Below are 55,464 nucleotides of genomic sequence, written 5' to 3'. Positions count from 1 at the left end.
CCGGGCCTCCCCGGATTTCGAGCGGGCAGCCGGCCCTCCTCACCGTTGGCACGGACGCGGCACCGCTGCCCGAAACTTCCGCCACGCACACTGACGTGCAGCTTCCGCTGAAGAACGACGGCGGCCCCCAGCCTTCCAGCGCGCCTCCCGCCTTGGCCGATGGGGGCGTCGACAATGCCTGGAGCGAAGCAGAAACCGTCGCCGACTCTGAAGCCGGGGATAAAGCCGAAGGCGAGGCCGAGGCCGACCCGAGGACCGAACCAGAAGCCGAAGGCGAGGCCGAGACCGTCGCCGACCCAGGGGTTGAACCGGAAGCCGATCCTGAGACCGACGCCGCGGCCGAAACCGTGGCCGACGCCGACGATGGCGACGTGGCCCAACCGGGCAGCGACAGCCCCGCCGACACAGAGGGAACCGGCCGGGCCGAGGCGGAAATTGTGCCGGACGCCGCAGCACCCACTGTCACAGCGGCAAAAGGTCCACGTGACGACGCGGATGGCGATGCGGCGGCACCAAGTGTCAATGCAGAGCCGGACGCACCAAACGGGGATGCGGCTTCCGATTCCCAGAGTGCATCCGGAGGAGGCACCGCAGAATCTCCCACTGTTGGCGACGGGAGCGTCGATCCAGCACCCGAATCCACCCTCGCGGAAGGCACGGAACCCGACGCCGGCTCCGGACTGGACACCGGTTCCGCCACTGGCGCCGATTCCAGCACTGACACCAAATCCGAACTAGAAACCGGCTCCGAGCCCACCGAACCCGACGCCGGTGACCCAGTCGCGGCACCCCTTTCCCGGCGGGAGCGGCGGATTGCCGAACAGGGCCGGCCGGACGGCGTCGAGCCTCTGGCCGGAGAGCCCCAAGCGGACCAGCCTGCCTGGCCGGGCGCGGCTGCGGCCCCAGGGGTCGCCCCTGCTCTCCCTGCCGGCGCGGACACTTCGGGGCGGTCGTCCGGCCATCCTGGACGCAGGCACCGCAAACGCGGCTGGTCGCTGCTGCGCGGCGTGCTGCTGTTTCTGGTGATTGCTGCGGTTGTCGTGGCCATGGGAACGGTGGTCACAGGCAACGGGGCTGGTTCCGCCAAGGCCTCGGCCACCGAGTCGAACCGGTCCCAGGCCTGGGAGGCCACCGAATCCCTGCTGGCGCAGGCCACCGCCCTGGCGGGCCCGGCGTCCGGTGCATCCACCGCGACCCTGCCGGCTGGCGTGGTGTCTGCGCTGCAAATCCAGTCCGCAGCCCTCTCCGACGGCATTCCCACGGCCAGCGCGCAGCCCAAATCCACCGCCACAACCGGTCCGCGCCCCACGCTGGCAGATTTTAACCGCGCCCTCGCGGCAAGCGCCAACACGCTCCTGGAGCATGCGCTGACGGCCGAGGGGGCCATGGGCCGGGTCTTCGCGTCGGCGGGCACCGGCCAGCTGCTGCAGGCCAGGACCATCGCGCGGGAAAACGGCCTTCCCGTCCCGGACTCCCCGGCCCTGCCGGCAAACAGCCGCTTTGACGCCGCGACGGGGCCGGCCTGCCAGGCCACACTGACGCCGTCACCCGGGGCCAACGCAGACAACGCGCTGACCAGCGCCGCCCAAAGCGAGCAAAAGGCCGTCTACGCCTACCAAGTGGCCGGTTCCCGGCTCGTCGGGCAAGCACACACCCAGGCCCTTGCGATCCTCGCCGTCCACAGCCAGCGACTTGAGCTGCTCAACGCCCAGCTGGCGGTCAGTTGCCTGCCCATTGTTGCCGGCGCCCCCGGCTTTGTCCTCGACCCCCGTTTCACGGCCCAACCGGAGCAGGCCCTTGCGCAGCTGGAACAACAATTGGCTGCAGCCTACGGAGACCTGGCAGCCCTGAGCAGCCCAAGCACGACGCCGGCCGGCAGTTTCGCTTCCTCGCAGCCTTCCACGGGCGCTGCCCGGGCAACGGACGCCGCCACGGCTGCCGGATCAGCCTCCGGATCAGCCTCCGGATCAGCCTCCGGCCCCGATGGCGGCACGCCTGCATCGGCCAGGGCCATGGCGGTTTCCTGGCTGCTGGAGTCGTCCCTCACTGCGCAGGCATGGGGCGGCAATGCATCTCCGCTCCCCGGCATCGCCGTCACACCCACAGCCACCGCCACGGCGGCTCCGTCCAGTGGCGCTTCCGGCAGCGCCCCCGGCGGCGCTTCCAGCACCGCCTCCGATTCCGCAACTGCCTCGGCATTCCCCTCCGCCCCGGCGCGGCCCTAAGGGCAGGTGAGCCTTCCCTCAGCGAGGACATCCTCACCTTGCTGGCGGCCAAATCACGCGAGTGCTTTGCTATAAGCATGAAGCGAGCAGTTGATCTTCAAGCCCCCCGGGAGCCTGTGCACACCGGCGAGATTGCACAGCGTCTCAACTGGCTCCGGGCTGGTGTTTTGGGCGCCAATGACGGAATTGTCTCTGTTGCCGCCGTCGTGGTTGGGGTTGCCGGAGCCACCGGCAGCGCAGGCCCTATCCTGACGGCCGGCATGGCCGCGCTGGTGGGCGGTGCGATTTCCATGGCCCTGGGCGAATACGTCTCCGTCAGCAGTCAGAGCGACAGCCAAAAGCACATGATTGCCGAAAAGCGCCGCGACTTGGAACTGCGTCCCGAGGAGAACCGGGCAAACTTGGCCCGGCTGTATGAGGACAAGGGGCTCAGCCCCTCCACGGCGGCGCGGGTGGCGGATGAGCTCACGGATTTTGATGCTTTGGGCTCACACCTGGCGGCCGAGCTAAACCTGGACGAGGACGACGTCGTCAGCCCCTGGCACGCCGCCTTCGCTTCCGCCGTGGCCTTTACGCTGGGTGCCATCTTGCCCATGCTGGCCATCCTCCTCCCGCCGGATGCGGTCCGGGTGCCTGTCACCTTCGCCGTGGTCCTGGCAGCCCTGGGCATCACGGGCTGGATCGGTGCGACTATTGGTGGCGGATCGCGGCTGCGCGCCGCCTCCCGGGTGGTCCTGGGCGGGGCCCTGGCCCTGGCTGCCACGTTTGCCATTGGCCACCTGCTCGGCGCGAGCGGATTGGTCGGCTGACGATAGGCTGGGTGCCATGGCCGCCACCGTTGACATCCCCGACGCCCTGCAGGCGCGTTTCGGCCGGACGCCGGCTGGCCGTGAGTGGCTGGCCGCCCTCCCCACGCTGATGGAGGGCGCATTGGCGCGCTGGGGGCTTGCCGTTGACCTGCCCCGGGGGGTCCAGGCATGGCATGGCCACACAGCCATTGTCGTCCCTGTGCGCCTGCCGGACGGGGCAGCGGCGGCCCTGAAAATTGCGTTTCCGTATGACGAGTCGCGGCTCGAGGCTCCAGCCCTGCGCCTGTGGGACGGCCACGGCACCGTCAGGCTCCTGGCCGACGACGCCGGCAGCTGCTCCATGCTGATCGCCCGCCTCGATGCCGTGAAGTCCCTCATCGATGTCCCCATGGAAGAGGCCGTGGAGGTGTGGGGCGGGCTGGTCAGGCAACTTTCCATCGAGCCGGACAGCCGCCGGGAATGGGTTGACATTCCCCATGTCGCAGCCTTGGCTGAACGCTACTCGGACGAACTGCCGGAACGCTGGGAACACCTCAACCGGCCTTTCCCCCGCTGGCTGCTGGAGGCTGCACTGGAAGTGTGCCAGACCCGAGGGGCGGTTTCACGCCGCCGCGCCCATGACGTCCTGGTCCACACGGACCTGCATTACCTGAACATCCTGGCCACCGTGGACGGCTCCGGTTTCGTGGCCATTGACCCGCAGGCCCAGCTCGGCGACGCCGAATTCGCCGTGGCACCGTGCCTGTGGAACCGGCTCCGAGAGCTGCCTGTGCGGAACGCCGAAGCCGCGCTCCGGCGTCGAGCCTCCCAACTGGCTGCAGCGGCAGGACTCGACGCCGGGATTGCTGCCGAATGGGCCGTGGTCCGGGAGGTGGAAAACGCCCTGTGGTACCTGGAGGGCGCCGGGCACCAGGGTGACGCCCAGCGCTCCCTCTGGGTGGCCAGCACCATGGCAGGCAGGCCGATGCCAGGGCTCCCGGCAGCCCGCGACTTGAAGATGCTGGACTAGGCCTTGCGGGGCCGGGCCGAAAGCACTACCTGGCGATATTTGCCGCCCACCAGGCCCCCGCGCCGTTTTCATTCCAGACGTCAACGCCCAGCTTGACAATCAAGACCGTCACCACGGCAAGGAAGACGATCCGGATGAACTTGTTGCCCTGCTTCACCGCCGTGCGCGCCCCCAGATAGCCGCCCGCCATGTTGGCCGCCCCAAGGACCAGGCCCACGCCCCACAACAGTGAGCCGTGCGGCAGGAAGAACATGAGCGCGCCGGCGTTGGTGGCCAGGTTGACGATTTTCGCCTTGGCACTTGCCTCCAGGAAGGCGTAGCCCATGAGGCTGACCAGCGCGATCACCAGAAACGAACCCGTGCCAGGGCCGATCAGGCCGTCATAAAATCCGATCACGCCGCCAATGCAGGCAGCGACAACGTAATGGGTACGGCCGGAATGGCGCAGGGCGGTGGTTTCGCCGATGTTTGGCTTGAACGCCGTGAATGCCAGCACGGCGACCAGTGCGGCCACGATGATGGGCTTGAACACCGACCCTGGCAGGCTGGCCGCCACCACCGCCCCGCACACGCTGCCCACCAGTGCCACCGCGGCCATCGGCAGGGCCGTGCGCAGGTCCGGCTTCACGCGCCGATAATAGGTGATGGCACTGGTGGACGTGCCAAAGATGGACCCCATCTTGTTCGTTGCCAGTGCCTGCACCGGCGTAATCCCCGGAATCATCAACAGCACCGGCAGCTGCAGCAGCCCTCCCCCGCCCACGACGGCGTCAATCCAGCCGGCCGCGAACCCGGCAACAAGGATCAGCAGGATCGTGGCAGTGGTGATGTCCTCAAAACCGGAAATCATGTCTTCCCATTCGTCGTTGGCTGTCCCGCGCGTGGCCCCGAGCGTGGCCCCCGTCGGTCCCGCGCGTGGCCCCCGAGTGGTTGGGTCCGGCTTCGGCCCGGCGTTTTCCGCCCGGCTATTCCCCAAGCGCTCCCACTGCTCGCAAGCTCGCCGCGGGTCCCTCGCGCTCGTGGGCCCCGACGATCGGCCGCGGGCGGCCTCCGTCTCCTTTACGCCGGGCTACAAAAACGCCGGCTCCGCAGCCTAGTGCCACAGGTGCCGCCCCTTGCCGCGCGCAGCGCGCGGCAAGGGGCTGCGGTGACGTGCCCACCAGGCGCAGGAGCCGGTATTTTTTGTAGGCGACGTAAAGGAGACACCTAAGGCCGCCAGCGGCCGTGGTGTCGGATAGTCGCCGGAAAAATGCCGGGCCTGCGCCGAAGCCAGCCACGCCACGCACGGTCTCGACGCGCTCGCAGAGCTCGCTGCTCGACCACCGGGGCACGGGCTCGACCAGCGGGGCTGCGCGGGGGCTACTGCTTATCGAGGATGTACTTGACGGCGTCGGCCACTGGGACATTCTCGGCAACGCCGGTGGCGCGGTCCTTGATCTCAACCACGCCGTCCACGAGCCCGCGGCCAACGGCCAGGATGGTGGGGACGCCCAGGAGCTCGGCGTCGCCGAACTTGACGCCGGGGGAAACCTTGGGACGGTCGTCGTAGATGACTTCCAGTCCCGCGGCCTCCAGTTCGGCGGTGAGCTGCTCGGCGGCCTCGAAGATCTCGGTGCCGCGGCCGACGGCGACGACGTGGACGTTGGCGGGGGCCACGTTCGCCGGCCAGATGAGGCCCTTGTCGTCGTGGTTGGACTCGGCCAGGGCGGCGACGGCGCGGGTGACGCCAATGCCGTAGGAGCCCATGGTGACCACGGCCAGCTTCCCGTTTTGATCCAGCACCTTCAGGTCCAGGGCCTCGCTGTACTTGCGGCCCAGGGCAAAGATGTGGCCCATTTCGATGCCGCGGGCAGCTTCGAGGGGGCCGGAACCGTCAGGCGCGGGATCGCCCTCGCGCACTTCCACTGCCTCAATGGTGCCGTCCCAGCTGAAGTCGCGCCCGGCGACCAGGCCAAACACGTGCTTCCCGGCTTCATTGGCCCCCGTGATCCAGCTGGTGCCGGAGACAATGCGGGGATCCACAAGGTACGGCAGCTTGGTGGAGGATTCGCTGCCCAGCACCGGCGCGTCCAGGGAAAGGCCCGGGCCGATGTACCCCTTGACAAGGCCGGGGTGCTTTTTGAGGTCTTCCTCACCGGCAGCCTCGACGCCCACTTCGCCGCCCACGCCAAGGTGTGCGCCAATGTTTGCCTCGATGCGCTTGAGGTCCACCGCGCGGTCCCCGGGGACGCCGATGACCACTACCTGGCGGACGCCCGTGGGCAGGTCGATGGCCAGGACCACGTTCTTGAGGGTGTCTGCCGCCGTCCATTCGCCGCCGTCGCGCGGCACCATGGAATTGGCGGCGGCCACGAGCGTGTCGATGGTGGGGGTTTCGGGGGTGTCACGGACGTCGGCGGCGGGGGCGTTGCTGAAATCAATGTCGTCCGGCACTACCGTGGTGACGGCTTCGACGTTCGCTGCGTAGCCTCCTGCGGAGCGGACAAAGGTGTCCTCGCCGATCGCCACGGGGTGCAGGAACTCTTCGCTGCGGGAGCCGCCCATGGCCCCTGCCGTGGCCGCAACCGGGATGACCTCCAGCCCCAGGCGTGCAAAGATGCGCAGGTAGGCGCCGCGGTGGGCCATGTAGCTGGCGTCCAGGCCGGCGTCGTCAATGTCGAAGGAGTAGGAGTCCTTCATGATGAACTCGCGCCCGCGCAGCAGTCCGGCACGGGGGCGGGCCTCGTCGCGGTACTTGTTCTGGATCTGGTAGATGGACAGCGGCAGGTCCTTGTAGGACGAGTACAGGTCCTTGACCAGCAGCGTGAACATTTCCTCGTGCGTGGGGGCCAGCAGGTAGTCGGCGCCCTTGCGGTCCTGCAGGCGGAAGATGCCGTCGCCGTATTCCAGCCAGCGGTTGGTCACCTCGTAGGGCTCCTTGGGCAGCAGTGCCGGGAAGTGGACTTCCTGGGCGCCGATCCCATCCATCTCTTCGCGCACAATGGCCTCCACCTTGCGCAGCACGCGCAGGCCCAGCGGCAGCCACGTGTAGATGCCGGGCGCCGCACGGCGGATGTAGCCGGCGCGCAGCAGCAGCTTGTGGCTGTCGACCTCGGCGTCGACGGGGTCCTCACGGAGGGTGCGAAGGAAGAGGGTGGAAAGGCGAAGAGCCACGCGTATTTTCCGTTTCTTGAGCAGTTTGGCGCCCGCCGGCGATTGGCGGGCCAGTACTAATCTACCGGTTCACGCAAAAGAGCGGCACACCTGCCGCGGCGATGCGCCGCGGCAGGTGTGCCGCCCGTGGAATCGATGTGGCCTAGCCGGCCTTGCCTTCAAGGGCCACTAAGACGCCCGCAACGGCAAAATACTTGTTGCTGCCGAGCTCACGGATGGTCTTGATGCCCAGCTGCTCCTTCAATGCAGCAGCCTTGGCATCGGTGATGCCCGCCAGCGCGGCCGGCGAGGCATCGAGGATTTCCTTCAGTGACTTGTCCTCAAAATCCTTGTCAAGTGCCTTCGCCAAATCAACAGAAACAGCCATCGCATGTGTCCTTCCGTTATGTTTACGAGCTCCACCGGGTGGAAGCCGCGCCTTGGCGGCGCCGCTTATGCCAAACTATGCCACCCGTACTGGACAGTTCAATGGTCCTGGCTGGGAACTTGCCGTTAACTTCGTTCAGGCCATGCCCGGGCGGCGCCCGCACCCGCCCCAACCGGGGCACTGGACAAGCGCCCATCCGCCGTCTACTTTTAATTCATCACGTGATGAATTACGAAGGGCTGGAGGGCCAATGTCACACAGGGCAGAACTTCCAAACCCGGGCGCCGTGCTGCACGCGCCGGTTCCGGCGGCCGCGTCCGGCGGAACGCCGGGAACCGGTCCCGCCAGTGTCACGGTGGAAAACCTGACGGTGCACCGCGGCAGCACGGATGTCCTGGCGGACCTCAGCTTCGCCATCCCCGCCGGGCGCATCACCGGCCTGCTGGGCCCCTCCGGCAGCGGGAAGACCACGCTGATCAGGGCCCTGGTCGGCGTTCAGAAAATCACAGCCGGCCAGGTCAGCGTGCTGGGCCGGCCGGCCGGGGACGCACTCCTGAGGAACGACGTCGGCTACGTCACCCAGGCGGCCAGCGTCTACCGGGACCTCACCGTCCTGGACAACATCCGGTATTTCGGGGCGATGCACGGACGCAACCGGGCGGATGCGCTTGAGGCCGCGACCGCCGTCGGACTCGGGGACCTGCTCAAACGCAGGGCCGCGGATCTTTCGGGCGGGCAGTTCAGCCGCGTCTCGCTTGCATGCGCACTGGTGGCGAAGCCGCAGCTGCTCTTTCTGGATGAACCCACCGTAGGGCTTGACCCTGTGCTCCGGGCGGACTTGTGGTCACAGTTTGCGGACATGGCGAAGGCCGGGACAACGTTGGTGATCTCAAGCCACGTCATGGAGGAGGCTGGGCACTGCGACTCGCTGCTGCTGTTGCGCGAGGCGCGGCTGCTGGCACAGCTGACCCCGGCCGAATTGCGCCGGCGCGGAGGGACCGATGACCTGGAGCTGGCGTTCCTTCACCTGATCCAGGCGGATGAACTGGCCCAGGAACACACACCAGGGGCCATGCGGGCACAAGCCTTGGGAGGGGCACGATGAACTGGCGCATGATGTGGGCGACGAATGTGAGGGTGCTCCAGCAGCTCAGGGCCGATCCACGCAGCATTGCCTTGATCCTGGTGGTGCCCTCCGTGCTGCTGGCCGTGGTGTATTGGCTGTACCAAAATGAAAAGCTGCCGCCCGGGGTGCCGCGCACCTTTGACCGCGTTGGCCTGATGATGCTGGTCATCTTCCCGTTTGTGGTGATGTTCCTGGTCACTTCCATCACCATGCTCCGGGAGCGCACCTCCGGCACCCTGGAACGCTTGCTCACCACACCCATCCACAAGGGCGACCTCCTGTTTGGCTACGCCCTCGCGTTCTCCCTCATGGCTGCCCTGCAGTCCCTGGCCGCCACGGGCGTTGCGTACTGGGTGTTCGGCATGAACATCCAGGGCAACGCCGGCCTGGTGGTGCTGGTGGCAGTGGTCAATTCCGTGCTGGGTGTGGCGCTGGGCCTGCTGTGCTCAGCGTTTGCCACCACGGAGTTCCAGGCGGTGCAGTTCATGCCGGTGGTGGTGGTCCCGCAAATCCTGCTGTGCGGGCTGTTCGTGGCGCGGGACCAGATGAATTCGGTCCTGGAGGCCATCTCCAATGTGCTCCCGCTGACGTTTTCGGTGGACGCCCTCCAGCAGATTGCCCAGCACGCCGATGCCACCTCGGCCATGGTCACGGACCTGGTGGTGGTCGCCGCCATCGTGGTGGTGGTGCTGCTGCTGGCATCGCTGACCCTGCGGCGCCGGACCGCCTAGGGCCATGAACGGCCAGGGCGCGCACGGCCGGCCGGCGCGGGGCCGCCGGCAGGGGCGTTCCACGTCCCGCAGGCTCATCGTGGCCAGTGCCCGGAAGCTCTTCGCCGAACACGGTTACGCCGCCACGAGCCTGCGGGAAATCGCCAGGGACGCGGGCGTGGATGCGGCCATGGTGCACCACTGGTTTGCCAGCAAGGAAGAACTGTTCAACGCCTGCGTGGAGCTGCCCGCCGATCCGGCCCAGGTGCTGGGGGCCGTCAGCGAAACTCCGGCCGACATCCGTGGCGAGGCGCTGCTCCGCGCGCTGCTTGCCCTCTGGGACTCCGGCGCGCAGCCGGCCCTGCTTGCCCTCCTGCGCAACGTGGCAGGGTCGAAGGCCCAGGGTTCGCTGATTCGCCAGGTCCTGTTCAAGCGCATCCTCACGCGCGCCCTGGCCGGGCTTCCCGGCAGCCAGGAGGAGCTGGACCGTCGCGGGGCGCTGCTGGCCAGCCAGATGATCGGGCTGATGGTGGCCAGGTACCTGCTGCGGGTGGAGCCGCTCGCGTCCGCCGGGCACGACGAGCTGGTGGCGTTGGTGGCTCCCGTGCTGCAAAACTACCTGACAGGCCCGCTTGGCTTTCCGGCTGCCCCGGGTGGCGGAACCGAAGCTGCGGCCCATGCAGCCCCGGTGATGGGTAGCTCTGCCCATCGCCGCAGCCCGGCCCCGGCACCTAGTCTGGACTCTGACGATCAACTCCAATCGTGGGAGCGCGAATGACCACCGGCCTACAGGGCGCAGACCCCGAGGACATGCGACACTTTGCCCACGACTTGGACCAGGCCCACGACCGGCTGCTGGCCTTGCGGAGCGAGCTGGGCGCCCGGATCACCAACAATCTGCGCTGGGAAGGCCCCGACGCCTTCGTGTTCCGGCACGCCTGGCAGTCCTCCTACGCCCCTGTCATAGCCAAGGCAGCCGCCATGCTGGGAGAGACGGCACGGACCATCAAGGCGCAGGCCGCCGAACAGGAACAGGCCAGCCGCTGACCCACCCCCCAACTGTGAGTCAGATACGGCATTGGAAACCGTTTTCCGAGCGTCATTTTGTGCACTTAGTGACGCACAGTTGCGAGGGTTTCGGCGCACCAGGCAAGCCACGCCTCCTCAAACAGGATTCCCGCCCGCAGCACGGCATGCTGGAGCTCAAGCTGGCGGCCGGCCGGCACCCCATCTGCAGGAAAGTCCCGGGCTTCAATGTCCCGGTAGCGCTGTAGCGCGGTGGCGTGCAGGCGCTGCTGGCGCCGGATTTCCGCGGCCATGTCCACCGTGCCCAGGGCGGCGGCCGCCCGGACCCGGACCAGTAGCTCGTCCCGGATGGGACGGGGCGGGGCCTCCACGGCCGTCCAGCGTTCCAGCTCCGCGCGCCCGGCAGGCTGCACGTCATAATGCCGCTGGCTCCCCCGCGCCGTCGCCTGGTCCCGGGCGGCAATCAGCCCGCCGGCTTCCAGCGCCCCCAACGCCCGGTAAATCTGCTGGTGCGTGGCCTGCCAAAAGTGGCCGATCGACTTGTCAAAGCGCCGTGCCAGTTCAGCACCGGTGCAGGGCCTTTCCAGCAGGGACGTCAGGATGGCGTGCGGCAGCGACATTCCGGCCCCTAGATCCGCGCGGCCAGGCGCGTGCCCTGGTCGATGGCGCGCTTGGCATCCAGCTCGGCGGCAACGTCCGCCCCGCCGATGAGGTGCACCACGGCGCCGCCTGCTTCCAGCCCCGCCTGCAGCTCCCGCCGCGGCTCCTGGCCCGTGCACAGGATCACGGTGTCCACGGCCAGCACGGTGTCGGTGCCGTTGACGCTCAAGTGGAGTCCGGCGTCGTCAATCCGGCGGTACTCGACACCCGGGACCATTTGCACCCCCCTGGCCTTGAGCTCCGTGCGGTGGATCCAGCCGGTGGTCTTGCCCAGGCCGGCACCCACCTTGGTCTCCTTGCGTTGGAACAGGCCCACGCGGCGGTCCGGTTTCTCCCGCACGGCGTCCGCCAGCCCGCCTGCGCCGCTGTAGCCGGCATCGATGCCCCACTCCCGGTAAAACTTCTCCGGCACCAAGGCGGCACTTGTCCCCTGTGCGGTGATGTATTCGGCCACGTCAAAGCCGATCCCGCCCGCGCCCAGGATGGCCACGTTGGTGCCAACAGGCTGCTTGTCCCGCAGCACGTCAAGGTAGTTCAGGACGCTGTGATGCCCGACGCCGTCGATCTCGGGACTGCGCGGGCTGACGCCGGTGGCCAGCACCACCTCGTCAAAGCCGCCTGCAAGCAGGGAATCCGCGGTGGCAGCGGTGTTGAGGCGCAGTTCGATGCCGCGGAGCTGGAGCTGGCGGCCAAAGTAGCGGATGGTCTCGCTAAACTCCTCCTTGCCGGGGATCTGTTTGGCAATGTTGAATTGGCCGCCGATCTCCGCGGCGGCCTCAAACAGGGTCACCCGGTGCCCGCGCTCCGCGGCCGTGACGGCGAACGCCAGCCCGGCCGGCCCCGCACCAACCACGGCCAGCTTCTTGAGCTGCGTTGCCGGCTCAATGACAAGTTCCGTTTCATGGCAGGCACGCGGGTTGACCAGGCAGGAGGACGTCTTGCCGGCAAAGGTGTGGTCAAGGCAGGCCTGGTTGCACGCAATGCAGCTGTTGATTTCGTCGCTGCGTCCCTGGGCGGCCTTGCGGAGGAAGAAGGGGTCGGCCAGGAACGGGCGCGCCATGGAAACCATGTCCGCATTGCCCTCGGCCAGGACCTGCTCGGCAACCTCGGGGGTGTTGATGCGGTTGGTGGTGATCAGCGGGATGCCCACCTGCCCCATGACCCTTTTGGTGACCCAGGCGAAACCCGCACGGGGCACGGACGTGGCGATGGTGGGGATGCGGGCTTCATGCCAGCCGATGCCGGTGTTGATGAGCGTGGCCCCGGCCTTTTCAACGGCCTGCGCCAGCTCGATGACCTCCTCCACCGTGGAGCCGCCCTCCACCAGGTCCAGCATGGAGAGTCGGTAGATGATGATGAAGTCCTCCCCCACGCGTTCACGGATGCGCCGTACAATTTCGACGGGGAAGCGCATCCGGTTCAGGTACGGCCCGCCCCATTTGTCGGAGCGCCGGTTGGTGCGTTCGGCGATGAACTCGTTGATCAGGTAGCCCTCGGAACCCATAACTTCGACGCCGTCGTAGCCTGCCCCCTGCGCCAACCGGGCCGCCACCGCAAAGTCCTCAATGGTGGACTCCACCTCATCCTCGGTGAGCGGATGCGGGGTGAGGGGGCTGATGGGGGCCTGCACGCTGCTCGGGGCAACCAGGTCCTGATGTGAGGCGTAGCGGCCAAAGTGCAGCAGCTGCAGCGCAATCTTTGCACCCTCGGCGTGGACGGCTTCGGTGACCACCCGGTGCCGCTCGGCGTCCTCGGGTGTGCTGATTTTGGCCCCGCCCTTCATGGGCCGGCCGGCGTCGTTGGGTGAAATGCCGCCGGTGACCATGAGGCCCACGCCGCCGCGCGCCCGTTCCGCGTAGAAGGCAGCCATGCGGGCAAAGCCGCCCGGGAGCTCCTCGAGCCCCACGTGCATGGAGCCCATCACCACCCGGTTGGGGAGCATGGTGAAGCCCAGGTCCAGCGGCTCGAAAAGGTGGGGGTACCGTTCAGCAGACATTCATGCACTCCTTTGCGCAACAAGTTGCATAATCGTAGCGCACAAGCAGGGGAGCTCAGAACAGCACGGTGGCGAAAGTCCCCACTTGCTCAAATCCCACTTTGGCGTAGACGGCCCGGGCGCGGGCATTAAAGTCATTGACGTACAGGCTGGTCACGGGGGCGAGGACCTGGGCCAGGTTCACGGAGGCCGCCATGTAGCCGTTGCTCAGGCCGCGCCCCCTGAACCGGGGGTTCATCCACACTCCCTGGATCTGGGTGGCCCGGATGGTCACGGCGCCAAGGTCCGCCTTGAAGATGACCTCGCCGCCGGAGGTGCAGTGGCTGAAGGAGTGCCCGCGGTTGATGAGCCAGGCCACCCGCCGCCGGTAGTTTTCCTCGCCGCCCAGAAAGGGGGAATAGCCCACTTCCTCCTCGAACATGGCGGCGGCGGCGGCCAGCACCTCGGCGAACTGGCCGCTGCGGCTCACCGTCAGCGCCCGGTTCGCCGGAAACGGCGAGGTGCCCTCGATGGCCAGCAGCGGCTGGCTGGGGCGGACCTCGTGGGCGGTGATGCCTGCGGCGGAGAGCTCGGCCATCATGCCCAGCACCGCCCCGGCGGGGCCAAAGATCGAGGCATGGGGCCGCCAGTTGGCTGCAATCCACCGGCCAAAATACGCGCTCTGGGAAGCAGTCATCTCGATGGGGACCACATTGGAACCGACCCAGCAGGCGGCAGCCAGCTCGCCGCCGTCGTGCTCGAAATTGTCAAAGAAGCCCAGAATCACGGCCCCCGGCTGGCTGGGCACGGCGCTGCGGCCCTGGGTCAGCAGCGAATCGATAAAGACGTTCGCCACGGGGTCGCGCGCCACCAAGGCCCGGAGCGCGTCGGTGTCCTCATGGACCAGGGCGCGCACCGGACCGCTGGCGGCGGGCTTACGCGATGCTAACCACGGGGCCACCCGGGAGCGGATTGTCGGCATCGGACTCCATCTCTTCGGCGATTCTCATGGCTTCTTCGATCAGGGTTTCAACAATTTGGTCCTCGGGCACGGTCTTGATGACCTTGCCCTTGACGAAGATCTGGCCCTTGCCATTGCCGGAGGCAACGCCCAAATCTGCCTCACGGGCTTCGCCGGGGCCGTTCACAACGCAGCCCATGACGGCCACGCGCAGGGGGACGGTGAGTCCCTCCAGCCCGGCGGTGACTTCCTCCGCCAGCTTGTATACGTCCACCTGAGCACGGCCGCAGGAAGGGCAGGAGACAATTTCAAGCTTGCGCGGGCGCAGGTTCAGCGACTGCAGGATTTGGTCGCCCACCTTGATCTCCTCCACCGGCGGGGCGGAAAGGGAGACGCGGATGGTGTCGCCAATGCCCTTGGAGAGCAGGGCGCCGAAGGCGACGGCGGACTTGATGGTGCCCTGGAAAGACGGGCCAGCCTCGGTGACACCCAGGTGCAGGGGCCAGTCGCCGCGTTCGGCGAGCATCTCGTAGGCGGCAACCATGACCACGGGGTCATTGTGCTTGACGGAGATCTTGAAGTCGTGGAAACCGTGCTCCTCGAAGAGGGACGCCTCCCACACGGCGGATTCAACCAGGGCTTCCGGGGTTGCCTTGCCGTACTTCTTCATGATGCCCGGCTCCAGCGAACCGGCGTTCACGCCAATCCGGATGGAGGTGCCGTGGTCCTTGGCGGCCTGCGCAATTTCCTTGACCTGGTCATCAAACTTGCGGATGTTGCCGGGGTTGACGCGGACAGCCGCGCAGCCTGCTTCGATGGCCGCAAACACATATTTCGGCTGGAAGTGGATGTCCGCAATCACGGGAATCTGCGACTTTTTGGCGATGATGGGCAGCGCCTCGGCATCATCCTGCGACGGGCACGCCACGCGCACAATGTCACAGCCCGACGCCGTCAGTTCGGCAATCTGCTGCAGCGTGGCATTGATGTCCGTGGTCTTGGTGGTGGTCATCGACTGGACGCTGATGGGGAAGTCGGAGCCGACGCCGACGGAGCCGACCTTGATCTGCCGGGTTTTGCGACGCGGTGCGAGAACGGGGGGTGGCAATGGCGGCATTCCGAGACTGACCGAGGTCAAAATATGCTCCTTGAAAATGGTGGAACGGTGCGTGCGCGGCACAGGCTCTGGGCCGCAGGGATAATCACGCACCATCTGTTCTAAATTGTAGGCGTGTTCCCCGCCGTCCGTCTCCGCGTGAGTCCTAGGACATATATTTGCTGAGCTGGCCGATGACAGGCTTCCATTCGGAAATCTTTAGGCCCGTGACGCCGCCGCCAACGCTCATGGGATCTTGTTTCAGGACCTCGTGCAGGGCGGCTTCATCGGCCGCCCGGAAGATCAGCAGCGCACCGGCCCCGTCCCCGTACGGCCCCGAGGCCAGCACCACTTCGGCCTCCGCCTGGGCGGCCAGCCATTCGCGGTGCTTGGGCCGGTGCTCGGTCCGGGCAGCTTCCGCTTCGGCACCATAAACGTATTCAACGGCAAAGATAGTCATGCCTTCACCCTATAACAGGAGCAATCTCGCCAGCGTGGCCACAGCGGATGCCCACAGCAGCGAGGCCAGGGTCCCGATAATGAACCGCTCACTGGCCCCCGGAGTGCCCTTCAGCTCCGGATAGCGGCCCAGGCCCTTGATGGCCACGACATAGGCGATGGCCACGGGCTGTCCCGCCAGGATGGCAAGCACGACGGCGGCACGCTCCAACACGCCGATCAACAGGCCGCCGCGGAGAACGCCGGAGGCCGCCGGTTCGGCTGCCGGTTCGGCTGCCGGTTCGGCTGCCGGTTCGGCTGCCGGTTCAGCTGCCGGCGCAGGCTCGTTCCTGTGGCGCGGCACGCCGGCGTCCCGCGCATCGCCGCGTTCGCGGCTTTCGGCCGCCCGGACGGTGTGCGACTTTGCCAGCCGCAAAATTCCCGCCGTTACGGGCCAGCCGCCCAGGCTGGCGACGACGACCGCGGCGGCCACCCAGCCCACCACGGCCCAGGCGGGCAGTCCACCCATGATTGCCGCTGCTGTCATTGCGCCTCCCCTTTACCGTTGAGCCTATCCGCGGCCACTGACACGTGGAACGGGTTCCCCGTCCACAGCACGGCCGGCCAGCGTGAGCAGCAGTTCGGCGGCATTCCGTCCGCGCTGTTCCTCCTGCCGCCCGGAACGCAGGATCGCCTGGCTCACGGCCTGGGGCGTGACGCCCAGGGACTGGGCAACGTCCACCTGGCGCCGCGGGCCGGGCTCCGTCAACGCATCCAGGACCCGCCATTCGGCTGCGGACCGATGCCGGACCAGGTCGCCAACCAGCACCAGGACCGCCTCAGCCGCTGAAGCGGCAGCCGCACCCTCCCCCGGAAGGCCGGGACCGCCGTCGTACTCAACGGCGAGGGCCACCCGCTCCCCCGTCCGCTTCGCCCGGTCAACCGCCAGCCGGGCCTGCACCAGGGCCGGTCCGGCGGCCTCGCGGGGGCTGGAGGGCAGGGGCCTCTCAACGCTGCCGATCCCTATGCCGACGTACCAGCCGCCCGCACGGAGGGCGCGCAGGGCCGCCTCAACCACCTCCGCAGGGGAATCCAGCAGGCCCTGGACCTCGTCGCCCACAGACCGCTCAAACGGCAGGACTGTCCTGATGCCGCGAAGGGTGGCGAGGAGCTCCGGCACGCGGTCGCCCACTGTGCGGCTGCCGCGCTGATCAATCGTCATGACAAACATGAATAAATCATAATCGGTTGATAGTTGAGAATCAACCATATTTGACTGCCGAAGGCCTGCGAGGTGGCGTACCATGTGGTTGGACCACAAGATTCCCGACTGACACCCTGGAGCAGGCAATGACGCAGACCACCGATCACGGCAGCAGCGGATCCCGGCAGGCGCCTGACGCCCTCCGGCGCCGCTTCCCCCAGTATTCCGACCTGGCGCCCCTGATGCAGTTCAAGAAACCGGAGCTGGGCCAGGCCGCGCGGCTGCGCAGGGCAAACACCATCTGGGAACTGCGCGCCATGGCCAAACGCCGCACACCGAAGGCGCCGTTCGACTACACCGACGGGGCTGCGGAAGCGGAAATCACCCTGGGCCGCGCCCGCCGGGCGTTCCTGGACATCGAATTCCGCCCGGGGATCCTGCGCGACGTCTCCTCCATCGACCTCACCACCCCCATCCTTGGCAAGGAGTCCCGGCTGCCCGTGGGCATCGCCCCCACCGGCTTCACCCGCATGATGCAGTCCGAGGGCGAGTACGCCGGCTCACAGGCGGCCCAGGCGGCAGGCATCCCCTACACGCTCTCCACCATGGGCACGGCGTCCATCGAGGACGTGGCAAAGGCCGCACCCCACGGCCGCAACTGGTTCCAGCTGTACCTGTGGACCGACCGCGAGCGCTCCATGGAACTCATCGACCGGGCTGCGAGGGCCGGAAACGACACCCTCATGGTCACGGTGGATACCGCGGTGGCCGGGGCGCGGCTGCGCGACGTCCGCAACGGCATGACCATCCCGCCCGCGCTGACGCTCAAGACGGTGGTGGATGCCTCCTACCGTCCGGCCTGGTGGTTCAACTTCCTGACCCATGAACCCCTGGCCTTCGCCTCACTCTCGCGATATTCGGGCACCGTGGCGGAGCTGATCAACTCCATGTTTGACCCGACCTTGACGTACGCGGACCTGGACTGGCTCCGCGAAACCTGGAAGGGCAAGCTGGTGGTCAAGGGCATCCAGACTGTCGAGGACGCCCGCAAGGTGGTGGACCACGGCGCCGACGGCATCATCCTCTCCAACCATGGCGGCCGCCAGCTGGACAGGGCGCCCATTCCCTTCCACCTCCTGCCCGACGTCAAGGCGGCCCTGGCTGCGGACAGCAGCGATGCCGCCGTCATCCTGGACACGGGCATCATGGGCGGCGCGGACATCATTGCCGCACTGGCCATGGGGGCCGACTTCACACTCGTCGGCCGCGCCTACCTGTACGGGCTCATGGCAGGCGGGCGTGCGGGCGTGGACCGCACCCTGGAAATCCTCGAGACGGACATGCGCCGCACCATGGCGCTGCTGGGTGTCAGCAAAATCTCGGAGCTGACGCCGGACCATGTCCACCTGCTCTGACGGACTTTTTTGGACCGTCCGTCCGGGCGGGGCGGTGGCCAGCCGTCAACCGTCAGCCGAAAATATTGACCGGCTTGACGATGTCGGCGTAGATCAGCAGCGCCCCCATGGCCATGAGCACCACGGCGGCCACGTAGGTCACCGGCAGCATCCTGGCTATGTCGAAGGGGCCGGGGTCGCGGCGCTTGAACAGCTTGGCAAGCTGGCGGCGCGCCCCTTCGTAGAGGGCCCCCAGCACATGTCCGCCGTCGAGCGGGAGCAGCGGGATGAGGTTGAAGACAAACAGGGCCAGGTTCACCCCGGCCATCAGGCCAATGAGCGTGGCCACCCGGGAGCTGAGCGGCACCTGCTCCATGGCGGCCACCTCCCCGGCCACCCGGCCCACGCCGACCACGGAAATGGGGCCGTTGGGGTCGCGCGGGGCTGAGCTGAAGGCCGCCTGGCCCACTGCCACGAGCTTTTGCGGCAGCTGGAACACCACGCCGCCCACCTGGGCAATGTTCCGGCCGACGGCGGGCAGCACGGCCGACGCCGGCTGGGGCACGATGGCGGAGGTGGGGCCCATGCCGATGAAGCCCACCTGGACCGTGACGGCCTTGCCGCTGGCGTCAACCTTGGCGTTGCCGTTGGCATCCAGCACTGGCCGGGCCGTCAGCACGGGCGTGATGGTGGTGGAAATGGTTTGCGCGCCCCTCTGGTAGCTCAGCTCCACGGCCTTGCCGGCGGAGGCGCGGATCCAGTCCGTCAGGCTGGTCCAATCCGTGACGGCGCGGCCGTCAAAGGTCTTGATGGTGTCACCCGGCTTCAGCCCGGCCGCCGCGGCCGGCGTCTTGGTGCACGTGGCCATGTCGGTCGGTTCCGGGGCACCGTAGGCCACCTGGCAGGCGTTGACCACGGCCACCGTGGTGGTGGCCTGCGGTGCGCCAAAACCCATGAGCAGCACCGCCATCAGCACCACGCCGATCAGCAGGTTCATGGTGGGCCCGCCCAGCATGATGACAATCTTTTTCCACACGGGCAGCTTGTAAAACACACGGTTGGCGTCTTCGGGCCCAACGTCCTCATGGGCGGCGCTGCGGGCCTCGGTGGCGAGGGTCTGGAACAGCCCCGTGCTGGAGGGGCGGACACTGCCGTCCACGGGGTTGGGCGGGTACATGCCGATCATGGCCACATAGCCGCCGGCCGGGATGGCCTTGATGCCATACTCCGTCTCACCCCTGGTCCGGGACCACACGGTGGGCCCAAAGCCGATCATGTATCGGGTGACGCGCACCTTGAAGAGCTTGGCGGGCAGCAGGTGGCCCACCTCGTGCAGGGCGATGGACACAGCCACGCCGATGGCGACAAAGAGCACGCCGCCAATGAAAAGCAATACCGTCACAATGAACTTTCCCGCTCTGAATTAACCGTCACCACCAAGCTTAGGCGCGCAAGCTGATGTCCGCCCGAACCAGTTCAGCCCCTGGCGGCCAGCAGCTCGTTGGCGCGTGCCCGTGCCCATGCTTCAGCATCCAGCACGGACTGAAGCGTCAGCTGCGAATCCGGTGTATGTTCACTGAGAACCTGGGCAATGGTGTCCACAATGTCCAGGAAAGCTATGGTCCCGGCATGAAAGGCATGCACCGCTTCCTCATTCGCGGCGTTGTAGACGGCCGGGCAGGTGCCCCCGCGGCGCGCCGCATCCTTGGCCAATTCGACGGCGGGGAAGGCGGCGTTGTCCAGCGGCTCAAACGTCCAGGTGGCGGCCTTCGTCCAGTCGCATGCCTGCGCGGCGCCGGGGACACGTTCGGGCCAGCCCAGCCCGAGGGCGATGGGCAGGCGCATGTCCGGCGGCGAGCACTGGGCCAGTGTGGAGCCGTCGGTGAACTGCACCATGGAGTGGACCACGGACTGCGGATGCACCACGGCTTCAATGCGGTCCAGCGGCACGTCAAAGAGCAGGTGCGCCTCAATGACTTCCAGTCCCTTGTTGACCAAGGTGGCGGAATTGGTGGTGACCATGGGGCCCATGTCCCAGGTGGGGTGCCTGAGGGCCTGCTCCGGGGTGACCTCCGCCAGCTCGGCACGGCTCCGCCCGCGGAACGGCCCGCCGGACGCGGTGACAATGAGCTTCTCCACCTCCCCTGCGCTGCCCGAGCGCAGGGCCTGGGCCAGGGCGGAATGTTCGGAATCCACGGGCACCAGCTGCCCCGGGGAAGCAGCATCCTTGACCAGCTGCCCGCCCACAATGAGCGACTCCTTGTTGGCCAGCGCCAGGATGGCCGTGGTACCCAGGGCCGCCAACGTGGGGGCCAGGCCAATGGAGCCGGTGATGCCATTGAGGACCACGTCGGCGGCATCCGCCGTGCCGGCACCCCAGGCCGCGATGGCAGTCGAGGCACCGGGGCCGGTGAGTATTTCCGGCATCCGCTCCCCCAACCCGGCCGCAGCGGCACGGGAGGCAAGCAGCGCACGGAGGGGGCCGGCGTCGTCCGCGGCAATTCCCACCGCCAGGACCCTAAGGTGCACGGCCTGTTCGGCCAGCAGTTCCAGGTTGCCGCCACCGGCACTCAGGGCAGTGACGGTGAAGCGCGGGGAGCCGTCCGGGAGCGTGGCCCGGCCGACGACGTCCACCGCCTGGGTGCCGATGGAACCGGTGGAGCCAAGGAGAATTACTTTGCGATGCTGCATGCTTCCAGTATTCCCCACCTGCTCCCCGAGCCTCGTTCCTCGGCCCGGGGCCCCTCGCAGGCGGGGGCCCACCCAAGCGCTCCCTCGCTGGAAACTACCAGAGGCCTTTCTCTACGGCTGCGGTGCGGATCTTTTGCAGGGAGACCCGCAGCTGTGCCAATTCCTCGGGCGTGAGGGGGTCGAAAATGGCCTCACGGACCAGGGTCACATGTCCCGGTGCCGCGGCGCGGACGGTGTCCCAGCCCGCACCCGTGAGGGAGATGTCCTGGCCGCGCCCATCGTCGCTGGCGGCACAGCGGGTCACCAGGCCCTTGCATTCCATCCGTCGCAGCAGGTGGGAAACGCGCGACCTTTCCCATTCCAGCAAAGCTGCCAGGTCTCCGGACCGGACTCCGTCGGGGGGCGCTTCGGACACCGCGGCAAGCACGGCATATTCCACGCCGGAGACGCCGGAATCCTGGCTGAGCTGCCGGTCGATGGCGCGCGGCAGCCCCGAGGCGAATTCGCGCAGCTCCAGCCACAGGTGCTGTTCCTCGATGGAGAGCCACCTGGGTTCACACGGCTCAGCATCGCCTTCACAGGGCCCCGACATGATCCACCTCACATTTTCTTCACGTTGTTGACATGTCAATTATTGCGGTCCATGATGGAGACAGCAAATTTTAGTTGACACGTCATCCAATTTTGGGACGGTCACAGGGATGTACAGGAGAGCACCATGACGAAGATTGCCATCATCACCGGTTCCACCCGCCCCGGACGCATCAACAAGGGCGTTGCGGAGTGGGTGCTGGCCCAGGCCCAGCTCCGCGGCGATGCCGACTACGAACTGGTCGACATCGCGGACTTCAAGCTCCCCGTATTGGACGAGGCCTACCCCGCCGGTTTCCAGAACTACCAGAATGACCACACCAAGGCCTGGGCTGCCAAGATTGCCGAGTTCGACGGCTACATTTTCGTCACCGGCGAATACAACCACTCGGTCCAGCCCGCCCTCGCCAACGCCATCTCCTACCTCAACGTGGAGTTCAACAACAAGGCTGCCGGGCTTGTAGGCTACGGTTCGGCGTTTGGCGTCCGCGCCGTCGAGCACCTGCGCGGCATCCTGTCGGAGCTTCAGGTGGCCCATGTTCAGAAGACTGGCATGTTCTCCCTGTTCACCGACTTTGAGAACTTCTCCACCTTCAAGCCAACCGAGCTGCAGGCCGCGTCCCTGGCTCCCATGCTCGACCAGCTGGTGCCGTGGACCCGCGCCCTTCAGTCCGTTCGTGAAGAGGCCATGGCCGCCGCCTAACCACCAACAGGACGCTCCCTCACTTTTCGCGGCCCTCCGCCCGACGCTCCCTCAGGATTCGCGGGATTGTGCAGGACGCTCCCTCAGGATTCGCGGCCCTCCGCCCGACGCTCCCTCGACGTTCTGGGGGCGTCCTGTTTTTCCGCGGCACGGTCAAGTCCCGGACGCGAACCCGGAGGCGATTGTGGGGTCGATCCACGCACTCCTGAGCGCCTGCTTGATCTTGCGCACGGCTTGGTCGAATCCGTCCGCCAAATCTTCGTTGGTGAATGTAAGTACTGTCCAGCCGGCAGCTTCGAATGCCTTGTCCCGGCGCCGGTCGCTGTGCCGCTGCAAGGCGTCCAAGTGGTGGGCCCCGTCGTATTGCAGCACAATCCGCCTGGCACGGTATCCGGCGTCGGCCGATGGTGCCGTTGGGCTGTTCCAGAGCTTGAGCTGCAAGTCCGGCTCCGGCAGGCCGCCGTCGAGCATGGCCAGGCGCAAGAGGGTTTCCGGGCCGGAATCTGCGCCCACACGCATTAGTTCGAGCGCTTCCCTGGCCCGAACGACTCCCTGCAAGTTGCCGTGCCGCTGAACCATTTCCCGGAGGGAGGCGAGGGTGGCAAATGGCTCACTGCGGTCTTCGAACTCCGGCCGCGGGATCCTGACGAGCTGATCACCGATGCAGATCAGGTCCCTCAATGGCAATGTTCGGGTGAGGTCAAGCCAGGTGCGGGCCCTTGTGCTGATCCGCAGCTGACCGGCATTTTCCACTTCATCAGGAAATGCAACCACAGTGTGACCGGTGATGCCCTTCCTTCGGACCTCAGGCAATCGTCTGGGCTTGGACAGGTGCAGTTCGTCTGATTCTGCCAACCACGGAGGCAGGATGAGGCCTTGCAGTCGGGCTGCTGTGGAATGTGAAATCCAAGCCCCCGGGGTGGCCGCACAGAGTGCCCGGGCAGCTTCCAGCAAGTCAAAGTCCCATTCCGCCGGGCGGAAGAGTCCGTGGCTGACATTAGCGAAGGACTTGCCTCTCAATTGTGCCGGCGTGAGCCCGGCAGCCCGTGCCTCGTCAAGGGTAAAAGGGGCAGTGGTCCCGGGGAGTTCGTCGTTGGTCTCCATGTTCTCATGATGGCCCAGAAACAGACTTGCCGCAGAAGTTATCCACAGGCTGGCATTGCAGCCCGGGGTTATCTTGGTTGACACCGCAAAACGTGAGGGAGCATCACCAGAAAGACCGCAAAAGGTGAGGGAGCGTCACCAAGGAACACCGCAAAACGTGAGGGAGCGTCTGAATCAGGGGGTGGCGCGGCGGAGGGTTTCCCTTGCGTGCTTCAGGATGGGCCCGTCCACCATCTGACCGTTGAACGCGAAAACGCCCGTTCCGGCAGCGTCCGCGGCGGCCAGCAGCTCCCGGGCGGCCTCAACGGCTTCCAGGGAGGGACGGTATGCCTCCCTGATCACGGCCACCTGCGATGGGTGAATGCTCGCCTTGGCGCCAAAGCCGCTGGCGACGGCGTCCTCCGACTCTTCCGCCAAGCCCGCCAAATCCTTGAAATCGGCGTAAATGGAATCGATGGCCAGCTTGCCCGCTGCACCGGCCGCCAACAGCAGCTGCGAGCGCGCATGGGTCGCCACGGCACGGTAGCGCCCTGCCCTGTGGCCGCTGCCGAAACGGCTGGAGGTGCCGCCCAAGGAAGCTACGAGGTCCTCGGCGCCCCACATCAGGCCCACCACATTGCGCAATTGGGCCAGGCGCGGCGCGGCGAGGATGCCCGCCGCGGTTTCACACAGCGCCACCACGTTGAAATCCGTGAGCGAGGCAATGACGTCGACGTCCGACGCCTTGGCCACCATGATGGTGCGGAAATTGCTCCGTTCGACGGCGGCAAGGTCCAAATGTGAATCACGGGTGTCCAAGGCGTTGATCCGCACCATGGTGGTTGCCGGGTCCAGCGTGCAGCGGAGCATGTTCTCACGTGCCTGCGCCTTGGCCTCCGGGGCGACGGCGTCCTCCAGGTCCAGGATGACGGCGTCGGAACGCTCGGCGGCCTTGGCGAAGCGTTCCGGCCGGTCCGCGGGGGCGAACAGCAGGGCCGGCCCCATGGCGAGGGCAGTGGTCGGGACGTTGATGGCGTTCTCCTTCGGGTGGCGGGTGGCGGCGTGCTGCCGGCAGCGGGGTCCGGCGCTACTGGGCGGGCTTGAGCCAGAACAGAGCGGTGCGGCTGGCCCTGCCCACCACCACGCCGTCCTGGTTCCGTCCCGTGTGTTCCATGGTGACAATACCCTGCCCGGGGCGCGAGGCGGAGAGGCGCTTCTCCGTCACCACGGTTTCCGTGTACAGCGTGTCGCCGTGGAACAGGGGGTGGGGGAAAGAGATGTCCGTCATGCCCAGCTGCGCCACAATGGTGCCTTGGGTCAGCTGCGCCACCGACTGCCCCACCATGGTGGCCAGCGTAAACATGGAGTTGACCAGCCGCTGCCCAAACGGCTGCGTGGCACTCCAGGCTGCGTCCAGGTGAAGCGCCTGGGTGTTCATCGTCATGGTGGTGAACAGGACGTTGTCCGTTTCCGTCATGGTCCTCCCCGGCTTGTGTTCATACACGACGCCGGTCTCCAGCTCCTCGTAATAGAGCCCCCTTTGCGTGACCACCCTGGCGCCGCTCATACGGCGTCCAGGTCGTGCATCTCGAGGTTGAGCGGGGCGCCCGTGGCGGCCACGATCTCCTCCACCGTGACACCCGGCGCGAGTTCCTTCAGGACCAGGCCGTCCGGGGTGACCTCGATGACGGCCAGGTCGGTGACGATCAGGTCCACGCAACCCTTGCCGGTCAGCGGCAGTGTGCAGCTTTCCAGGATCTTGGGGTTTCCGGCCTTGTCCGTGTGATCCATCATGACGATCAGCTTCTTGGCGCCAAAGACCAGGTCCATGGCGCCGCCCATGCCCTTGACCATCTTGCCGGGGATCATCCAGTTGGCGAGGTCGCCGTTTTGGGCCACCTGCATCGCACCGAGCACGGCAACGTCCACATGGCCGCCGCGCACCATGCCAAAGGAGGTGGCAGAGTCAAAGAAAGCCGCCCCCTTGTTGACCGTGACGGTTTCCTTCCCTGCGTTGATCAGGTCCGGGTCCACGTCCTCGTCAAGCGGGTAGGGGCCGGTGCCGAGGATTCCGTTCTCCGAGTGCAGCACCACTTCCACGCCATCGGGGATGAAGTTCGGGATCAAGGTGGGCATGCCGATGCCCAGGTTCACGTACTGCCCGTTGTGCAGTTCCTGCGCCACCCGTGCAGCCAGTTCATTGCGCGAAAGTGCCATGGTCATGCCTCCTTGGTTTCGACAGTCTCAACCACCGTGACTGTGCGCTTTTCAATGCGCTTCTCGCTGCCGGGCGTGCCTGCCGGGATGTGGACCACGCGCTGGACGAAGATGCCGGGGACGTGGACATGTTCCGGGTCAAGCTCCCCCGGTTCCACCAGTTCCTCCACTTCGGCGATGGTGATTTTCCCGGCCATGGCGCACAAGGGGTTGAAGTTCATGGCGGTGGCGTGGAAGACGAGGTTGCCGTGGCGGTCGCCCTTCCAGGCGTGGACCAGCGCGAAGTCGGGGGTGAGGGATTCCTCCAGGACAAAGTCAGCCCCGCCGAAAGTGCGCACCTCCTTGGGTTCGGAGGCGATCGCGACCCCGCCGGCGCCGTCGTACTTGCGGGGCAGGCCGCCCTCGGAGACCTGGGTGCCCACGCCGGCCGCGGTGTAGAAGGCAGGGATCCCGGCGCCGCCGGCCCGCAGCTTCTCGGCGAGGGTGCCCTGAGGGGTCAGTTCCACCTCAAGTTCGCCGGCAAGGAACTGGCGGGCAAATTCCTTGTTTTCACCCACGTAGGAGGAGATGGTGCGGCGGATCCGGCCGTCGGTGAGCAGCACGCCCAGCCCCCAGTCGTCCACGCCGCAATTGTTGGAGATGGTTTCCAGTTCATGTGTGCCGGCGTCGTGCAGGGCTTGGATCAAGGCCACGGGTATGCCGCACAGCCCAAACCCGCCCACCGCCAGGGACGCGCCATTGTGGATGTCATGGACGGCGGCGGCAGCGGAAGCAACCACTTTGTTAATCATCGCTAGTACCTTTCATTGTGTCCGGGTCTGAACAGCTTCGGCCATCGGGGACCTACAGGCCAAGTTCGCGGGCTATCAGCATCAGCTGGACCTCCGTGGTCCCCTCCCCCACCTCCAGGATCTTTGAATCCCGGTAGTGTCGGGCCACGGGGAATTCGTTGATGAAGCCGTAGCCGCCGAACACCTGGGTGGCGTCGCGGGCATTGTCCATGGCTGCCTCACTGGCCACCATCTTGGCAATCGCGGCCTCCGTCTTGAACGGCTTGCCTGCCAGCATGCGGGCGGCGGCGTCGTAGTACGCAAGGCGGGCGGTGTGGGCGCGGGTCTGCATGCGGGCGATCTTGAAGGAGACGCCCTGGTAATGGCCGATGTTGTGGCCGAAGGCGGTGCGCTCCTTGGCGTAGCGCACGGCCTCGTCCACGCAGCCCTGCGCCGTGCCGGTGGCGAGCGCGGCAATGGCGATGCGGCCCTCGTCCAGGATGGAGAGGAAGTTCGCATAGCCGCGGCCCCTGACGCCGATCAGGTTTTCCTCCGGCACATGGACGTCCACCATGGTCAGGGGGTGGGTGTCGGAGGCATTCCAGCCCACCTTGTTGTAGGGCTTTTCCACCGTGAACCCCGGGGTGCCGTTGGGGACCAGGATGGTGGTGATTTCCTTCTTGATGGAGCCGTTGGCCCGCTCGGAGGTGCCGGTGACCGCCGTCATGGTGACGAACTTGGTGATGTCCGTGCCGGAGTTAGTGATGAACTGCTTGTGGCCGTCAATGATCCACTCGCCGTTCTCAAGCCGCGCCTTGGTGGTGGTGCCCCCGGCGTCCGAACCGGCGTCGGGCTCGGTCAGGCCAAAGCCGGCCAGCGAGGTTCCCGCTGCCAGCGACGGCAGCCATTGCTGCTTTTGGGCTTCCGTGCCAAAGCGATAGATGGGCATGGCGCCCAGTGAGACGCCGGCCTCCAGTGTGATGGCGACGGACTGGTCCACCCGGCCCAGCTGCTCCAGGGCCAGAGCCAGGGCGAAGTAGTCCCCGCCCATTCCGCCGTATTCCTCCGGGAACGGCAGCCCGAAGAGGCCCAGCTCGCCCATCTGGGCCACCACTTCGTAGGGGAAGCTGTGTTCCTCGTCGTGTTTGGCGGACACGGGGGCCACCACGTTGTCGGCAAAGTCCCTGACGGTGTCGCTCAGGTCCTGGTATTCGTCGTTGAGCTCGAAGTTTGGCACGGTCATTCCCCTTCAGGGCTTGTTGTTGAATTGTCGTCTGCCGGCGCGTCCGGGACAATAGTGGCCACAATCTGGTCGGCCTTGACCAGCGCGCCGACTGCCACGCCGATGTGCACCGTCCCGGCCATGGGAGCCACAATCTGGTGTTCCATCTTCATGGCCTCCACGGCCAGCAGCACCGTCCCGGCCTCGGCCCGGTCCCCCGTTTTGGCGTTGACCACGGTGACGGTGCCCGGCATGGGGCTGCGCAGCTGCGGATCCACCGCGGCGTCCGCGCGCTCAAGCCCAGCCAGCATCCGCGCCGTTGCGGCATCCCGGTCGAGCTGCTGCAGCCCCACGCTCCAGCCGCCGCTGCCTAGGAACACGGTGTCCCCGGCCACGCCCACGCTGTAGCCGCCAAACGAGCCGGACACGTCCTGGGCCGTCTGGCCCAGCCCGGCGACATGCACGACGCCGGTTCCTTCCGCGCCGCTGTCACCCTGCGGTCCGCTGACCGTCACCACCCCGGTGCGCCCGGGTGCGGCCCACGAAGACCGCCACGATGCCGGATCGCCCAGCCGCCATCCGTCCGTGCGCGCCCACGGAGATGCGGGCGGCTGCGGACTTGAGGCGGCGGAGCCGGTGTTCCCTCGGGCGCTTTCCGACCAATCGACCGCGGGCGGCGGAGCCAGAATTTCCGTAGGCGGCGTAAAGGAGACGCCAAAGGCCGCTTGCGGCCGACGCGTCGGATAGTCCCCAGAGGCTCCCATTGCTCGCAAGCTCGCAACGGGCCCCTCGCCTCTGTGGGCCCAGCCGAGGGAATTCTGGTCCGCCGCCCGGTCCGCCGCCGGCGTTTCCGCAGCCGGGCGACCCTGGGTCTCGACAGGCTCGACCAGCGGGACGCGTGCGACCAATGCCGCGGCGGCGTACTCGGCGGCGGCGACGGTGCGGAACTCCATGTCCGGCAGCTTGCGCTCAATCAGGTTCGTGTCGAGCCGGCCGGCCCGGACGTCGGGGTCGGCCAGGAGGAGGCGGAGGTATTCGACGTTGGTGGGGATGCCCAGGACCACGTAGTCGGCGAGGGCGGCGTCGAGTCGGTCCAATGCCTGGGTCCGGTCTGCCCCCCAGGCGATGACCTTGGCCAGCATGGGGTCGTAGTTGGCGGACACTTCCAGTCCGGCCAGGAGCGAGCTGTCGACCCGCACGCCGGGCCGGGCGCCCACCGATTCATCGAGTGCCACCACGGTTCCGGTGGCTGGCAGGAATCCCTCGGCCGGGCTTTCGGCATACACGCGGGCCTCGACGGCGTGCCCCTCCAGGGTGACGTCTGACTGGGCAAAGTCGAGCTTCTCCCCCGCGGCGATGCGCACCTGCCATTCCACCAGGTCGAGGGCTTCACCGTTGGCGCGGACCACCATTTCGGTGACGGGGTGCTCCACCTGCAGCCGGGTGTTCATCTCCATGAAGAAGAACTCGTCCGGCCGGTCGTCCGAGACGAGGAACTCCACCGTCCCGGCACCCGTGTAGTTGACGCTGGCGGCCGCGGCGCACGCGGCGGCCCCGATGCGCGCGCGGACGGCTTCGCCGTCGGCCAGGCCGGACAGCAGGGGCGAGGGCGCCTCTTCAATCACCTTTTGGTGGCGGCGCTGCAGTGAGCATTCACGTTCACCGAGGTAGATGACATTGCCGTAGCTGTCCCCGAGGATCTGCACCTCAATGTGCCGCGGGGTGGAGACCAGCCGCTCCAGGAACAGGGTGTCGTCGCCGAAAGAGCTGGCGGCCACGCGCCGCGCGGTGGCCAGGGTGGCTGGCAGTTCCGCCGCGGCAAACACGGCGTGCATGCCCTTGCCGCCCCCGCCCGCGGACGGCTTGATGAGCAGCGGGTAGCCAATGCCGGCCGCGGCGGCGATCAGCTCAGCGTCCGTCAGGCCCGGTTCGGAGATGCCCGGGACCACGGGCACGCCGGCGGCCGCCACATGGTTCTTGGAGCGGATCTTGTCCCCCATGACGTTCAGCGCCTCGACGTTGGGGCCGATGAACGTGATCCCCGCGTCCGCGAGGGCCTGGGCAAAGGCCAGGTTTTCGGACAGGAAGCCGTAACCGGGGTGGACGGCCTGTGCGCCGGATGCGCGGCAGGCCTGCACGACGGCGGCAATGTTGAGGTAGCTTTCGGACGCGGCGGCGGGACCGATGCACAGCGCTTCGTCTGCCTCGCGCACGTGGCGGGCGCCGGCGTCGGCCTCTGAATAGACGGCCACGGAACGGATGCCGAGCGTGCGCAGGGTGCGGATCACGCGGCAGGCGATTTCACCGCGGTTGGCCACCAGGACGGTGTCAAACAAGGGTTTCACGGGTGGCTCACATTCTGAAGAGGCCGAAGGAGGTGTCCGGCAAAGGGGTCCGGGCGCAGACGTCCAGGGCAAGGCCCAGCACGGTGCGGGTGTCCGCGGGGTCGATCACGCCGTCGTCCCAGAGCCTGGCGCTGGAATAGTAGGGGCTGCCCTGGTCTTCGTACTGGGCCTTGATGGGGGCCTTGAACGCTTCCTCGGCCTCGACGGACCATTCCTCGCCGCGGCGCTCGTGCTGGTCGCGCTTGACGGTGGCCAACACGGAGGAGGCCTGGTTGCCACCCATGACGGAGATGCGCGCGGCCGGCCACATCCACAGGAACCGGGGGCTGTAGGCGCGCCCGCACATGGAGTAGTTGCCGGCGCCGAAGGAACCGCCCACAATGACCGTCAGCTTGGGCACGCGGGCGGTGGCCACCGCGGTGACCATCTTGGCACCGTGCTTGGCAATGCCGCCCTGCTCGTAGTCCTTGCCCACCATGAAGCCGTTGAGGTTTTGCAGGAAGATTAGCGGTATCCCGCGCTGGTCGCACAGCTCGATGAAGTGGGCGCCCTTGAGCGCGGATTCGCTGAACAGCACCCCGTTGTTGGCCACAATGCCCACGGGGTGGCCGTGCAGCCTGGCGAAACCGGTGACGAGGGTGGTGCCGTAGTTCTTCTTGAATTCGTGGAAGCGGCTGCCGTCCACAAGGCGGGCAATGACCTCGCGGATGTCGTAGGGCGTGTTCAGGTCCGTGGGCACTGCCCCGTACAGCTCCGCCGGATCCGCTACCGGTTCCTCGGCGGGCTCCACGTCCCAGGCGGGCTTCGGGTCCGGCGGGAGGGTGCCCACGATGTCGCGGACTATCTGCAACGCGTGCTGGTCATTTTCGGCCAGGTGGTCCACCACCCCCGAAATGCGTGCGTGGACGTCCCCGCCGCCCAGTTCTTCGGCAGTGACAATCTCCCCGATGGCGGCCTTCACCAGCGGCGGGCCGCCCAGGAAGATGGTGCCCTGGTTGCGCACAATCACGGTTTCATCGCTCATGGCGGGCACGTAGGCGCCGCCGGCCGTGCAGGAGCCCATGACGGAGGCGATCTGCGGGATCTTGCGGGCGGACATTTGGGCCTGGTTGAAGAAGATCCGGCCAAAGTGCTCCTTGTCCGGGAAAACCTCGTCCTGCTTGGGCAAAAAGGCGCCGCCGGAATCCACCAGGTAGATGCAGGGCAGCCGGTTTTCCAGCGCAATCTCCTGCGCCCGCAGGTGCTTCTTGACCGTCAGCGGGTAGTACGTGCCGCCCTTGACCGTGGCGTCGTTGCAAACCACCACCACGTGGCGGCCCCGGACCACCCCGATGCCGGCGATGACCCCGGCGCCCGGGGACGCGCCGTCGTACATGCCGTTTGCCGCCAGGGGTGCGATCTCCAGGAAGGGGCTGCCGTCGTCGAGCAGGCTGTCCACGCGGTCGCGGGGCAACAGCTTTCCGCGGGCCACGTGGCGCTCACGTGATTTTGCCGGCCCGCCCAGCGCCGTGGTGCGCAGGTGCTCGCGCAGTTCCGCCACGAGCGTGCGCTGGGCGGCGTCGTTGCGCGCGAATGCTTCCCCGGCTGGGTCCAGCCGGCTGTGCAAAGTCTCCATTGACTCCCCATCCGTTTCCCGGCGGCAGGCGCCTTGGGGGCCCTTACGTCAACCGAATCATCATGCTAAGTTAATAATCACTAACTGAGTTTCAGGTTATCCCGTGAATTCTGTGATGTCCAGCAAAGCCCCGAACAAGGAACACAATGAGTGAGTCACCAGCCCCCACCCGCACCCAGGCAAAGGCCAACCGGCGAACGGTGCTGCTGGACTCCGCGGCGGCGCTGTTTGCCCAGCGGGGCTTCAACGGGGTGTCCCTCGAGGACCTGGGCGCCGCCGCCGGGGTGAGCGGGCCGGCCGTGTACCGCCACTTCAGCGGCAAGCAGGCACTGCTGGGGGCGCTGCTGGTGGGTGTGAGCGAGGACCTGCTGGCCGGAGGACGCGCCGTCCTTGCCGAAGGGCTCGACGACGGCGGCGCGCTGCGCGAGCTGGTCGCCTTCCACGTGGACTTTGCCCTCACCAAACCCGACGTGATCCGCGTGCAGGACCGCGACTTTGACAGCCTCAGCGAGGGCGACCAGCGCCAGGTGCGCTCCCTGCAGCGGGGCTATGTGGAGCTGTGGGTGGACGTGCTGGGCCGGCTCTACCCCGACAGGGACACCCCCCTGCGGCGGCTGCAGGCCCATGCCGTATTTGGCCTGATCAACTCCACCCCGCACAGCGTCCAGGTGCACGGCCGGCGCGCGGGGGCAGCCTTTGCCCGCCCCGTGCTGCAACAACTGGCACTGAATGCGCTGGCGGGCAGCGCGCACTGAAGCCCCGCGGACGAAAAAGCCCGCAATAGCGCAACCGGCCCGCAATAAGGGCCGGGAACCCGCGGGGCGGGTTTTCGACCTTGATTGCGGGCCGGTTGCCGTGGGCCGGCTGCCCCTCACGGGGCGGCCCATGGTTGCAGGGAACTTAGTGGGCCGGCAGCCCCTTGTCGTGGCCAACCGTGTGCTCGCGCATGCTGGGCTGAACGGCCAGCACTCCGGCGATCAGCGCAACGGCGCCTGCGATCCACGAGGTCCATGCTGCGCCCATGTGTCCGGAGTATCCGGCCAGCCACGGGGAGATGAACAGCAAGGCCCCAAGGACCATTTGGACCCATTCTGCGACCGGTGTCCCGGGGCTCATGAGGTTCCAGACGCCTGCAGCAATCAAGAGGACGCCGCACCCGATCATCATGACCATGGAACTGGCCTGCTGGGTTGTCCACATCGTCGACAACGCAGCATAGAGGCCTGCCACCACAGCAACGTAATCTTGCCAGCGGTTCCACTTCTTCATCGATACCAACCTCCTTACAAGGTGGCTCCCAAAGTGGGGGTCACTACAAATATACGTCCGTCCGTGCAGCTATTCCAGAGTCCCAAGGTTGCAGTGGGGCACCATTCCCGGCACCCCTACGAGAGTGCCAGGGCCATGGCCGGATCGGCCATGACGGCACCCACGTCGGCCAGGAAGCGGGAGCCCTGTTCGCCGTCCACCAGGCGGTGGTCGAAGGACAGGCTCAAGGTCATCACCTGGCGCAGCGCAATGCCTCCCTGGTACTCCCACGGCGTGTTCCGCACGGCCCCCAGGGCCAGGATTCCGGCCTCCCCGGGGTTCAGGATGGGCGTGCCCGCGTCGATGCCGAACACCCCGATGTTGGTGATGGAGAAGGTGCCCCCTGCCAGGTCCTGCGGCGGCGTCTTGCCCGAGCGGGCGGTTGCGGACAGCCCGCGGATGGCCTCGGCGAGCCCATGCATGCCCAGCGCCTGCGCGTCCTTGATGTTGGGCACTATCAGCCCGCGCGGGGTGGCGGCGGCAATGCCCAGGTTCACGTAGTTCATGGTGACGATTTCCTGCGCTGCCTCATCCCACCGCGAGTTGAGCGAGGGCTGGCGGGCAATGCCGATGCACACGGCCTTGGCGGCCAGGGTCAGCGGCGTGAGCTTGACGTCCGCAAACGCCCGGGACCCCCTCAGCCTGGCCAAAAATTCCATGCCGGCAGTCACATCGACCGTCAGGAACTCTGTCACGTGCGGTGCCGTAAACGCGCTGTGCACCATGGCTGCGGCCGTAAACTTCCGGACCCCCTTGATGGGCGTGCGCACTTCCCGTGCAGCATCTCCCGCCGTTCGTGCCGGCAGGACCGACGACGCCGGCACCGCCACCGGTGTCCCGGCACCGTGGGGCTGGTCCCCGGCAAAGGCGACGACGTCCCCGCGGGTGATCAGGCCGCGCTCCCCCGAGCCAGCCAGCAACTCCAGGTTGATGCCCATGTCACGGGCCAGCTTCCGCACGGGAGGCGTGGAGCGCGGCCTGTCGGCCTGCACCCTTGCCGACGGCGCAGGCGGGGTTTCCGGCAGGACGGCCGGCAGGACGGCGGGCAGCCCGGCGGGCGCACTTGCGGCCACGGTGGTGGTGGTTGTCGTGGCCGGAGCGCCGGCAAATGCACGGGCGCGGCGCGCGGGCCGCGAGGACGACTCCGGATCTGCCCCGTACCCGACGAGCGTGGGCACCCTCTTTTGCGGCGCCTCGGCGTCTGGACCGCTGGCGCCGGCGGCACCCTCGACCTCAAACGCGATGATGACCTCGCCCACCTCGACGGTTGTCCCGGGCTCGTGCGTGATGGCGGTAACGGTGCCGGCGAACGGCGACGGCAGTTCCACCACGGCTTTTGCCGTTTCAACTTCGCCGATGACCTGGTTGAGGGCAACCGTGTCGCCGACGGCCACATGCCAGGCGACAATTTCCGATTCGGTGAGCCCTTCACCCAGATCCGGGAGCCGGAATTCTTCGATCATGGTGGTCATCCTTCCAGCCCGCTCAGGGAGTTGGGGCGGCCCAGGACACGGTCTACGCCGTCGAGGATCCTGTCGAGGTCGGGCAGGTGGTGCTTTTCGAGCTTGGATGGCGGGTACGGGATGTCGAAGCCGGTGACCCGCACGGGGGCAGCCTCGAGGTAGTTGAAGCACCGTTCGGTGACGGCGGCGACGATTTCCGCACCCAGGCCGAGCGTTTCGGATGCCTCGTGGGTGACCACCAGGCGCCCTGTCCGCCGCACGGACTCCACGATGGGGGCGTAGTCAATGGGTGAGAGCGAACGCAGGTCGATCACCTCCAGGCTGACGCCGTCGTCGGCCGCGGCCTTGGCGGCGTCGAGGGCGGTGGGGACCAGCGGGCCGTAGGCGACCAGGGTGGCGTCCGTACCGGCAGAGACCACGCGGGCGGCACCCATGGCGGGCGCTCGTGAGAGGTCGGCGTCCAGGTCCACCTCGCCCTTGCTGTGGTAGCGGCGCTTGGGCTCGAAGAACAGGACCGGGTCGTCGCACGCGATGGCCTGGCGCAGCATGGTGTACGCGTCCTGGGGGTTGGAGGCGCTGATGACCCGCAGTCCGGAGGTGTGCACAAAGTACGCTTCGGGCGACTCGGAGTGGTGTTCCGGTGAGCCGATGCCGCCGCCGAAGGGGACGCGGATGGTCAGCGGCATGGTGACCTTGCCGTGGGTCCGCGCGTGCAGCTTGGCCACCTGCGAGACGATTTGGTCGAAGCCCGGGTAGATGAAGCCGTCAAACTGGATTTCACAGACGGGGCGGTAGCCGCGGTACGCCAGCCCGACTGCCGTGCCGATGATGGCCGATTCGGCCAGGGGCGTGTCAATGACCCGGTGCGAGCCGAAGTCCTTCATGAGGCCGTCGGTGACCCGGAAGACGCCGCCCAGCGTGCCGATGTCCTCGCCGAGCAGCACCACCTTGGGATCGTCCTCCATGGACTTGCGCAGCCCGGCGTTGATGGCCTGTGTGAGAGTCAGCTTGCTCATGACCGGCTTCCTTCCAGCGTGGTGGTGGCAGATTCAGTGGCGGCAAAGCCGGCCAGGTACCGCGCGAAGTGGTCGCGCTGGCGGTCCAGGATGGCATGGTCGCCGGTGTAGACATTGTCGAAGAGTGCCATGGGGTCCGGGTCGGGGAGGTTGATGCAACCGGCGCGGAGCTCCGCGGCCACGGCGTCAGCCTGCCCGGCAATCTCAGCCTCACGGCCGGCGTCGAGCTTGCCGCGGGCGGTCAGCAGTGCGCGGACCCGGGCGATGGGGTCCTTGGCGCCCCATTCCTCCAGTTCCGTGACGCCGCGGTAGCGGGTGGGGTCGTCGGCGGTGGTGTGGGCGCCCATGCGGTAGGTGACGGCCTCGATGAAGCTGGGGCCGCCGCCGCTGCGGGCGCGGGCGCCGGCCCAGCGGGTTGCGGCCAGCACGGCGAGCACGTCATTGCCGTCCACGCGCAGGCTGGGGATGCCGTAGCCGGGTGCCCGGCCGGCGATCGGTGAGTGAGCCTGCAGGCCCACGGGCTCGGAGATGGCCCAGTGGTTGTTCTGGCAGAAGAAGATGACGGGCGCCTGGAAGCTGGCGGCAAAAACCATGGATTCGTGGACGTCGCCCTGGCTCGTGGCGCCGTCGCCGAGGTAGGCGATGGAGAGGGATTCCTTGCCGTCCATGGTCAGTCCCATGGCATAGCCGGTGGCGTGCAGCGTTTGCGCGCCAATGATGATCTGCGGGGTGGCCATGTTGAATTCATGCGGGTCCCAGCCGGTGTTGGCTGTGCCGCGCCAGGTACTCATGATGCCGGCCAGGTCTGCGCCGCGGCAGTAGGCGACGCCGTTTTCACGGTAGGTGGGGAAGATGAAGTCGTCCTCTTCCAGCGCCCGAACGGAGCCGATCTGCGAGGCCTCCTGGCCCAGCATGGGCGGCCACAGGGCAAGCTGCCCCTGGCGCTGGAGGGCGGTGGCCTCCGTGTCGATGCGCCGGATCACCACCATGTCCCGGTACAGCTGGACCAGCTGTTCGTCACTGACGTCTGCCACGAAGGGTGAAAGGACCTCGTCGGCATGAAGGGTGCCGTCGGCGGCAATAATTTGGTGAATCCCGGGCTGTGGCCCGCTGTCGGATGATGTATCCAGCACGGCAGAAACGCCTCCTTGGTGATTGCCACGGGTTCGGCCCCCTGGCAATGAGTCAGTGCATCGGGTAAACGCAGGCTCAACGGCCGGCGACGGAGATTATCCGCGCGCGGCAGGATGGCGTCATTGCCGCCCTTAGATGTGAGACTACTCACAGCACGCAGACGGCGCAATGTGTCCTAAGAATATTGATCATTCTGCCTTATATTGCCGCCACTGACCGTGCTAATCTGCGCATTATGCATACTTTGGACGGAACAGACGCCCGCATCCTCCTGGCCATGGTGGAGGACCCCCGGCAAACCGTGGTGGCCATGGCCGCCAAGCTGGGGCTGTCCCGCAACACGGTGCAGGCCCGGATGGCCTCCTTGGAGAAACGGCACGCCTTTTTGGCCTTCGACCACCGCATCAGCCCGGCCGCACTGGGGTACCCCCTCACGGCCTTCATTTCGGTCCACGTGCAGCAGCAGAAACTGGGCGCCCTGGCCGTGTCCCTGGCCGGGATCCCGGAAGTGCTTGAAGCCCACGGGCTCAGCGGGCGCGCGGACCTGCTGGTGCGCGTGGTGTCCACGGGAGCCGAGGATCTTTTCCGCATCAACGGGAAAATCCTGGCATGCGACGGCGTGGAGCGCACGGAAACGTCCCTGGCCATGAACGAGCTGGTCCCGTTCCGCCTCACTCCCCTGCTGGAACGCCGCCTGCGGCCCTGAAGGTCGCGGCAATCCCACCACCAGCTCCCTGCCGGGGACGGCACCCAAGGCCGGACGACGGCGAAAGGCCCCGTCCGGCGTCGTGCTTCGACGCGGAACGGGGCCTTTTCGCGGCGGATCAGTGTTCGACGGCCTTTTCGGCGCCAACACCGGTCAACGAACGGACTTCCATTTCAGCCTGGATGCGGGGATCCTCGGTCCCCTTGTCCAGCACGGTCCCCAGCCAGCCCAGGAAGAACGCGAGCGGGATTGAGATGATGCCGGGGTTGGCGAGCGGGAACCAGTCAAAGCTTGCTCCCGGAATCATGGCCTTCGGGCTGCCGGAAACCACCGGGGAGAACGTGATCAGGATGATGGCCGCGGCAAGGCCCCCGTACATGCTCCACAGGGCGCCCTGGGTGGTGAACTTCTTCCAGAACAGCGAGTACACGATGGTGGGCAGGTTCGCGGACGCGGCAATGGCGAAGGCGAGTGCCACCAGGAAAGCGATGTTCTGGCCATTGGCCAAAATGCCGCCCGCAATGGCAACCAGGCCAATCACGACCACCGTGCGGCGTGCCACCTTGACTTCCATTTCCGGCTTGGGCTCGCCCTTGACAATGACGTTGGAGTAGATGTCGTGGGCAAAGGAAGCCGCCGCGGTGATGGTCAGGCCGGCCACCACGGCCAGGATGGTGGCGAAGGCGACTGCTGAGATGAAGCCGAGCAGGATTGGCCCGCCGATGACAAAGGCAAGCAGTGGCGCCGCAGCGTTCACGCCTCCGGGTGCCGCGAGGATTTCCTTCTTGCCGATCAGCGCGCCGGCACCGTAGCCGAGCACCAGGGTGAAGATGTAGAAGATGCCGATGAGCCAGATGGCCCACACCACGGACTTGCGGGCCTCCTTGGCAGTGGGCACCGTGTAGAAACGCATCAGCACGTGCGGCAGGGCCGCCGTGCCGAGGACCAGCGCCAGGGCCAGCGAAATGAAGTCAAGTGGCGCCTTGCCATAGGCCGCACCGGGGTTCAGCAGGGCCGCGCCGGCGCCGCCTTCATTGATGGAGGTCTGGACGGCCGCATCCATGAGCGTGGTCAGGTTGAAGCCGTTCATGGCCAGCACAATGATTGTCATGATGGCTGCGCCAATCACCAACAGGCAGGCCTTGATGATCTGCACCCAGGTGGTGCCCTTCATGCCGCCGATCAGTACGTACACGATCATGAGCACGCCAACCACGGCAATGACGATGCCCTGGCCGGTCTTGTTGTTGTTGTCCAGGCCAAGGAGCAGCGAGACCAGCCCGCCGGCACCGGCCATCTGGGCCAGCAGGTAGAAGAAGCAGACCACCAGGGTGGTGGTGGCCGCGGCGATGCGGACCGGGCGCTGCTTGAGGCGGAAGGAGAGCACGTCCGCCATGGTGAACTTGCCGGTGTTGCGGAGCAGTTCCGCCACGAGCAGCAGTGCCACGAGCCAGGCCACGAGGAAGCCGATCGAATACAGGAAGCCGTCGTAGCCGTTGATGGCGATGGCGCCGGTGATGCCCAGGAAGGATGCGGCGGAGAGGTAGTCGCCGGCAATGGCGGTGCCGTTCTGCCCGCCCGAGAAGGAGCGCCCGGCCGCGTAGTAGTCGGCGGCGGTCTTGTTGTTGCGGCTGGCGCGGAAGACCACCACCATGGTGACACCCACAAAGAGGATAAAGATCAGGATGTTGACCCAGGACGTGTCCTTGGTTTGCTCCCCCAGTGACTTCATGGGGGCCAGGGCGGTGAGTGCAGAGGACAGGTTCACCGGTTATACCTCTTCCTTGGTGGTCTGGGCGGCCAGGATCTGCGACTCAAGACGGGTCCGGATCTTGGCGGCCTTCGGGTCGAGCTTGTTGTTGGCATACGTGACATACCAGGTGGTGATGCCGAAGGTGGTGACGAACTGCAGCAGGCCCATGACCAGTCCGATGTTGATGGACCCCCACACCTTGATGGACATGAAGTCGTGTGCATAGGCGGCCAGCAGGACGTATGCGAAGTACCAGAGCAGGAAGCCGACGGCCACCGGGAAAACAAAGTTGCGGTGCGTCTTGCGAAGGTCCTGGAACTCCTCCGAATTCTGGACTTCGACAAAATCCACCGTTGGATCTTCTTGGCTTGCTTGGGCAGGATTACCCATCATTCCTCCTTGCGAGATGTGATCCCTTTCACTATGGGGTGCCGTGGCTCACAATTTCCCCGGCTGGCAGGTGTCCCGCGCTGAACGGCATGGGCGCTGCGCCGAACGGCATCCGCGGCCCCTGGCGATAGGGTTTGTCCATGCCCTTCCCCGCCCTGAGTGACTCCACGCTCCTGCTCATTTCCGCCATCGGCGTGGTGGTGGCCGCCCTGGCCATTGTGGCCGCCGTGGGATTCCGGCTCTCGCAATCACACCGCGAGCTCGGCACCGATGCCGAGCGCGCCACGTTTCGGGCCCTGCATTCGGCGGCAGCTGCCGGGGCCCAGCTGCGCAACGGACTCGAGCCGGTGGGTGCGCTCAAGGCGAGCAGGCAGTTGCGCGCCCTTCTGAACTGCGCCTCCTTCGCCATGACGGACGACTGCCAGCTGCTGGCTTGGGACGGTGCCGGGCCGGCCGCCAAGGAACCGGATTCGACGGCGGTCATGGGGCTGGCTGCCCGGGCCCTCGGCAGCGGCCGCACCCAGGTGGCCGTGCTGGACTCCACGCTCCGGGAGTCCCTGGGCCTGCCGGAAGCTGATTCGGACCTCAAGGCGGCGGTGATCTGCCCCATCAAGGTCAACTCGCGTGCCGTGGGCACCGTCATCATACTCAGCAAGGCGCCCAGCGCCGGGCTGGTCAGGGCCACCAATGAGGTGGCCGGGTGGGTGTCCGCCCAGCTGGAACTGACGGAGCTCAGTGCCTCGCGCACAGCCCTGGCGGAAGCGGAGGTGCGTGCCCTGCGCGCCCAGATCAGCCCACACTTCATCTACAACTCGCTCAACGCGATCGCCTCCTTCATCAACACCGACCCGCAGCGCGCCCGCGAACTGGTGCTGGAATTTGCCGATTTCACCCGGTATTCCTTCCGCCGGCACGGCGACTTCACCACCCTGGCCGAGGAACTGCGCTGCATTGACAGGTACCTGCTGCTGGAGAGCGCCCGTTTTGGGGACAGGCTGCAGATCAACCTCCAAATCGCCCCCGAGGTCCTCAGCACCGTGATCCCGTTCCTGAGCCTGCAGCCGCTGGTGGAAAACGCTGTGCGGCACGGCCTGGAGGCCAAGGTGGGCCGCGGGCTGCTACAGCTGTCGGCCCGGGACCTGGGCGCCTATACGGAGGTGACGGTGGAGGACGACGGCGTCGGCATGGACCCCGAGCAGCTCCGCCTGCTCCTGGCCGGGCAGCGCGACGGCACCCACGTGGGGCTGCGCAACGTGGACGCCCGGCTCCGGCAGGTCTACGGCGACCAGCACGGGCTGACCATCGACACCGCCGAGGGCCGGGGCATGCTGATCACCATGACAGTGCCCAAGAACCAGCCCGGCCACGATGCCTGAGGGTGCCCCTCGGCTGGGGCCACGCGCCCGAGGGACCCAAGCGGCAGGCGCGCCAGCGCCTCCCGCTTGGGAGGGCGTGGGGACTAGCGCCTTCGCGCCCTCCCCACCGCTCGCAAGCTCGCGTGGGGCCCCTCGGCCGCTAGGCTTAGGCCCATGATCACTGTCCTTGTTGCCGACGACGAGCTGCCTGCCGTCGAGGAACTGGCCTACCTCCTGGGCCGGGACCCGCGCATTGGCACCATCCACCGGGCGTCCGGCGGCGCAGGGGCCCTGGCGGTGTTGTCGACGGAAGCCGTTGACGCCGTCTTCCTCGACATCCACATGCCCGGACTGTCCGGCCTCGAGCTGGCCCAGGCCATCAACCGGTCCGCCAGCCCGCCCGTCGTCGTGTTTGTCACGGCCGATGACGAGCTGGCCCTGGAAGCCTTCGACCTCGCCGCCGTCGACTATCTCCTCAAACCGGTCCGTCCGGAGCGGCTGGCCAAGACGGTGGGGCGCGTCGCGGAACTTGTGGCGACCCCGGCAGCCGCTGCCGCCGTGGAGCTGATCACGGTGGACCAGGGCGGGGTGAGCCGGGTCATCCGCCTGGACGAGGTCCGCTTTGTCCAGGCCCAGGGCGACTACGCCCGCCTCCACACGGCCGAGGCCAGCTACCTGGTCCGGGTGCCGCTGGCCGACTTGGAACGCCGCTGGTCCGGGTCCGGCTTCCTGCGGATTCACAGGTCCTACCTGGTCTGCATGCCCTTCGTCACGGCCTTGAAGCTGAGCTCCGCCAAGCCCACGGTTTCCGTCTCCAATGCCGACCTCCCGGTGAGCCGCCGCCACCTCCCGGCCCTGCGCGAACGCCTGCAGGCCACCCGGGTGCGGCCGTCCCCATGAACGACGACGGCGTCCCCGAGTCCCAGCCGGTGCCCCCTGCCGCCCCTCCCGCCGCAGGGCGCGTGCGCGTGGTGGCCCCCGGCAGCCAGGCCCGACACCTTCCGGAACTGACCAGCGTGTCGCAGGAAGTGGCCGAACAGTCCGCCGTGGGTGAGGTGATGGTGCGGTCCCTGATCCGCTCCCAGCTGCGGCTGTCGCTGGTGGTGGCCTTCGGCTTCATGGCGGCCCTGTTCATCGGCACCATGGTGCTGCGGTGGGTCCCGGGCTTTTCGGCCTGGCGGATCCTGGGCATTCCCGCCCCGTGGCTCATGCTGGGCGCCGGCGTCTACCCCGTCATTGGCGCCTGCGCCTGGCTGTACGTGCGGGCCGCAACCAAGAACGAAAACCAGTACCGCGACCTGGTGGAGGAAAAGTGAACCCCGCCGTCGGCTTCACCGCCGTCATTGCCGTTTCCGTCATCACCGCGCTGATCGGCATCTACGGGCTCCGGGTCTCACGGACCACGAGTGATTTCTATGTGGCCTCCCGCACCGTGCGGCCGTGGTGGAACGCGTCGGCCATTGGCGGGGAGTACCTGTCGGCGGCCAGCTTCCTCGGCATCGCCGGCCTCATCATGATCTCCGGCCTGGATGCCCTGTGGTTTCCCATCGGCTACACCGCCGGCTACCTGATGCTGCTCTTTTTCGTCGCGGCCCCGCTGCGGCGTTCGGGCGCGTACACGATTCCGGACTTTGCCGAGGCCCGGCTCGGGTCCACGGGCGCACGCCACGTCACCAGCATCCTGGTGGTCATGGTGGGTTGGCTGTACATTGTGCCGCAGCTGCACGGCGCCGCCCTCACCATCAGGACGACGACGGGGCTGCCGTCGTGGGTGGGTGCCGTGGCCGTCGTCGTGATTGTGTGCCTGACGGTCATTACGGGCGGGATGCGCTCCATCACCTTTGTCCAGGCCTTCCAGTTTTGGCTCAAGCTGACGGCCCTGGCGGTGCCTGCATTTTTTATCCTGCTGCTGGTGACCGGAACGGCCGGTACTCTTCCGGGAGGCCCCCTGCCGGCCGGCACCGACTTCTTCCCGCCGTCCGATCCCCTGGGCGGGGGCAGCATGTACACCACCCTGTCGCTGCTTGTGGCGCTGCTCTTCGGCACACTGGGACTGCCCCACGTGCTGGTCAGGTTTTACACCAACCCCGACGGCGCCGCAGCCCGGCGCACCACCTTGATCGTGCTCGGGCTGCTGTCGATTTTTTACCTGTTCCCCACCATTTTCGGTGTGCTCGGCAGGGTTTTCCTGCCCGGCCTGGCCAAGGAAGGCACCCCCGACGCGACGGTGCTGCTGCTGCCCGGAGCGCTGGTGGGCGGGATGGGCGGGAGCCTGCTGACGGCGCTGGTGGTGGCTGGCGCCTTTGCGGCGTTCCTGTCCACCACGTCCGGACTGGTGGTTTCCCTGGCGGGCGTCATCAGCCAGGACTTGCTGGGTGGCAGCGTCCGCGGATTCCGGATCGCCGCCGTGGGCGCCGCAGTCGTGCCCCTGGTGGTGGCGCTGGGCACCGACTCCCTGGCACTGGCCGGCACCGTGGGGCTGGTGTTTGCCTTCACCGCGTCCACCGTGTGCCCGCTGCTGCTGCTGGGCATCTGGTGGCGCGGCCTCACGGACGCCGGCGCCGTGGCCGGCATGGTGGTGGGCGGCGTGCTGTGCGGGGCTGCGATCATGCTGGCTGCCCGGGTCGGGGTGGATTCGGGCTGGCGGGACGTCCTGGCCCAGCCGGCGGCCTGGACGGTGCCGGCGTCGTTCATCACCATGGTGCTGGTGTCGCTGGCCACGCCCCGGCGCCGCAGTCCGGGGGCGGCCAGGTTCATGTCAAAACTGCATGTGCCGGAACGGCCGTTGGCGCACCCGGGGCCGTCGCGCTAGGGCCGGCTGCTACTTGTCGGCCGGCGTGTCGATGGACGCCATGAGCTCCACCACACGGTCCAGGAACGCGTCGACCTGGCTTTCCTCATACCCGGCCGGGCCCTTGGCGGGGGAAAAGACTGCCCGGCGGACCACGTCCACGCTGAGCTCGCCGTTGTCTTCAATGTAGGTGAGCAGCTCGTGGCAGAGCAGGTCAACATCCTCGATGCTGTAGCTCTGCGCGTTCCGGCGGGCCGGGCGGCGGAAGCGTTCGCCGTCGGGCCGGTGCAGCCTGCCGCGCAGCACTGCGGCCGTCTTGCCGATCTTGAGCATCCAGGCCTTTTCGCCGTCGGCCTTGATCAGCAGCTCCTTCTCGCGGAGCACAAATTCGTCCTCGATGCGGTCCATGGCGGCGTCCACGGCCTGCGCGTTGTAGCCGCCCCGGGCGGGTTCAAACGACGCCGTGCGGACGTCATGGCTGGTGATGGGCGTGTCGGCCGTGTTGGAGTTGAGAAAGTAGGCGCGGGCACGGTCCAGGAACACGTCAACCTGCTTGACGTTGTAGCCAATTTCCTTGGGGCCAACCAGCTTGAACTTGGAGTTGGTGCGGGTCTTTTCTTCCACGGTCACAGTCATTCCTAGAGGGTTTTGCATTCTTGGACGGAAACGGGGGGCACGGGCTGTTTGATGCACATCATAACTGGCCCAATATGCTGAAGATGGCATAGGCCACGGGAGCCGCGAACAGGATTGAATCCAGCCGGTCCATGACGCCGCCATGGCCCGGCAGCAGGTTGCTCATGTCCTTCACGCCGAGTTCACGCTTGACCATGGATTCGGCAAAGTCGCCGCCGGTGCCGGCCAGGACCATCCCAATGGCCAGGGCGAGCCCCACCCACCAGTGCTGGTCCAGCAGGAAAACAGTGGCCGGGATGGCCACCAGGGTGGCTCCCCCCATCGAACCGGCGAACCCCTCCCACGACTTCTTGGGGCTGATCTGCGGGGCCATCGGGTGCTTGCCGAACAGCACGCCCACCAGGTAGCCGAAGGTGTCATTGGCCACCACCAGGATCAGCATGATGACCACTTCAACAACGCCGGGGTTGATGTTTCCCAGGTCCGGGGTCAGCCCGAGGGTGGGTCCGGTTGTCCCCCGCAGCATCAGGAAGACGAAGCTGAGCAGGAACGGGATCCACAGGAGGGAAAAGATCCCGGCCACGATGCTTTTCACGGCGCCCGGCTCCGAGTCCAGGGACCGCCACAGCAAGGTGGCCCCCGCCGTGGCCACGAGGGCAAAGAGCAGGCCTTCCGAACCGGCAAAATAGGCCGACGCCGGCATGGCGAGCGCGCCAATCATCACGGGCGTCAGGGGCGTCTTGATTCCCCTGCGGGCAATGGCGCGGGAGACTTCCCAAACGCCGACAGTGGAAAAGGCCGTGGCCACGATGACGAAAGCCAGGGGGAAAAAGAGCAGGCTGCCCAGCACCAGGACCAGCAGGGTGACGCCCACGCCGACGGCGGCGGGCAGGTCGCGCCCGGCCTTGGGAGTGCGCTGCGGCTTCCCGGCCGATGCCTCGTCCGGGATCGCCGCAACTGGTCCCACGGGCAGGGGAACTGCGGGCACGGGGGCTGCGGGCACGGGGACTGCGGGCACGGGCACTGCCGGCCGCTGGCGGGCGGGTGCCTTGGGTTTGGGCGCCTTGGGTTTGGTGGGCACCTTGGCCTTCGGTGCGCGGGCCTGCTGGGCCGGCACTGGCGCCGCCGGTGCCGGCACAGGCTTGGCAGCCGGTGCAGGCACGCCCGGTGCATTTGCCGCCGGAGCACCCGGTGCAGGAGCCGCCGATTCAGGCACGACGGCGCCCGCCGTCGTCGGGGGTCCTGACAGCTTGGCTGCCGGCGTGTTTTCGGGCACCACAACGGGAATCAAACCCGTCAATTCAGCAACGCGCCGGGCTTTCCGAGTGGGAAATTGGTAGGCGGCGGGCTCCGCGGCGGCATCCGCTGCTGGGCTGGGAGCGTCCGGCCCCTCCCCAGGGGAACCGGCCGGCGCGGGCTGGGGGTCGTTCATCAGACTTCGAGAAGCTCGACTTCCTTGCGCTTGAGCAGCTCGTCCACGGTGTCCGTGTGCGCCTTGGTCAGGGCGTCCAGTTCCTTCTCGGCACGGGCACCCTCGTCTTCGCCGGCGTCGCCGTCCTTGACCAGCTTGTCCAGCTGTTCCTTTGCCTTGCGGCGGATGTTGCGCACAGAGACCTTGGCGTCTTCCCCCTTGGTGCGCACCAATTTCACATATTCCTTGCGGCGCTCCTGCGTCAGCTCCGGCATCATGATCCGGATGACATTCCCGTCATTGGACGGGTTCGCGCCCACCTCTGAGGAGCTCAGGGCGCGTTCAATTTCATGCAGCGCGGACTTGTCGAAGGGGGTGATCAGCAGGGTGCGCGCTTCGGGGACGGCAAAGGAGGCCAGCTGCTGGAGCGGGGTGGGCGCCCCGTAGTACTCCACCATGACCTTGGCGAACATGGCAGGGTTGGCGCGTCCGGTCCGCACTGCGGAGAAGTCTTCCTTGGCGACCTCGATGGCCTTGTCCATCTTGTCTTCTGCCTCGAACAAGGTTTCTTCGATCACGTCTGTCTCCCTCAACAATTTGGTGTACACAACTCATCCACGGCGCGTGCACGTGGCAATCCTGAAACCATCCTACCGTGGGATGGCCGTGGGATGAGGACGACGCCGGGCCGTCACCGCGCGCCAAATGGCCTCCTAGGGTGTGACCAGGGTGCCCAGTTCCTCGCCCAAAATGGCCCGTGCCACATTGCCCTGCCCCTGCATGCCAAATACCAGCATGGTGACGTTGTTGTCCCGGCACAGGCTGAACGCCGTCTGGTCCATGACGCGAATGTCTCGGGCCATGGCTTCGTCGTAGCTGAGGTGGTCAAGCTTGACGGCTGTGGGGTCCTTCTTGGGGTCCGCGGTGTAGACGCCGTCCACGCCGTTTTTGGCCATCAGGACCACGTCGGCGTGGACTTCCAGCGCACGCTGGGCGGCCACGGTGTCGGTGGAGAAGTAAGGCAGGCCGGCGCCGGCACCGAAAATGACCACGCGGCTCTTCTCCATGTGGCGGATGGCCCGGCGCGGAATGTAGGCCTCGGCCACCTGGCCCATGGTGATGGCGCTTTGCACGCGGGTGTCAACGCCTGCCTGCTCCAGGAAGTCCTGCAGGGCCAGGCAGTTCATGACCGTCCCCAGCATGCCCATGTAGTCGGCGCGGGAGCGGTCCATTCCCGAGGCGGAGAGTTCCGCGCCCCGGAAGAAGTTTCCCCCGCCCACCACGATGGCAACTTCCACCCTGTCCACCGTGCTGGCAATCTGCTGGGCGATGTCGCGGATGGTGGCGGGGTCAACGCCGAGCTTGCCGGCACCAAAGACCTCCCCGGAAAGCTTGAGCAGCACACGGCGGCGCTTGATGGTGCCTGAGGGGTTGTGGGGAACGTCCTGCGTGGTGTCGGGGGTGTTCGTTGTCATGTCGCCTTCCATCGGGGCCGGCAGCCTGCAGCTGGACGGCGTTCCCTCAATGCAGTTGTGTTCGGTGCGTCTCAAATCCTATCTGACGCGGGGCGCAAGAAAGGGGCAGCCGACCATGGCGGCTGCCCCTTCTTCGTCACATCAGCAGTTTGCTGCTTTATGCCCCAACGCGGAAGCGGGCAAAGGCAACAGGCTTGACGCCGGCGTCGTTCAGAACGGTGCCAACACTCTTCTTGGCATCCTTCGCGAAGGACTGGTCCACCAGCACGATTTCCTTGAAGAAGCCGGTCAGGCGGCCTTCAACGATCTTCGCCATGGCAGCTTCGGGCTTGCCTTCAGCTTGGGCAGTCTCGGTGGCGATGCGGCGCTCGTTCTCGACGGTCTCCGCAGCAACTTCCTCGCGGGTGAGGAACGTCGGGGACATGGCTGCAATGTGCACGGCAACGTCGTGGGCGACTTCCTGGTTGTCGCCGTCGACCGCGAACAGCACGCCGACCTGGGCCGGGAGGTCCTTGGACGTCTTGTGCAGGTAGGCGTCAACCGTGGCACCCTCGACGCGGGCAATGCGGCGAATGGCAACCTTTTCGCCCAACAGCGCGCCGGCTTCAATGACAGCCTCGGACAGCGGCTTGCCGTCAAGGTCTGCGGCCAGCAGGCTGTCGACGTCGGAGACGCCTGAAGCCAGGGCGGTGGCCAGGACCTTGTTGGAGAACTCGATGAACGGGGCAGCCTTGGCCACGAAGTCGGTCTCGCAGTTGACCTCAACCATGACGCCCACGCCGTTTTCAGCCTTGGCGGCAACCAGGCCCTCAGCCGTGGAACGGCCTTCGCGCTTGGTGGCACCCTTGAGGCCCTTGATGCGGATGAACTCCATGGCCTTCTCGGCGTCGCCGTTGGCCTCGTCGAGAGCCTTCTTGACGTCCATCATGCCAGCGCCAGTGCGCTCGCGCAGAGCCTTAATATCAGCGGCGGTGTAGTTCGCCATATGAACCCCTCAGTGTAGATTTTTGCGTATTTTGACTTGCTTCACTGAACTCTGGCAGGACCGCTGCGCCTTGTGGGCGCCGCGATCCTGCCAGCGTCTAAGTCCTCAGTGCGGCGGCCGGTTGACCCGCCCGCCGTGGAGTCGGAATTACTTTTCGGTTGCAGCTTCTTCAGCAGCGGCCTCGGCCGGAGCCTCTTCGGCAACCGGAGCAGCCTCGGCGGCAGGGGCCTCGACAGCAGCTTCGGCCGGAGCACCAGCCTCTGCCGGAGCAGCGGCGGTGTCGCCTTCGAGAAGCTCGCGCTCCCACTCGGCCAGCGGCTCAGCCGCAGCTTCTTCACTGCCCGTTGCCTTGGCGTTGCGGGCGATGAGGCCCTCGGCAATGGCGTCGGCGATCACGCGGGTCAGCAGCGCAACGGAGCGGATGGCGTCGTCGTTGCCCGGGATCGGGAAGTCGACGTCGTCCGGGTTGCAGTTGGAGTCCAGGATGGCAACAACGGGGATGTTCAGCTTGTGGGCCTCGTCAATGGCGAGGTGCTCCTTAGGGGTGTCAACAACCCAGATCAGGGACGGTGCCTTGGTCAGGTTGCGGATGCCGCCGAGGTTGGTCTGCAGCTTGGTGAGCTCACGCTTGAGGAGCAGGAGCTCCTTCTTGGTGTGGCCCGAGGAGGCAACGTCCTCGAAGTTGATCTCTTCGAGTTCCTTCATGCGCTGGATGCGCTTGGAAACCGTCTGGAAGTTGGTGAGCATGCCACCGAGCCAGCGCTGGTTCACGTAGGGCTGGCCCACGCGGGTTGCCTGCTCGGCGATGGCTTCCTGTGCCTGCTTCTTGGTGCCGACGAAGAGCACGGTGCCGCCGTGTGCAACGGTGGCCTTCACGAACTCGTACGCGCGGTCAATGAAGGACAGTGACTGCTGCAGGTCGATGATGTAGATGCCGTTGCGCTCCGTGAGGATGAATCGCTTCATCTTCGGGTTCCAACGACGGGTCTGGTGTCCAAAGTGGACGCCGCTGTCAAGCAGCTGGCGCATGGTTACGACGGGCATGCCGGCGCTCCTTCTATTTCTTTTACGGTTCTTTAGCTTGAAAACCGGGCGAAAAGTGCCGTCCGGCCCTGCTCCTGGCACCCTATTGCGCGTCCATGTCCCGCCGGAAAAGGCGGACCGTATGGGCACAATCCATCCGCAGGACCCAAGAAATTTCCTGGGCACCTCGTCAGGGTGGGGTGCGCGTAGTCAGCATGCAAAGAGCACACTGCTCCCACAATGTTACTACAGTGCCGTGGTGCGGGCTAACCGCCGGCAATGCCCCCTCCACAGGCACCGCACCCGCCGCGGGCGTCCACAAATGTGCGCCGTGCTCCCCCGCCGAGTCCCGGGAGCGCGCATGCTGGTGCCATGGAACTGACCGGGCTGCGAGCAAAACACCACATATGGCTGGCTTCACTGCTGCTTGCGGCACTGCTGCCCCTCCCGGGTGCTGCTGCCGCGCCCAGCCAGCTTCCCGTTTCACCAACGACGGCGGCGCGCCCGCTGCCGGCATCCCTCGCCTGGGGCTGGCCGCTGGCCGGGCGCCCCGTGGTGGTCCACGCCTTTGACCCGCCGAGCCAGCCTTGGCTCTCCGGACACCGGGGCGTGGACCTGCTGGCCCCGTTGGGGGCCGGCATCAAGTCACCGACGGCGGGCGTCATCACCTTTGCGGGGGTGGTGGTGGACCGCCCCGTGCTGACAGTGGCCACCGCCAGCGGCCTGTTGCTCAGTTTCGAGCCCGTGGCGTCCACTCTCAAGCCGGGCGACGCCGTCGTGCAGGGAAGCGTGCTGGGCACCCTGGCCTCCCCCACACACTGCGACGCCGGGCCGCCGGGGCAGGCCAGCTGCCTGCACTGGGGTGTGCGCCGCGGGGACGTTTACCTGAATCCCCTGCAGTTCATTCTCGACCTGCGGCCGTCGGTCCTGCTGCCCATGGACTCCGCGCCCTAATTGGGGGTGGGTGCCGTCAGGAATTGTCCCGCGCGGGGGCGCGACGGCCTACACGATGGCGGAGACGCCCGTGATGGCGCGGCCGGTGACCAGGGTGTTGATCTCGTAGGTGCCCTCATAGGAGTAGATGGCCTCGGCGTCTGCGAAGATCTTGGCCATCTCGTAGTCGGTGACGATGCCGTTGCCGCCCAGCACCGAGCGGCCCATGGCCACCGTTTCGCGCATCCGGGCCGTGGTGAATGCCTTGGCGAGGGCGGACTGTTCGTCCTTGGCCTGGCCCAGGTCCTCCAACTGCGAGAGCCGCACCATCATGCCCATGGACGCGGTGGCATTGCCGAGCATTTTCACCAGCTGGTCCTGGATGAGCTGGAAGGAGGCCAGGGGGCGGCCGAACTGCTGGCGTTCCACCGCGTAGCGGCGGGCCACGTCAAAGGCGGCAAGTTGGAGGCCCACTGCCTGCCAGGCAACGGCCAGGCGGGTGACCTTCAGGACCTTGTTGGTGTCGCGGAAGCTGTTGCCGCCGGCCAGCTTGAAGGCATCCGGGACCACCACGTTCTCCAGCGTGATGTCTGCATTCTGCACCGTGCGCAGGGAGATCTTGTTTTCGATCTTGGTGGCGGTGTAGCCAGCCAATGTGGTGTCGACAAGGAACGCCTTGACCTGGTTGTCGGCAACGTCGCGTGCGTAAATTACCACCCAGTCGGAGAAGGTGGCATTGCCGATCCAGCGCTTGGCACCGTTGAGAATCCAGTTGTCGCCGTCGCGCACGGCGGTGGTGCGGGTGCCGCCGGCCACGTCCGAGCCGCCCAGCGGTTCGGTCAGGCCGAAGGCACCGATCTTCTTCAGCGCGTAGATGTCCGGAAGCCAGGCCGCCTTTTGCTCGTCGGAGGCCAATGCTTCGATGGAACCGGTAAAGAGGCCGTCGTGGACGCCCATGAAGGTGGCGATGGAGGCGTCGGCGCGGGTGAACTCGGCGTGGACAATGCCGGCAAAGACATTCGACCAGCCCTGGCGTCGCACGGGGCTCACCAGGTTGGCCGCCGCCAGCTTGGGGATCAGCTCCATGGGGAATTCGCCGCGGTTCCAGCAATCCACGGCAATGGGCTTGATTTCCTTGGCCAGGAAATCGCGGATCTCCTGCAGGCGTTCACGCTCGGCAGCGGAGAGCAGCTGCTCAAATCCGAAAAAATCGCCGTCTGCATAGGGGAGGTTGTTGGGGTCTGCGGCGGCCTGGGGCATGGAGAATCCTTTGCTGGTTCACTTCGTTCATGGGGATCGATTTGGCACCCGGCCAAATAAGTTACTGATGAGTAACTTACCGCATTTGGGTGGCGCGGACAACACCCGAGCCGCCGGGCGGGCCGCGAATTCCCCTCGAGACAGCAGCGATGGCGACTTAGGCCTGCGTTATGTCGCCATCGCTGCATACTGACCGCGTAGTCAGTGCCGCACAGGCCAGATGGGCACAAAAAAATCCCCGGAATCGTTGAGATTCCGGGGATTTACACGTAGGGCCACTCGGACTTGAACCGAGGACCTTAGGATTATGAGTCCCGCGCTCTAACCAGCTGAGCTATGGCCCCGTGCAGCGTGCCCTCCCACGGCGCCGTTAGGGCTTCGGGGGAAAGCACATCCACAATACTAGTGGGTCCGGCGTCAGACCGCGTGATCCTCGTAGCTGCCGCCCCGATAAATGTCCTCGAAGGTGTCGAGCGTCTTCTTCAGTCCGTGGCGGGCCACCATGGCGTGGCTGGCCGCACCCATTGCCGCACGGTCTTCCGGGGAAAGCCGCATGACCGTGGTGATTTTCGCGGCGAGGTCATCACTGTCATTGGGCGTGAACAGGTAGCCGTTGACGCCGTCTTCCACCAGGTGCGGCAGGGCCATCGCGTTGGCCAGTAGCACCGGAGTGGAGGCACTCATCGCCTCCAAAGTCACCAGCGACTGCAACTCGGCGGTACCGGGCATCACAAACAAGTCAGCCTTGAGGTACACGTCGCGCAGTTCAGCATCGCTGATCAGACCCGTGAAGCTGACGCGGGAGGAGAGCCCGAGCCTTTCAGCCTGGGCCTTAAGCGCGGACTTGACCTCGCCGCCACCCACCACCACCAGGTGCAGGTTAAGGTCCGCAGGCGTCTTGGCCAGCGCATCAATGAGCACATCGATGTGCTTTTCCTCGGCCAGCCTCCCCACGAACGCCACGGTCGGGTACGGGTTGCGCTCCAGGACTTCCCCGGGCGCCAGCTCGTAGTTGCCCACCTCGATGCCGTTGGACAGCGGCAGCACCTTGCGCAGGAATGCGTGCTGGTGCATGGCCTTGGCAGCAAGGGGCGTGGGGGTGGTCACCACGTCGGCCCGGCTCATGACCTTGCCCATGTCGCGCCAGGAAACCCGGCCCACAATGTTTTTGAACCACTGCGGGAAGGGCAGGAACGGGTTCAGGTTCTCCGGCATGAAGTGGTTCGTGGCCACAATGCGGATCCCCCGCCGCTGGGCCTCGTACACCACGTGCTCGCCAATCATGTAGTGGCTCTGCACGTGCACCACGTCCGGCTTGATCACGTCAAACAGGGCGGTGATGTCCTTCTTGATTTCCCATGGCAGGCACACCCTGAAGTATTCGTGCGTGGGCACGGGCCGTGAGCGCAGGCGGTGCAGCGTGGCTTCCGGGTGCTTCTCCGTGTACATGGGCCCGCCGTCGGGGCGGAATGTCATGACATGGACGTCGTGGCCGCGCGCCGTCATGCCGGTGGCCAGCCTGAAGCAGAATTGTGCCGCGCCGTTGATGTGCGGCGGATAGGTGTCAGCGGCAATCAGGATTGTCAGCGGCTTCTGCGGGACCGCGCCCGGGGTGGATGTCACGGATATTGCTCCTGGTGGCTTGGTTGGCAGCCGGACGTGACCGGTGCCCAACGCGAGGCAACCGCAGGGGTTCCCAACGCCGTCGTACGTAGTGTCTGGAGGTTCCCGGAAACTGCGGGATCCATGGGGTGGTGCCTTATTTGCGCTGCTCCCTCTTGGCATCCGCCCGGCGCTTGACCACGTCCGGATGGTGCCTTGACAGCGCAACCACACCCACGATAGCAAGCAAAGCCGCGCCGGCCATGGATATCGCAACCACGGGCGGCACATCGGGACGAAGCTCACCGAGGATGGTGATGCCGATGGCAATGCCCACGATGGGGTCGATCACCGTGAGGCCGGCGATGACCAGGTCCGGCGGCCCGCTGGCGTAGGCGCTCTGCACAAACCAGCTGCCCAGCCCGCCCGCGGCGGCGATGGCGATAACGGAGTACCACTGCACGTTCAGCAGGAACAGCCCGTTTGGGTCGAACACCTGCTTGGAAATGATGCGGGTCAGCACGGCGACAAAGCCGAAGAGCACGCCGGCGCCAAGGATGTGGAAGAACGCCTTGATCCGGTGCTTGAACAACGCCAGGATGCTGCCAAACACCACGATGGTGATGGCAAGCAGCATCACCACCGTCAGCTCCTCCTCGGCCAGGACATGGGTGTTTTCGCGGACCACGTTGACTGCCAGGAGCACGAAAAGGGCACTGCCGCTCACGCAGGCGGAAATGGCGACGACGGTGGCACGGTTGAGCCGGATGCCCTGGTCGCGGGAGTTGACGATGGTGGTGATGACCAGGGCGATGGCGCCAATGGGCTGGATGACGGTGAGCGTGCCCAGGGTCAGGGCAGTGACGTTGAGCAGCATGCCGGCACCGAGCAGGAGCAGCCCCAGCACCCAGCGCGGGTTGCGCAAAAGCCGCAGGAATCCCGAGCTGCCCAGGGCCAGCCCGCCGGTGTTGCTTTGCACGGCGCTGCCTTGGCGTTGTGCTCCGAATGCCAGGAAGAATGCCCCGGCGACGGCGCACGCCACCGCAAGCCACATCATGGGCGCCCCGCGGCAGGATTGGCCGGGTGGTGGAGTTCCCGGTGCTTGGCCAGCAGTGCCCGGAAGTAGAGGACAAACGCAATGACGTGCATCACCATGGCGGCAACAAGGATGATCCAGGCGGCAATGCGGGTCCCCTCCGAGTCAAGGGCCTCGGCCAGCAGCAGCAGCGGCGTGCCAATGAGCAGCGCGGCCGTGCGCGTCTTGCCCAGCATGGTGACCTTCAGGTTCGCGTCCCCGCGGAAGAAATACAGCGTGGCGCCCAGCAGCACCACGTCGGGGATGAGCAGCAGGAGCAGCAGCCACAACGGCAGGATGTGGGCAATGACCAGCGTGATGACGACTGCAACCAGGGCCACCCGGTCCGCCAGGGGATCCATGATGCGGCCCAGCTGGGACGTCTGGTTCAGCTTGCGGGCCACGAATCCGTCTATCCAGTCCGTGCAGCCCATCATGGCCAGGACAAAAACGCCCCAGCCATATTCGTGGCGCGCCAACACCAGCCACATGAACAATGGAGTGCCCAGAAACCTGACCACCGTGATGATGTTGGGGAGGGTGAGGATGGCGTCCTGGCTGCTGGGCGGCAGGGGGGCTGCGGCAGGCATGCGTGTCTCCTCTCCCAGGGAAGGAATGGGCCGGCAGGCATTCTCCGGCGGCGAGTTGAGGCGTTTAGTGCTTAAACAACTTTCTCAGCAACACCGCGCAAGCAACGGCCGACACGGCGAAGGCGGCAAGTGGTTTCCATCGCGTTTTCACCGTTTCCACGCCGTGGGTCAGTGCACCGGTGGCCTGGCTGCGCACCTTGTCGCCGGCTTTTTCCCTTGCAAAATCCGCCAGGTGGGAGGCCTGCTTCTTCACATTGGCCTCCGCCAGCAGTTCCCCGCGCACCTCCAGCAGGTGCTTGCGCCGGGCAGCCGTGCGCGCAACCAGCTCCTGCTGGCTGGCCTTGGGACCCTGCTCGGCGGCCTTGGACTCACGCTCCGCCTTCGCAGCGGCCGCCTTTGCCTCCTTGGCGGCCTTCTTGGCCTTTTTCTGCGCCGCGGTCAGTTTCGGGGCAACAAGCGTGGAGGCGTCAAAGGCGGTGCCCTCCTTCGCCACACCCAGGTCGTGGCGGATTCCCCGCCACGCATTTTCCGGCAGGGCCGGCAGCAGCGAGCGGACCTTCCTGAATGCGACGAGGGCGGCGATGCCCATTAGCACCAGCAGGGCGGCACACACAATGAGGGCGGACAGCCACAGAGGCACGACGACGGCCAGCCCGGCTATCGCTGCCACCACCAGTCCAATGACCAGCAGCACCAAAAACACCAGGGCCAGCACGGCATAGATGGCCAGCCCGCCCAGCTTGTCCTTCTTTTGGCCCAGTTCCAGCTTGGCGAGTTCAATTTCATCCGTGATCTGGCGCGGCACCAGGCGGGACGCGGTCTTGACGGCATCAACAAGGGTTGATCCCCCGGAGCCGGAGCGCTCATTCAGCCCAATTTGCACGGCTTTGGGTGACACTGCCATGGGACCGCCTCCATATTCTATGGTTTCCCGCCGGTTGCGCCGGACGGGAAATCTGTGAGCGCCCCGTTCAATGGGCGCCGTAGTACTGACAAAATTACCATCCATCGTCACCGCCGGATTCGGGCGGTGCGGAATAGTATGGGGAACGCCCGCGTTATGGCCCCGGAGCCAAGCCGTGGAAATCGTTGCCAATGAATTTCCGGGCCCGTATTTGGTGCCCAAAAACGAATAACATAATTGAACGGGGCCAATGGCAATTCCACC

The 55,464-nt window shown here is 66.5% G+C and carries 54 protein-coding genes and 1 tRNA gene; 16 read left to right on the top strand and 39 right to left on the bottom strand.

What is annotated here, in order from left to right; genetic code table 11:
• The 3 genes from LPN03_RS08205 to LPN03_RS08195 form a co-directional block, all read left to right on the top strand.
• Positions 1-2,225, top strand: a 2,225-nt coding sequence (locus tag LPN03_RS08205; protein WP_262453851.1) for a DUF4439 domain-containing protein, incomplete at its 5' end; no start/stop codon positions are given.
• A gap of 77 nt (positions 2,226-2,302) precedes the next feature.
• The gene (locus tag LPN03_RS08200; protein ID WP_165180034.1) at positions 2,303-3,034 is read left to right on the top strand and encodes a VIT family protein; all 732 of its coding nucleotides are present in this window, start codon (positions 2,303-2,305) and stop codon (positions 3,032-3,034) included.
• A gap of 16 nt (positions 3,035-3,050) precedes the next feature.
• Positions 3,051-4,043 (top strand): aminoglycoside phosphotransferase family protein, encoded by a 993-nt coding sequence (locus LPN03_RS08195; protein WP_262453850.1) that lies wholly within the window; start codon positions 3,051-3,053, stop codon positions 4,041-4,043.
• Positions 4,044-4,068: 25 nt separating this feature from the next.
• Here LPN03_RS08195 and LPN03_RS08190 read toward each other — a convergent pair whose 3' ends face one another.
• The 3 genes from LPN03_RS08190 to LPN03_RS08180 all read right to left on the bottom strand — a co-directional run bounded on the left by LPN03_RS08190 (position 4,069) and on the right by LPN03_RS08180 (position 7,563).
• A complete protein-coding gene (locus LPN03_RS08190; protein ID WP_165180036.1) occupies positions 4,069-4,893 on the bottom strand; it encodes a sulfite exporter TauE/SafE family protein in 825 nt (274 codons plus the stop codon).
• Positions 4,894-5,402: 509 nt separating this feature from the next.
• Positions 5,403-7,196: a proline--tRNA ligase gene (locus LPN03_RS08185; RefSeq protein ID WP_165180037.1), complete on the bottom strand. Its 1,794-nt coding sequence runs from the start codon at positions 7,194-7,196 to the stop codon at positions 5,403-5,405.
• A gap of 142 nt (positions 7,197-7,338) precedes the next feature.
• Positions 7,339-7,563, bottom strand: a complete 225-nt coding sequence (locus tag LPN03_RS08180; RefSeq protein WP_165180038.1) for a hypothetical protein — start codon at positions 7,561-7,563, stop codon at positions 7,339-7,341.
• Positions 7,564-7,813: 250 nt separating this feature from the next.
• On the opposite strand from LPN03_RS08180, the gene LPN03_RS08175 reads away from it, so the two are divergent.
• The 4 genes from LPN03_RS08175 to LPN03_RS08160 are packed head-to-tail and all read left to right on the top strand — an operon-like array spanning position 7,814 to position 10,446.
• The gene (locus LPN03_RS08175; RefSeq protein WP_165180039.1) at positions 7,814-8,668 is read left to right on the top strand and encodes an ABC transporter ATP-binding protein; all 855 of its coding nucleotides are present in this window, start codon (positions 7,814-7,816) and stop codon (positions 8,666-8,668) included.
• Positions 8,665-9,420, top strand: a complete 756-nt coding sequence (locus LPN03_RS08170; protein ID WP_240901558.1) for an ABC transporter permease — start codon at positions 8,665-8,667, stop codon at positions 9,418-9,420. Before LPN03_RS08175 ends, LPN03_RS08170 begins: the two co-directional genes overlap by 4 nt.
• A 4-nt stretch (positions 9,421-9,424) precedes the next feature.
• Positions 9,425-10,177 carry a TetR family transcriptional regulator gene (locus LPN03_RS08165; protein ID WP_262453849.1) on the top strand — a complete coding sequence of 251 codons (753 nt, stop codon included), beginning with the start codon at positions 9,425-9,427 and terminating at the stop codon, positions 10,175-10,177.
• A complete protein-coding gene (locus LPN03_RS08160) occupies positions 10,174-10,446 on the top strand; it encodes a hypothetical protein (RefSeq protein WP_262453848.1) in 273 nt (90 codons plus the stop codon). Before LPN03_RS08165 ends, LPN03_RS08160 begins: the two co-directional genes overlap by 4 nt.
• 65 nt (positions 10,447-10,511) lie before the next feature.
• Here the strand turns inward: LPN03_RS08160 and LPN03_RS08155 are convergent, their stop codons facing one another.
• From LPN03_RS08155 to LPN03_RS08125, 7 genes are all read right to left on the bottom strand, one after another.
• On the bottom strand, positions 10,512-11,045 hold the full coding sequence (locus LPN03_RS08155) for a PadR family transcriptional regulator (RefSeq protein ID WP_165180042.1): 534 nt from the start codon (positions 11,043-11,045) through the stop codon (positions 10,512-10,514).
• Positions 11,046-11,053: 8 nt separating this feature from the next.
• Complete coding sequence (locus LPN03_RS08150) at positions 11,054-13,081, bottom strand: FAD-dependent oxidoreductase (protein WP_262453847.1); 2,028 nt, start codon at positions 13,079-13,081, stop codon at positions 11,054-11,056.
• 55 nt (positions 13,082-13,136) lie between these two features.
• Positions 13,137-14,042: a DUF4081 domain-containing GNAT family N-acetyltransferase gene (locus LPN03_RS08145; protein ID WP_262453846.1), complete on the bottom strand. Its 906-nt coding sequence runs from the start codon at positions 14,040-14,042 to the stop codon at positions 13,137-13,139.
• Positions 13,996-15,159, bottom strand: a complete 1,164-nt coding sequence (gene ispG / locus LPN03_RS08140; RefSeq protein WP_165180044.1) for a flavodoxin-dependent (E)-4-hydroxy-3-methylbut-2-enyl-diphosphate synthase — start codon at positions 15,157-15,159, stop codon at positions 13,996-13,998. Before ispG ends, LPN03_RS08145 begins: the two co-directional genes overlap by 47 nt.
• Positions 15,160-15,283: 124 nt before the next feature.
• On the bottom strand, positions 15,284-15,577 hold the full coding sequence (locus tag LPN03_RS08135) for a YciI family protein (protein WP_165180045.1): 294 nt from the start codon (positions 15,575-15,577) through the stop codon (positions 15,284-15,286).
• Positions 15,578-15,586: 9 nt separating this feature from the next.
• Positions 15,587-16,102 carry a hypothetical protein gene (locus LPN03_RS08130; RefSeq protein WP_262453845.1) on the bottom strand — a complete coding sequence of 172 codons (516 nt, stop codon included), beginning with the start codon at positions 16,100-16,102 and terminating at the stop codon, positions 15,587-15,589.
• 24 nt (positions 16,103-16,126) lie between these two features.
• Positions 16,127-16,786, bottom strand: coding sequence for a MarR family transcriptional regulator (locus tag LPN03_RS08125; RefSeq protein ID WP_262453844.1), 660 nt, complete (start codon positions 16,784-16,786; stop codon positions 16,127-16,129).
• A gap of 119 nt (positions 16,787-16,905) precedes the next feature.
• On the opposite strand from LPN03_RS08125, the gene LPN03_RS08120 reads away from it, so the two are divergent.
• The gene (locus LPN03_RS08120; RefSeq protein ID WP_262453843.1) at positions 16,906-18,174 is read left to right on the top strand and encodes an alpha-hydroxy acid oxidase; all 1,269 of its coding nucleotides are present in this window, start codon (positions 16,906-16,908) and stop codon (positions 18,172-18,174) included.
• A gap of 52 nt (positions 18,175-18,226) precedes the next feature.
• Here the strand turns inward: LPN03_RS08120 and LPN03_RS08115 are convergent, their stop codons facing one another.
• The 3 genes from LPN03_RS08115 to LPN03_RS08105 all read right to left on the bottom strand — a co-directional run bounded on the left by LPN03_RS08115 (position 18,227) and on the right by LPN03_RS08105 (position 21,436).
• Positions 18,227-19,558 carry a M50 family metallopeptidase gene (locus tag LPN03_RS08115; RefSeq protein ID WP_262453854.1) on the bottom strand — a complete coding sequence of 444 codons (1,332 nt, stop codon included), beginning with the start codon at positions 19,556-19,558 and terminating at the stop codon, positions 18,227-18,229.
• 71 nt (positions 19,559-19,629) lie between these two features.
• On the bottom strand, positions 19,630-20,844 hold the full coding sequence (gene dxr, locus LPN03_RS08110) for a 1-deoxy-D-xylulose-5-phosphate reductoisomerase (protein WP_262453842.1): 1,215 nt from the start codon (positions 20,842-20,844) through the stop codon (positions 19,630-19,632).
• A gap of 94 nt (positions 20,845-20,938) precedes the next feature.
• Complete coding sequence (locus tag LPN03_RS08105; protein WP_262453841.1) at positions 20,939-21,436, bottom strand: MarR family winged helix-turn-helix transcriptional regulator; 498 nt, start codon at positions 21,434-21,436, stop codon at positions 20,939-20,941.
• A gap of 126 nt (positions 21,437-21,562) precedes the next feature.
• Between LPN03_RS08105 and LPN03_RS08100 the strand changes: the two genes are divergently transcribed.
• A complete protein-coding gene (locus LPN03_RS08100) occupies positions 21,563-22,138 on the top strand; it encodes an NADPH-dependent FMN reductase (protein ID WP_165180050.1) in 576 nt (191 codons plus the stop codon).
• Between the two features lie 153 nt (positions 22,139-22,291).
• Here LPN03_RS08100 and LPN03_RS20785 read toward each other — a convergent pair whose 3' ends face one another.
• The 8 genes from LPN03_RS20785 to LPN03_RS08060 form a co-directional block, all read right to left on the bottom strand.
• Positions 22,292-22,657, bottom strand: a complete 366-nt coding sequence (locus LPN03_RS20785) for an endonuclease domain-containing protein (protein ID WP_316255757.1) — start codon at positions 22,655-22,657, stop codon at positions 22,292-22,294.
• A 759-nt stretch (positions 22,658-23,416) separates the two neighbouring features.
• Complete coding sequence (locus LPN03_RS08090) at positions 23,417-24,226, bottom strand: HpcH/HpaI aldolase/citrate lyase family protein (RefSeq protein WP_262453839.1); 810 nt, start codon at positions 24,224-24,226, stop codon at positions 23,417-23,419.
• A gap of 82 nt (positions 24,227-24,308) precedes the next feature.
• The gene (locus tag LPN03_RS08085) at positions 24,309-24,788 is read right to left on the bottom strand and encodes a MaoC family dehydratase (protein ID WP_165180053.1); all 480 of its coding nucleotides are present in this window, start codon (positions 24,786-24,788) and stop codon (positions 24,309-24,311) included.
• Positions 24,785-25,438, bottom strand: a complete 654-nt coding sequence (locus LPN03_RS08080) for a CoA transferase subunit B (RefSeq protein WP_165180211.1) — start codon at positions 25,436-25,438, stop codon at positions 24,785-24,787. Before LPN03_RS08080 ends, LPN03_RS08085 begins: the two co-directional genes overlap by 4 nt.
• Positions 25,439-25,440: 2 nt before the next feature.
• Entirely contained in the window at positions 25,441-26,229 is a 789-nt protein-coding gene (locus tag LPN03_RS08075; protein ID WP_165180054.1) for a CoA transferase subunit A, read from the bottom strand.
• Positions 26,230-26,281: 52 nt separating this feature from the next.
• Positions 26,282-27,445, bottom strand: a complete 1,164-nt coding sequence (locus tag LPN03_RS08070; RefSeq protein WP_262453838.1) for an acyl-CoA dehydrogenase family protein — start codon at positions 27,443-27,445, stop codon at positions 26,282-26,284.
• A 2-nt stretch (positions 27,446-27,447) separates the two neighbouring features.
• The gene (locus tag LPN03_RS08065) at positions 27,448-29,775 is read right to left on the bottom strand and encodes an acetyl/propionyl/methylcrotonyl-CoA carboxylase subunit alpha (RefSeq protein WP_262453837.1); all 2,328 of its coding nucleotides are present in this window, start codon (positions 29,773-29,775) and stop codon (positions 27,448-27,450) included.
• Positions 29,776-29,782: 7 nt separating this feature from the next.
• Positions 29,783-31,390: a carboxyl transferase domain-containing protein gene (locus LPN03_RS08060; protein WP_165180057.1), complete on the bottom strand. Its 1,608-nt coding sequence runs from the start codon at positions 31,388-31,390 to the stop codon at positions 29,783-29,785.
• A 146-nt stretch (positions 31,391-31,536) separates the two neighbouring features.
• Here LPN03_RS08060 and LPN03_RS08055 point away from each other — a divergent pair, with 146 nt between their 5' ends.
• Positions 31,537-32,145, top strand: coding sequence for a TetR/AcrR family transcriptional regulator (locus LPN03_RS08055; protein ID WP_165180058.1), 609 nt, complete (start codon positions 31,537-31,539; stop codon positions 32,143-32,145).
• Between the two features lie 145 nt (positions 32,146-32,290).
• Here LPN03_RS08055 and LPN03_RS08050 read toward each other — a convergent pair whose 3' ends face one another.
• The 4 genes from LPN03_RS08050 to pdhA form a co-directional block, all read right to left on the bottom strand.
• Positions 32,291-32,659 (bottom strand): SPW repeat protein, encoded by a 369-nt coding sequence (locus tag LPN03_RS08050; protein ID WP_165180059.1) that lies wholly within the window; start codon positions 32,657-32,659, stop codon positions 32,291-32,293.
• A gap of 116 nt (positions 32,660-32,775) precedes the next feature.
• Complete coding sequence (locus LPN03_RS08045) at positions 32,776-34,161, bottom strand: dihydrolipoamide acetyltransferase family protein (RefSeq protein WP_165180060.1); 1,386 nt, start codon at positions 34,159-34,161, stop codon at positions 32,776-32,778.
• 5 nt (positions 34,162-34,166) lie between these two features.
• The gene (locus tag LPN03_RS08040; protein WP_262453836.1) at positions 34,167-35,177 is read right to left on the bottom strand and encodes an alpha-ketoacid dehydrogenase subunit beta; all 1,011 of its coding nucleotides are present in this window, start codon (positions 35,175-35,177) and stop codon (positions 34,167-34,169) included.
• Complete coding sequence (gene pdhA / locus LPN03_RS08035) at positions 35,174-36,310, bottom strand: pyruvate dehydrogenase (acetyl-transferring) E1 component subunit alpha (RefSeq protein ID WP_165180062.1); 1,137 nt, start codon at positions 36,308-36,310, stop codon at positions 35,174-35,176. The genes LPN03_RS08040 and pdhA overlap by 4 nt, the downstream gene beginning before the upstream one ends.
• Positions 36,311-36,546: 236 nt before the next feature.
• Between pdhA and LPN03_RS08030 the strand changes: the two genes are divergently transcribed.
• Positions 36,547-37,017, top strand: coding sequence for an Lrp/AsnC family transcriptional regulator (locus LPN03_RS08030; protein WP_165180063.1), 471 nt, complete (start codon positions 36,547-36,549; stop codon positions 37,015-37,017).
• A 118-nt stretch (positions 37,018-37,135) separates the two neighbouring features.
• On the opposite strand, the gene LPN03_RS08025 is transcribed toward LPN03_RS08030, so the two are convergent.
• Both LPN03_RS08025 and LPN03_RS08020 read right to left on the bottom strand, forming a co-directional pair.
• A complete protein-coding gene (locus LPN03_RS08025) occupies positions 37,136-38,749 on the bottom strand; it encodes a cation acetate symporter (RefSeq protein ID WP_165180212.1) in 1,614 nt (537 codons plus the stop codon).
• 39 nt (positions 38,750-38,788) lie between these two features.
• Entirely contained in the window at positions 38,789-39,160 is a 372-nt protein-coding gene (locus LPN03_RS08020) for a DUF485 domain-containing protein (RefSeq protein WP_165180213.1), read from the bottom strand.
• A gap of 155 nt (positions 39,161-39,315) precedes the next feature.
• Between LPN03_RS08020 and LPN03_RS08015 the strand changes: the two genes are divergently transcribed.
• The 4 genes from LPN03_RS08015 to LPN03_RS08000 all read left to right on the top strand — a co-directional run bounded on the left by LPN03_RS08015 (position 39,316) and on the right by LPN03_RS08000 (position 43,327).
• Positions 39,316-40,536, top strand: a complete 1,221-nt coding sequence (locus LPN03_RS08015) for a sensor histidine kinase (RefSeq protein WP_410468572.1) — start codon at positions 39,316-39,318, stop codon at positions 40,534-40,536.
• Positions 40,537-40,689: 153 nt separating this feature from the next.
• Positions 40,690-41,415 carry a LytR/AlgR family response regulator transcription factor gene (locus tag LPN03_RS08010; protein ID WP_165180065.1) on the top strand — a complete coding sequence of 242 codons (726 nt, stop codon included), beginning with the start codon at positions 40,690-40,692 and terminating at the stop codon, positions 41,413-41,415.
• Positions 41,412-41,831, top strand: coding sequence for a hypothetical protein (locus LPN03_RS08005; RefSeq protein WP_240901560.1), 420 nt, complete (start codon positions 41,412-41,414; stop codon positions 41,829-41,831). Before LPN03_RS08010 ends, LPN03_RS08005 begins: the two co-directional genes overlap by 4 nt.
• Positions 41,828-43,327: a cation acetate symporter gene (locus LPN03_RS08000; protein WP_262453834.1), complete on the top strand. Its 1,500-nt coding sequence runs from the start codon at positions 41,828-41,830 to the stop codon at positions 43,325-43,327. Before LPN03_RS08005 ends, LPN03_RS08000 begins: the two co-directional genes overlap by 4 nt.
• 9 nt (positions 43,328-43,336) lie before the next feature.
• Here LPN03_RS08000 and LPN03_RS07995 read toward each other — a convergent pair whose 3' ends face one another.
• The 6 genes from LPN03_RS07995 to rpsB all read right to left on the bottom strand — a co-directional run bounded on the left by LPN03_RS07995 (position 43,337) and on the right by rpsB (position 48,857).
• Complete coding sequence (locus LPN03_RS07995) at positions 43,337-43,936, bottom strand: DivIVA domain-containing protein (RefSeq protein ID WP_370875276.1); 600 nt, start codon at positions 43,934-43,936, stop codon at positions 43,337-43,339.
• A 64-nt stretch (positions 43,937-44,000) separates the two neighbouring features.
• A complete protein-coding gene (locus LPN03_RS07990) occupies positions 44,001-45,374 on the bottom strand; it encodes a phosphatidate cytidylyltransferase (RefSeq protein ID WP_262453833.1) in 1,374 nt (457 codons plus the stop codon).
• Entirely contained in the window at positions 45,374-45,931 is a 558-nt protein-coding gene (frr, locus tag LPN03_RS07985) for a ribosome recycling factor (protein WP_165180068.1), read from the bottom strand. The genes LPN03_RS07990 and frr overlap by 1 nt, the downstream gene beginning before the upstream one ends.
• Positions 45,932-46,066: 135 nt before the next feature.
• Positions 46,067-46,828 carry a UMP kinase gene (pyrH, locus tag LPN03_RS07980; RefSeq protein WP_165180069.1) on the bottom strand — a complete coding sequence of 254 codons (762 nt, stop codon included), beginning with the start codon at positions 46,826-46,828 and terminating at the stop codon, positions 46,067-46,069.
• 157 nt (positions 46,829-46,985) lie between these two features.
• Positions 46,986-47,813 (bottom strand): translation elongation factor Ts, encoded by an 828-nt coding sequence (gene tsf, locus LPN03_RS07975; RefSeq protein ID WP_165180070.1) that lies wholly within the window; start codon positions 47,811-47,813, stop codon positions 46,986-46,988.
• A gap of 147 nt (positions 47,814-47,960) precedes the next feature.
• Entirely contained in the window at positions 47,961-48,857 is an 897-nt protein-coding gene (rpsB, locus tag LPN03_RS07970; protein WP_165180071.1) for a 30S ribosomal protein S2, read from the bottom strand.
• A gap of 351 nt (positions 48,858-49,208) precedes the next feature.
• Between rpsB and LPN03_RS07965 the strand changes: the two genes are divergently transcribed.
• The gene (locus LPN03_RS07965; protein WP_165180072.1) at positions 49,209-49,790 is read left to right on the top strand and encodes a M23 family metallopeptidase; all 582 of its coding nucleotides are present in this window, start codon (positions 49,209-49,211) and stop codon (positions 49,788-49,790) included.
• Positions 49,791-49,838: 48 nt separating this feature from the next.
• Here the strand turns inward: LPN03_RS07965 and LPN03_RS07960 are convergent, their stop codons facing one another.
• From LPN03_RS07960 to LPN03_RS07935, 6 genes are all read right to left on the bottom strand, one after another.
• Complete coding sequence (locus LPN03_RS07960; protein WP_165180073.1) at positions 49,839-51,029, bottom strand: acyl-CoA dehydrogenase family protein; 1,191 nt, start codon at positions 51,027-51,029, stop codon at positions 49,839-49,841.
• Positions 51,030-51,299: 270 nt separating this feature from the next.
• Positions 51,300-51,373 (bottom strand) — tRNA-Ile (locus LPN03_RS07955).
• A 73-nt stretch (positions 51,374-51,446) separates the two neighbouring features.
• A complete protein-coding gene (locus LPN03_RS07950; RefSeq protein ID WP_262453832.1) occupies positions 51,447-52,652 on the bottom strand; it encodes a glycosyltransferase in 1,206 nt (401 codons plus the stop codon).
• Positions 52,653-52,788: 136 nt separating this feature from the next.
• Positions 52,789-53,688: a DMT family transporter gene (locus tag LPN03_RS07945; protein WP_165180075.1), complete on the bottom strand. Its 900-nt coding sequence runs from the start codon at positions 53,686-53,688 to the stop codon at positions 52,789-52,791.
• Positions 53,685-54,296, bottom strand: a complete 612-nt coding sequence (locus LPN03_RS07940; protein WP_165180076.1) for a CDP-alcohol phosphatidyltransferase family protein — start codon at positions 54,294-54,296, stop codon at positions 53,685-53,687. Before LPN03_RS07940 ends, LPN03_RS07945 begins: the two co-directional genes overlap by 4 nt.
• 64 nt (positions 54,297-54,360) lie before the next feature.
• Positions 54,361-55,200 carry a phage holin family protein gene (locus tag LPN03_RS07935; protein ID WP_165180077.1) on the bottom strand — a complete coding sequence of 280 codons (840 nt, stop codon included), beginning with the start codon at positions 55,198-55,200 and terminating at the stop codon, positions 54,361-54,363.
• Positions 55,201-55,464: the final 264 nt, after the last annotated feature.

The sequence above is a fragment of the Arthrobacter sp. A2-55 genome (genome assembly GCF_025548615.1).
In the GTDB taxonomy this organism is placed as follows: domain Bacteria; phylum Actinomycetota; class Actinomycetes; order Actinomycetales; family Micrococcaceae; genus Specibacter; species Specibacter silviterrae.
Note: the sequence above shows the minus strand (reverse complement) of the source record. Positions and strands in the feature narration are given on the sequence as shown.

Excerpts from the sequence above, each read along its gene's own strand:
- LPN03_RS08200 (WP_165180034.1), top strand. The coding sequence starts at position 2,303 with ATGAAGCGAGCAGTTGATCTTCAAGCCCCCCGGGAGCCTGTGCACACC.
- LPN03_RS08195 (WP_262453850.1), top strand. The coding sequence starts at position 3,051 with ATGGCCGCCACCGTTGACATCCCCGACGCCCTGCAGGCGCGTTTCGGC.
- LPN03_RS08190 (WP_165180036.1), bottom strand. The coding sequence starts at position 4,893 with ATGATTTCCGGTTTTGAGGACATCACCACTGCCACGATCCTGCTGATC.
- LPN03_RS08180 (WP_165180038.1), bottom strand. The coding sequence starts at position 7,563 with ATGGCTGTTTCTGTTGATTTGGCGAAGGCACTTGACAAGGATTTTGAG.
- LPN03_RS08175 (WP_165180039.1), top strand. The coding sequence starts at position 7,814 with ATGTCACACAGGGCAGAACTTCCAAACCCGGGCGCCGTGCTGCACGCG.
- LPN03_RS08170 (WP_240901558.1), top strand. The coding sequence starts at position 8,665 with ATGAACTGGCGCATGATGTGGGCGACGAATGTGAGGGTGCTCCAGCAG.
- LPN03_RS08165 (WP_262453849.1), top strand. The coding sequence starts at position 9,425 with ATGAACGGCCAGGGCGCGCACGGCCGGCCGGCGCGGGGCCGCCGGCAG.
- LPN03_RS08160 (WP_262453848.1), top strand. The coding sequence starts at position 10,174 with ATGACCACCGGCCTACAGGGCGCAGACCCCGAGGACATGCGACACTTT.
- LPN03_RS08155 (WP_165180042.1), bottom strand. The coding sequence starts at position 11,045 with ATGTCGCTGCCGCACGCCATCCTGACGTCCCTGCTGGAAAGGCCCTGC.
- LPN03_RS08150 (WP_262453847.1), bottom strand. The coding sequence starts at position 13,081 with ATGTCTGCTGAACGGTACCCCCACCTTTTCGAGCCGCTGGACCTGGGC.
- LPN03_RS08145 (WP_262453846.1), bottom strand. The coding sequence starts at position 14,042 with ATGCCGACAATCCGCTCCCGGGTGGCCCCGTGGTTAGCATCGCGTAAG.
- LPN03_RS08135 (WP_165180045.1), bottom strand. The coding sequence starts at position 15,577 with ATGACTATCTTTGCCGTTGAATACGTTTATGGTGCCGAAGCGGAAGCT.
- LPN03_RS08130 (WP_262453845.1), bottom strand. The coding sequence starts at position 16,102 with ATGACAGCAGCGGCAATCATGGGTGGACTGCCCGCCTGGGCCGTGGTG.
- LPN03_RS08125 (WP_262453844.1), bottom strand. The coding sequence starts at position 16,786 with ATGTTTGTCATGACGATTGATCAGCGCGGCAGCCGCACAGTGGGCGAC.
- LPN03_RS08120 (WP_262453843.1), top strand. The coding sequence starts at position 16,906 with ATGACGCAGACCACCGATCACGGCAGCAGCGGATCCCGGCAGGCGCCT.
- dxr (WP_262453842.1), bottom strand. The coding sequence starts at position 20,844 with ATGCAGCATCGCAAAGTAATTCTCCTTGGCTCCACCGGTTCCATCGGC.
- LPN03_RS08105 (WP_262453841.1), bottom strand. The coding sequence starts at position 21,436 with ATGTCGGGGCCCTGTGAAGGCGATGCTGAGCCGTGTGAACCCAGGTGG.
- LPN03_RS08100 (WP_165180050.1), top strand. The coding sequence starts at position 21,563 with ATGACGAAGATTGCCATCATCACCGGTTCCACCCGCCCCGGACGCATC.
- LPN03_RS20785 (WP_316255757.1), bottom strand. The coding sequence starts at position 22,657 with ATGCGTGTGGGCGCAGATTCCGGCCCGGAAACCCTCTTGCGCCTGGCC.
- LPN03_RS08090 (WP_262453839.1), bottom strand. The coding sequence starts at position 24,226 with ATGGGGCCGGCCCTGCTGTTCGCCCCCGCGGACCGGCCGGAACGCTTC.
- LPN03_RS08085 (WP_165180053.1), bottom strand. The coding sequence starts at position 24,788 with ATGAGCGGCGCCAGGGTGGTCACGCAAAGGGGGCTCTATTACGAGGAG.
- LPN03_RS08080 (WP_165180211.1), bottom strand. The coding sequence starts at position 25,438 with ATGGCACTTTCGCGCAATGAACTGGCTGCACGGGTGGCGCAGGAACTG.
- LPN03_RS08075 (WP_165180054.1), bottom strand. The coding sequence starts at position 26,229 with ATGATTAACAAAGTGGTTGCTTCCGCTGCCGCCGCCGTCCATGACATC.
- LPN03_RS08060 (WP_165180057.1), bottom strand. The coding sequence starts at position 31,390 with ATGGAGACTTTGCACAGCCGGCTGGACCCAGCCGGGGAAGCATTCGCG.
- LPN03_RS08055 (WP_165180058.1), top strand. The coding sequence starts at position 31,537 with ATGAGTGAGTCACCAGCCCCCACCCGCACCCAGGCAAAGGCCAACCGG.
- LPN03_RS08050 (WP_165180059.1), bottom strand. The coding sequence starts at position 32,659 with ATGAAGAAGTGGAACCGCTGGCAAGATTACGTTGCTGTGGTGGCAGGC.
- LPN03_RS08045 (WP_165180060.1), bottom strand. The coding sequence starts at position 34,161 with ATGATCGAAGAATTCCGGCTCCCGGATCTGGGTGAAGGGCTCACCGAA.
- LPN03_RS08040 (WP_262453836.1), bottom strand. The coding sequence starts at position 35,177 with ATGAGCAAGCTGACTCTCACACAGGCCATCAACGCCGGGCTGCGCAAG.
- LPN03_RS08030 (WP_165180063.1), top strand. The coding sequence starts at position 36,547 with ATGCATACTTTGGACGGAACAGACGCCCGCATCCTCCTGGCCATGGTG.
- LPN03_RS08025 (WP_165180212.1), bottom strand. The coding sequence starts at position 38,749 with ATGAAGTCACTGGGGGAGCAAACCAAGGACACGTCCTGGGTCAACATC.
- LPN03_RS08020 (WP_165180213.1), bottom strand. The coding sequence starts at position 39,160 with ATGGGTAATCCTGCCCAAGCAAGCCAAGAAGATCCAACGGTGGATTTT.
- LPN03_RS08010 (WP_165180065.1), top strand. The coding sequence starts at position 40,690 with ATGATCACTGTCCTTGTTGCCGACGACGAGCTGCCTGCCGTCGAGGAA.
- LPN03_RS08005 (WP_240901560.1), top strand. The coding sequence starts at position 41,412 with ATGAACGACGACGGCGTCCCCGAGTCCCAGCCGGTGCCCCCTGCCGCC.
- LPN03_RS07990 (WP_262453833.1), bottom strand. The coding sequence starts at position 45,374 with ATGAACGACCCCCAGCCCGCGCCGGCCGGTTCCCCTGGGGAGGGGCCG.
- pyrH (WP_165180069.1), bottom strand. The coding sequence starts at position 46,828 with ATGACAACGAACACCCCCGACACCACGCAGGACGTTCCCCACAACCCC.
- tsf (WP_165180070.1), bottom strand. The coding sequence starts at position 47,813 with ATGGCGAACTACACCGCCGCTGATATTAAGGCTCTGCGCGAGCGCACT.
- rpsB (WP_165180071.1), bottom strand. The coding sequence starts at position 48,857 with ATGCCCGTCGTAACCATGCGCCAGCTGCTTGACAGCGGCGTCCACTTT.
- LPN03_RS07965 (WP_165180072.1), top strand. The coding sequence starts at position 49,209 with ATGGAACTGACCGGGCTGCGAGCAAAACACCACATATGGCTGGCTTCA.
- LPN03_RS07960 (WP_165180073.1), bottom strand. The coding sequence starts at position 51,029 with ATGCCCCAGGCCGCCGCAGACCCCAACAACCTCCCCTATGCAGACGGC.
- LPN03_RS07945 (WP_165180075.1), bottom strand. The coding sequence starts at position 53,688 with ATGATGTGGCTTGCGGTGGCGTGCGCCGTCGCCGGGGCATTCTTCCTG.
- LPN03_RS07940 (WP_165180076.1), bottom strand. The coding sequence starts at position 54,296 with ATGCCTGCCGCAGCCCCCCTGCCGCCCAGCAGCCAGGACGCCATCCTC.
- LPN03_RS07935 (WP_165180077.1), bottom strand. The coding sequence starts at position 55,200 with ATGGCAGTGTCACCCAAAGCCGTGCAAATTGGGCTGAATGAGCGCTCC.